Genomic DNA, 41,808 nt, shown 5'->3' on the forward strand with positions numbered 1-41,808 from the left:
CCGAGTCCACACAGGGGATGACGTTCAACATCAGCCGTGTGATCGCAAAGGACTACTCGACCGTCGCATCAACCTGCATCGCAGTCCTTGCCACTGAAATCTATCGATTCGCCCCGATGGCTGATCAGATCGAGCACGTCCACTACCTGATCGTTCTGGGGCTTTTGATGGCATGCGTCGGCCTCGCCACCGCCGCCGTCAGTCACCTCAAGAAACGCGGTGCCTTTCGTGAACGGAACGCTCTCTACTAAATAAGAGAGCCGGCACCCGAAGGCGATCGCTTTCTCGCTCTGGCTCTGGAACCTCGCCCCAATCGACAGAGAGTAAATCCGATCTCTATTTTACAGCCAATACTGTAACAGCTCCGGCTCAAATAATTTAAACCTCGCCACTCCGTAAAAAATAGCGCTGCGGCCTATTTTCAAAGGAAAGCAACTGTGATTCTTCTTTCTCCACAAGTATGCGGCGTAGAATGATTCGCGACTGTCTTTGATGCTGAATGATTTGGCGGAGATTGCGAATGATCGAATTTGATATAGAAAGCTGGGCGCTCGCCAGGGCCCACCAAATTGTCTTCAACGAAGGTCTGAGCCTTGCTAAGGCGGCTCAGGATCTGGATCGCAAGCGCTCGCGCTCCCTTGTCTACGAGTTGCGGCGGGTCATAACGGCAGCCATTCTGGAAGCCCACGCTGCATCCACCCGTCCCGATGCCCCCGCAATCGAAGCACCGGGAACACATGCTTCTGCATAGTCAGGGTGCGGCGTGAAGGTGAACGCGGCCACGGCATATTTTGCCGCCGCGCACGGTTTCGGCACGATCACGAGTGAACCAGATCGGGTTGCAGACACGGACATGACAGGATATCGGCGTCGCGCAGATGAGGAAATCGGCGCCTCAGGACAAATCCCCTATCCTGTTTTTCGTCCGGCACAACCTCTCCCTCGACCCTCGCAGCCTTCGTTTGATACGGAGTCTGCCGCCTCCAAGGACGTGGGTGCTGTGGATTCCATGTTGAACGTTCCGGAACGAGGGGGACGATGACGCGACGGCGGTGAATCCGCAAAATCAGCGACTTACGCGAAATCCTATCCCCGGTTTTTCCTCGCTCTCCAAAGCCGTGCCTACATTGCCGGGTGCCATCGGTCGAACACGCCGCGTAAACGACTTCACGTGCGCCGCAAATGCCGACGACCGCCCGAAAGGCGCAGTTGCATCGCGCCGAGGAAACGGGCAGCCTGTCCGAGACCTGGAGGTCTGCGGGCGGGCTCCTCTGCTCGGCCCGGCGCACCCGGCCAGGCCTCCGGCGCAAGGGCCCAATCCCATCATGACGCGAGCGCAGCAAATAGGTGTCATTATCGGCCTCCTGATCGTCGCGGCCTTTACAATACTGCGGGCAAGCGACCCGCCGCTGCTGCGCCAGATTAGGGACATCACTTTCGATGAATACCAGCGCATCAGACCCCGTCCCTTCGAGGCGTCGCCTGTTCGTGTAATCGACATAGACGAGGCTTCGCTCAAGGAATTCGGCCAATGGCCATGGCCGCGCGACAGGCTTGCGCTGCTCGTCGAGCGACTCTCCCAGATGGGTGCGGCAGCCATCGCCTTCGACATCCTTTTTGCCGAGCCGGACCGACTGTCGCCCCGAAGCGTCATGCGCGATGTCGCAGCCGTCGACCCGTCGCTGCTTCGGCGGCTGCCGGACAACGACGAGATTTTCGCCGATGCGATTGCCGGGCGACCGGTCGTGCTCGGTTTCGGCCTGTCGACCGACGGCAACTACCGCCCGCCGGTCAAGGCTGGCTTTGCCTTCACCGGCGAAAGCCCGTTCAATGCGCCACCCCGGCTGACGGCCGCGACGCCGCTGCGACCGCAGCTGCAGATCAATGCGACCGGCATCGGGCATATCAGCCTCAACCCGGGCAACTATTCGTCGATCGTTCGGCGGGTTCCGCTATTGCTGACAGACGGCGAACAGCTGTATCCGAACCTCGCCATTGAGGCGCTGCGCGTGGCGCAAGGCGCTTCGACCTATGTTGTATCGGCAGCCCCCGACGCGCCCGATACGCTCACCTCGATCAAGATCGGCGACTTCATCGTCCCGGTGACGGCAAATGGCGAACTCTGGCTTTACACCAGCCCGGATGTGGCCGAGCGCTACATATCGGCCGGGCAGGTTCTCGCGCCCGATGGCGTTCCCCCAGAGGTCAGCACTGCCGTTCAGGGCAGCATCGTCTTCGTCGGCACGTCGTCGGCCGGCCTTCAGGACATTCGCTCGACCTCGCTTGGGCAGAACGTGCCGGGTGTTTCAATGCACGCACAGACCGTCGAACAGATCCTGTCGGGTCGTTTTCTGTCGCGGCCGGATTGGGCCGACGGCATGGAGATCCTGTCGATTGCCGTGCTCGGCACCGTCCTCGTGGTTCTGACGACCTTCGTCAGTCCCGCCGTGGCGTTGGCCTGTGGCCTGTTCATCACCGGGCTGGCGCTCGCCGCCTCGTGGGTCGCCTTTTCCGCCTGGGGTCTCCTCTTCGACCCGCTTGCCCTGATCGTGGCCGGCTCGATCATTCATTTTGCCGCAACCTCCTTCCGCATTCTGGTAATCGATCGTGAACGGCGAGAGGTCCGCCGTGCTTTCGGTCAATATCTCTCCCCCTCGCTGCTCTACCGCATCGAGCACACTCCCGACGCTCTCCGCCTCGGGGGCGACGATCGCGAACTGACCGTGATGTTCGTCGATGTGCGCGGCTTCACGGCGCTCAGCGAGCGGCTGCAACCCACCGAAGTCGTGCGATTTCTGAACACGCTGCTTGACGCGCTGAGCCGCCATGTGGTGGCGAACGAGGGCACGCTCGACAAGTTCATCGGCGATTCGATCATGGCATTCTGGAACGCCCCGGTCGATGTTGCCGGCCACCCCGCAAAGGCGGTGCGGGCGGCACTTGCCATGCGCGACACTCTGGCGGGCCTCAATGCCGCAGATGCCTTCGGCTTCGGGAAGGAGTACCAGGTCGGCATCGGCATCGGCATCCATACCGGTCTTGCCTGCGTCGGCAACATGGGTGCCGAGGCCCGCTTCAACTATTCGGCGGTCGGCGACGCCGTCAACGTCGCGGCCCGCATAGAAAGCTGCTGCAAGGAGGTGGGTTTCGACATTCTCGTCTCCGAGACGACGGCAGGTGCGCTACCTGGCTTCGCACTGCTCGACGCCGGCGCCCTAGGGCTCAAGGGCAAAAGCAGCCGGGCGAGACTCTATGCCACCGTCGGCGACGAGGCGGTCGGTCGGTCGGCCGACTTCACCTCGCTGCTGCGCCTGCACGAGGAACTTATCGCGGCATTGCGCACCCGCGCCGCCGACAGTCGCAAGCGTCTCGCCAGAACAAAGCAGCAGGCGTCCGGATTGGTGGACACTCTTCCCGAATTCTACCGCCGCCTGCCGCGCAGAGCGGATCATTTTCGCGACGCGCCTGCTGAAAAGGAGGACGCAGCATCCGAGCCCGCAAACTAGTCGCCGCTTTGATTGTCGTCCCGCGCCCGGGTCGAACCGTCGCGGTTCCGATCTCTGTCATGCCCGCTGCTTCTCTGCCCAAAATCCCCTTGCCTGCTGCCCCGTTGCCTGTCGCCCCCTTGCCCGTTGTCCCTTTGCCGGTCGATCCCGCTCATGCCGTCACTCTGCGGGCCGTCTCCCCCCGGCCCGTTGCTGCCGGGATTGCTCCCAGACTGATTGTCCCCAGCCCAGTTGCGGCCGAACCCGTTGCTCCCCGCTGCCCGGTCGTTGCCGCGGCTGTGGTCTCCATCCCCATCGCGTCCAGGTCGGTCGCCCGCTGGCCGATCGTTGCCGCTGTGTTGGTCACCGCGGCCGCCGCCGGATCCGTCGCCTCCGGGCCTGTTGCCGCCAGGCCGATCATTGTCGCCACGATGGTCGCCCGGCCTGCCGTCTCCCCGTCCCCAGTCAGAACGATTGCCCCAGCCGGGACCGTCCCCATCCCCGCGATCATGATGGCCGTCCCGATCGCGACCCCAATGGTGATCGCCATCCCGCTCGTGGTGGTGATGTTTGTCGTGCTGCTTGGTCGGTTTGTCCTGGGGGACCGATTGTGGCCCAGGCGATGGTGGCGTGGGCGATGGTGGCGTGAGCGATGGTGGCGTGGGCGCTGGCGCTGGCCGCGTGGGCGGGGTCGGTGGGTCGCGTTGTTGCGGAGCACGATCCTTCCGGTCCTGCTTCAGACTTGCAAGACCGCAACTGGTGCGAATTCCCGCGAGCGCGCCCGACAGCTGCTGATTGCCGGAGAGGAACGGCAGGGCTCGCTGATTTCCCAGCGCGCGCAACGTTCGTCCGTCCACGGCACGCGGATCAGACACGCCGCCGCCGCGCGTGGCGATGACGCAATCGCATTGCCGTCTCAGCTGCTTGCACCCTCCGGCGCCGCAGAACTGCGCCGCGCCGCTGAGCAGCACCATGGCGGTAGTACCGTTCGGCCCGACATAGAAGTCGAACGCCGTGCCACGCACGCCGATCGTTCCAGCCGGCGTCACGATCGAATAGGCCGACGACGAGGAGTTGCCGCTGATCCAGCGAAAGGTGCCCTTTGCGGCCTTGATGGTAAGCTTTTTGACCGAATTCGCATCGTCATAGACATAGTTGTCGATAACGACGGACGAACCGGCACCGACGGCCAGTTTCGTTCCGTCCCGGAAGATGAACTGTCCGAGCCCGCTGATGGAGGTCTTTATTCGTTCGTCCCGATGCACCGGCGCCCTGACCACCAGCGGCCCGCTCGCGCCCGTCACTTCCGTCCTGATCAGAGTCGCTTCGCCGACCGGCTCGGCGGCAGATGCCGGCACCGGGCTACAGAGCGCAAGACTGAACATCACGGCAGGAATGCCACGAAGATGGGACATCGCTTTTTCCTCAATATATTTACTTTAGCATGCAATAATATTAAGTGCTCCATATCCTCTTGGTGTAGTCGAACCTTTGTCGGTCGATCTCGACCGGTACCCCGCACCTATTGACTTCGAGTGCGGTTCGTCCGACTTCAATCGTGACGAACCAAGGAGCAAGACCATGACGGATGCGGCCAAGAGCACGATCGACCAGAGCGAAGTGGACCGCTTTTCAGCCATGGCGGCAGAGTGGTGGAGCCCAACGGGCAAGTTCAGGCCGTTGCACAAGTTCAACCCCGTGCGGCTCGCCTACATCAGGGACAAGGCGGCGGAAAATTTCGGTCGCGACGTCCGCAGTGCAAGGCCGCTGGAGGGCTTGAGGGTTCTCGATATCGGCTGCGGCGGCGGACTGCTGTCGGAGCCGGTGGCGCGCATGGGAGCCACGGTCGTCGGCGCCGACCCTTCTGAAAAGAATATCGGCATTGCCTCCACGCATGCAAAGGCATCGGGCGTTCCGGTGGATTATCGCGCGGTAACCGCCGAGCAACTGGCCGAGACTGGCGAGACTTTCGACATTGTTCTCAACATGGAAGTGGTCGAACACGTCGCCGACGTCGATTTCTTCATCGCCACCTGCGCCAAGATGGTCCGGCCTGGAGGCCTGATGTTCGTTGCCACCATCAACCGCACCATGAAGGCGGCGGCGCTCGCCATTTTCGCGGCCGAGAACATCCTGCGATGGCTGCCGCGCGGCACGCATCAGTACGAAAAGCTCGTCCGCCCCGAAGAGATCGAAAAGCCGATCATCGAAGACGGCCTGACGATCATCGACCGCACCGGCGTCTTCTTCAATCCGCTGTCGAACCAGTGGAACCTGTCGAAGGATATGGACGTGAACTACATGCTGCTCGCCAAGCGGGAGGTCTGAGCAGGCGAGGAGGGACGGGCGAGATCCACGTCGCCAGAAATGCGGCTATTCTGTCTGCGTTCCATGACGCGAGTGGAGGTGACGGTTGCCGCAGCATTCCTTGTATGTCTTTCCCGAACCACATAGGCAGGGATCAGCGCTCCGCCGCTGCAGCCGGCCGATCAAGGGCAGCAGAACCGCCGACGGCAGGAGCGTCGCCGCCAAAGCCACCAGTTTGGCCGAAATACCCGGTACGACAAGCCGCCGGCCGGACTTGAACCCGCGCCAGGCACGTTCCGCCACGTAATGCGAATCGAGCTTCGGAAGAATTTTGAACAGCGCTGCCCGATCGGCCCCCGATCGCTCGAGGAATTCCGTCGCCACCGGTCCCGGGGCGACGCAGGTGACGGTCACCCCGGTACCGCGCAATTCCTGGTGAAGAGCTTGCGAAAAGGAGCGCACGAAGGCCTTGCTGGCATAGTAAAACGCCATGCCCGGCCCGGGAGTGAACCCTGCTATCGAACCGAGGTTTAGCACGCCGCCCCGTCCGCGCGCCACCATGCCCGGCAGGAAACGAAGTGTCATGTCGCTGAGGGCGCGTATATTGAGATCGATGATCCCAAGCTGCTCGCCCATCGCAAGCGTCGTCGCCGCGCCCCGCAGGCCGTATCCGGCACTGTTCACCAGCACATCGCAAATCAGGTTGTTTGCGGCGAGAAAATCCTGCAGGCGCGCCGACGCATCGACCGCCAGGAGATCCAGTTCGAACGTGAATGGCTCGCCGCCGGCCTCTGTGATGTCGGTCGCAGCACCAGCAAGCGCTTCCGGCGAACGCGCCACGAGAACGACGACAGCGTGCTCCCGGGCAGCAACTCTTGCAATGGCTCTGCCGATACCGCGGGAACCACCGACCACCACAACAGCAGGACGCAACTCACCGTCATGGGTCATGACGCTGCGCCCGAAACCGCCTCGCCGTGGGCGGTCCCGATCTGGCCAAGGCTTCTCACCTCATCGGCGACAGCGCCGTTCAGTATCTTTTCGAAACGTTCCAGTGCGCGCGCCACATTGGCCCCGTCCATGACCCTGTGGTCGTAATGGATGCGCACGGTGACCAATCCATCCTCGGTGATCGGTCCGTAGTTGAAGATCGTGGTCAGCGGCGTCAGCGGATTGAGGGATTCAGCACCGAGGCCGGAATAGACCGACAGTTGGAAGGTGCCGAAATATCGTGCCCGTTTCTGCCCGATATTGAGCCCGAGCCACATCAGCAACCACCTGATGGGCAAAGGTGCGCGGGCAATCTTCAAGGCACGTCGGAATTCCTTGACCTCTAGAACCGGGCGTGACCGCGCCTGGCCGATCAGGGTTACAAGTTCGCCAAGCGAACGTCGCTCAGGATGCCTGATCGTCGTCAACAATACGGCCCGTTCACCGTCGTACTCGCGCTCGTGAGCAATTGACGCCACGCTTTCCGGGTACTCATAGAGCTGTGGTTTGGGGAATTTGACGTAGGCACGCCGAAAATCAGGGATCTCGCGCGACAGAAGTGCGTATCCCTTGAGGAAAAGCACTGTCCAGGAGGGGCGGTCCGGCTGCGCACTTCTTGCCTCCTGAAGCTCTCGAAGATTCATTTGCCGTTGCACAGTGACCCTCGGCACCCTGATCGAGAACCGCATCAGATCTCCGACAAGGCGTCGCGGCGCTGAAAGCTTGATGGCTCTGCCTCGCATCACGCCACCTCTCAGTAAAGATAGGGGATAATTCGCTTCGTCCTGTCCATGTAGGCGCGGTACTCAGGGCCGAAAAGTTCCAGCATCATCCGCTCCTCCTTGTCCACCCGCAGAAAAAACAGAATTGCAAAGCCGAGCAGGCCTGCCAACCCGACCACCCAATTCGACAGCAGAAACGCCTGACCAAGGCCCATCAGCAGGAACGAGGTGTACATCGGATGCCGGATAAAAGCGTACGGCCCGCCGGAAACCAGCTCGTGCTTTTCGCGAATCTCCAGCGTGATGGACCAGTTCCGCCCCAGCGCCTTGTGGGTTCTGCGAAAGACCCACATCGCCGCTGCATACAGCAATGCTCCGACAACGACCGACCACACATGAGCGGGATAGTCAGCCGCACGCGGTATGCCGGTCGCCACATATAAGGCGGGGACGACCGCGAGCCCCAGCAAAGCAAAGGCAAGTCCCGCCGCCTCGGAGGTCGAACGGCGATGACTGACAACCCTAACCCGCTTGGCGCGACGTTCGAATGGATACCGAATGATGTACCAGGCGATGACGCCAAGCACCCACGCCAACTTACCAAAAGCAGCTACGCTCAATTAAACACCCAGGCCCTTCTGCATCCTCTAATCAGCAGGGCAGACGGCACATTGCACCCGACTACCATCAGCCCACCGTATTCATCTCTCTCAGTTTCGTCACAAACTGTTGCGGCCGGAGCCATATGCTGGGCGTCTTATAGCCCATCGAAGCGGCGACTTCCCCCACAAAATTATTGCAGTTGGCGACCGACGCCTGCCAGACTTTCGATTTCGCCTGCAACTGTCGGATAGACGCAACGGCTTTGTTGTATTCGGCTTGCGTCAGCAGGACGCGCCAGCTTGCAGACCGGTAGGCTTCCTCCAGGTCTCCATCGGTTACGCCGGTCGTCGCCGGCACAGGCACGAAGTGACCGAGAACGTAGGAGTTGACGTCGCCCGACGGGGCAAGCCCCGCAACCTCCTGCGAGACGATCCCTCCGGCGCTGTTCAATCTTCCGAAAATGACATAGGTGTGGCCATAGCTCAGCGCATAGCGCGACCGAAATTCTATGAAATACCGGCCCTCTTGCTTTTGAGTAGCAGGACCGGCGGATCCGCCATCGGCGTTCGAAACGAACCTCGGCTGAGGCGGTTTGTCTTCAGTTTGGCAGGATGTTGTCGCGAGCGCGACTAGGACCAGAAGGGATAGAGAGCATTTGGAAAGCGTCATAGCTGCGCTTCGTCTCCGGGATCGAGTGAGCAAAGATACAAAGCCAGCCCGACAGCCATTTCGTTGCGAGCCACGGAACCGGTTTTGCCCGAACAGCAGAGCATGGGAAGGGCCACGAATGCCCCCTCCCGCTTTCAGCTAGATGTCAGCTGTCACTTATAAACAGGCGCCGGTTCCGCGACCGGTGGCGGTGCTTTCCCCTTGCCCTTACCAATGGTTCCGCAAGCTGTCAGGCTCGACACCGAAAACAGCGCAATCAGGCACATAACTAGTATTCTGCTCATCAAGTAGTCCTCTCCGTTTCGCATGGAATAAGGTTATCGAAGGCAACGATTCTACTAATAGCCGCAAAATTCGTCCAAGCCAAGCGCAGAAAGGCAAATGCATAGTTCCGCCCCACCCAGCGCCTCGCAATGCCTAACAGAGCGTGGCAACATCGCCACAAAATGTAAGGATCATATGACCAATACTTGTGTTCCCACGGGAACACGACTGTAGAGGTCGACAATATCCTCATTCGTGAGGCGGATGCAGCCATTGGACACTGCCTGACCAATCAGCCACGGTGCGTTCGTCCCATGGACGCGAAAGTAGGTATCCTGTCCGCCGCGATAGAGATAAAGGGCGGCCGCACCAAGCGGATTCTCCGGACCGCCAGGAACGCCGCCGGCATATTGTCCCAGATTCGGCTTGCGCTCGATCATGCTGGCAGTGGGCGTCCAGGAGGGCCATTCCGCCTTTCGGCCGATGGTTGCCTTGCCCTTTAGCGTAAGTCCTTCCTCGCCCACAGCGACAGCATATCGCATCGCCCTGCCAGCACCCTCGATGTAGTAAAGCTGGCGTTCGTAGGTATTTACAACGATACTGCCGACCGGCTCCCCTCCGGTATACGCTACTTCCTTTCGTACATAGCGAGGCTTCACGCCGGATGACGTAAGTCCGGACCCTAGCGGCCAATTCGTAGTACATCCTGAAGCCAGTATAGACAGCGAGCCCAACACAAGCCCGCGACGCGTAATATTGTGTTTGTCCATTTTTACCTGCTAAGTAATTGGTGTACCCCGCCTTCTCCTTTAGCATCCGAATTCCTTTCGGCCAAGCCTCCCCCGATGCGCAGAAGATTCGATATTTGAGTGTAATTGGGGGTTACCCTTTGTTGTTGTGCTCCATATGAAGAGAATCTAGACGAGCAGGTGACCCGCCTCGTTGGCAAGGACGCAGAGGGCCTTCCGGTATGTTGAGCTCAGTTGTGGGCTACGAATGAAATTTATTGCAGAATGCGTCGACCTCTGCTCGATTGTGTCGCAATGGGGGAGCAAGGACAAAAATGAAATTCGACTTCGAAGGGAAGGTCGCGATTGTAACGGGCGGCGGCTCCGGAATAGGTGCAGCGATATCGCGGCAGCTTGGAGGTGAAGGGGCCGAGGTTGTTGTCGCCGACGTCGATGCTGAAGCAGCGCTTGGCGTCGCGGCTGAAATTCGTTCGCTAGGAGGTAAAGCCCGCGACTTCGTCGTCGATGTCAGCGACGCGGCAGCGGTGGAAAAGCTGGTGGCGTTCGCCGTCCGGGAATGTGGTGGGCTGCACCTGGCAGTCAACAATGCAGGGGTTGACGGCGTACGAAGAGCGACGGCCGATTACCCGCTTGATAACTGGTTGAAATTGATAGACGTCAATCTGAACGGCGTCTTCTACTGCATGAAATATGAGATCGCCGCCATGCTCGCACAGGGCAGCGGAGGGGCAATTGTCAACATGTCTTCCATTCTCGGTTCTGTTGGATTGCCGACGGCACCTGCCTACACGGCGACCAAGCATGCAATTGTCGGGCTGACGAAGGTTGCGGCGATGGAATATGCGCGTCTGGGCATCCGAATCAATGCTGTCGCCCCCGGCTGGATCGAGACGCCGCTTCTCTCGGAACATGCGGAAATAGCAAGCACGCGCCGGATGATGGCATTGCAGCCGATGGGCCGACGTGGGACTCCGGAAGAGGTATCCGCCCTCGTGTGCTTCCTGTTGTCAGAACAGGCCAGCTTCATCGCGGGAAGCTGCCATCTGGTCGACGGGGCCTATAGCGCCCACTGACTAGTTCACGTCATCCGGGAGAACCGGCAGAGCGGCGATCTCGATACCCTCTTCGAGCAGAGCCCGCGCTTCATCCAGCGTCGTCTGGCCCATGATTCCGCGGGCGTCGGCCTCCCCGTAGTGGATCTTGCGTGCCTCTTCCGGAAAGCGGGTGCCGACATCCTCGGAATTGGCCTTGATGGTGGAAACGGCTTCCTTGAGCTTCTGAAAGGCTTCGCGCCGCATCGTGTCCATCGCAAGCGTCTGCATCTCGTTCTTTTTCCGCGCGGTCGAGACGGATGGCGCCATCAGCAGCTTGGAAATGGAAGCCGAACTGCACACCGGGCAGGTGAGAAAACCAGATGCGACCTGACGCTCGAAATCCTCGCTTTCGGAGAACCAGCCTTCGAACTCGTGGGCGTTTTCACAACGCAGCGAATAACGGATCAAGCGGCTACGCCTCCTGCGACGGCCCCCGCAACCTTCTCTATGGAAAACTCTCGAGCATTCCTAAGGTTCGGAATTTTGTCATGCGCAGCCTTCACTGCCGCCGTATCGATCTCGGCGACGATCACCGCCTCGCCCGCCGGTCCGGCGCAGGCAAGTACCCTTCCCCATGGATCGACGATCATGGAGTGGCCAAAGGTCTCGCGCCCATCTTCATGCAGACCGGCCTGGGCGGCGGCTATGACGAACATGCCGTTCTCGATGGCACGGGCACGCAACAATATTTCCCAATGTGCTTCCCCCGTCTGCTTCGTGAAGGCGGCAGGCACCGTCATCACCTGTGCGCCGGCAACAGCCTGGGCACGGAAAAGGGCTGGAAAGCGCACGTCGTAGCAGATGGCAAAACCCATCTCCGCAAAAGGCAGCGACAGCACGCGCGCTTCCGATCCAGGATGGTACGCGGCGCTCTCGCGCCAGCTCTCGCCATTGTCGAGATCGACGTCGAACATGTGGATCTTGTCGTAGCGATTGAGGATCCTGCCATCCGGCCCGAAGAGATAGCCGCGATTTGCAAGCATGCCGCCGTCAAGCGCAATTGCCGTCGAGCCGACGTGCACATAGATGCCAAGCTCCTTGGCGAGCTCGCCAGCGGTACCGACAATGATGTCGTTTGTTTCATCCCGAAGCAGGGCCTTTGCAGCAGCCCGGTCGCGCTGAAGCATACCGGTCATTTCAGGCGTCTGCACATAGGTTGCGCCCTGTCCGGCCGCGTCGCGAACAAGCCGCGCCATGGCGGCAGCGTTTCGCTCGGGATCGACGCCTGAGCACATTTGAATGGCGGCAGCCTTGAAGGTCATCGGTTTCCCCTAAGCTGCAAGCAGCGGATCGAGCTTGCCTGCACGGTCCAGCGCAACGAGATCGTCGCACCCGCCCACATGCTGATCGCCAACGAAAATCTGCGGAAACGTCGTGCGACCATTCGACTTGCCGATCATCTCCTGCCGGAGATCCGGCGAAAACGTCGCATCATGCTCCAGGAAGTCCACGCCCTTCTCGGTGAGCAAGGCCTTCGCTCGGCTGCAATAGCCGCAGGCTTGGCGCGTATAGATCGTGACGGGTACCATGTTGGCTCCACAAAAAATGCAGGTTTTCTTTGCGTCATATAGTTTCTGAAAGTCCCCTTGCAAAGGTCAAAACCGTGATGTCGGCGGCTCCGGCGTTGCGAAGAGCCCTGGCGGTGGCGGCAACGGTGGCGCCGGTAGTGCAGTCGTCGTCCACGAGCACAAGCCGCTTGCCGACGACCCCTCGTGTCCCTGCGCGAGCGCGAATGCCCCCCGCACGTTATCTTCACGCGCTCTGACGCCCAGTCCCACTTGCTGACGCGTGCGCCGGATGCGCAGCAAGGTGCCCGGTATTCCGCGCCAGTTCCGCTGACTGGTTGAACTTGCGCGAGAACATGCGACCGATGCAGGGGACGGGCAGTATCGCATCGCAGCGTTCGACCATTCCCTCCCCCACCCTGAGCACCGTACGGCCATCATGGGCGCCAGATCGGTTCGATCGCGTTACTTCAGACCATGCACGAGATTGCGGACCGCATCGTCGGGGAAGGCAGCCGAGCGCAGCCGGTCGAACGGCGGCGGATTGGCGATCGCCTCGGCGCTCAGTATGCCCGGACCAAGATTGTGTGAGAACGGGACGCCGAGGATTTCGAAGGAGGGCCGCTCGATAAACCGGAGAGCTGACCACCAGCACCTTGGGCCGCGGTGCCTGCCTGTCGCGACGCCGCAGACGGCGCAGGCCGGCGGATTGACAAGATCGACGACGAAATCCGGCGACCGCAGCAGCAGCGTTCGTCCCAACCTCACCAATCGCCTCAACCCCATGGCGAAAGACCAGCCTGTTTCGCCTCGCAGGAAAATCGCCTTGCCGCACCGACCTGGCGGGATTATGGACTCGGTTCATGGATATCATTTTCGACAAAGCCCGGATCGCGGCGAACAGGCATCGCGCGCTGCGCAACAATGATCCGAAAGCGGCTTTCCTGCTCGATATCGCGGCCGAAGAGCTCGGTGAACGTCTCGCCGTCGTCGAGCGAACCTTCGAGCATGCCGTCGAATTGCATGGCGCTACCGGCGCAGCCGCCCGTGCGGCGAAGGCGACCGGAAAAATCGCCAGCCTGACGCGGGTCGAAAGCGAACGGACCTATGCCGAACCGTTCGAGATATTTGTCGAGGCGCCGATCGAGACCATTCCACTCGAACCGCAGTCGGCCAATCTGGTGCTCGCCCCGCTCAGCCTGCACCTGACCAACGACACGCCAGGGGTCTTCATCCAGATCCGTCGGGCGCTGAAGCCAGACGGGCTGTTCCTGGCCGCCATTCCCGGCGCAGGCACCCTTCAGGAGCTTCGTGAGGTGCTGCTTGCGACCGAGATCGAGATGACGGGCGGCGCAAGCCCGCGCGTGATCCCCTTTGCCGACGTACGTGATGTCGGCGGACTGATGCAGCGAGCCGGTTTCGCCCTGCCGGTGATCGATGCCGAGACCTATACGGTGCGCTACGATTCGATCTTTCCGCTGATGCGGGACTTGAGGGCGATGGGCATGACCAATCCGCTTGCCGAACGCAGCCGCAAACCCCTGACACGGGCGTTTTTTCTCAGGGCAGCGGAGATTTACGCCGAGCGCTACGCCGATCCGGACGGCCGCATCAGGGCGACGTTCTCGATAATCTATGTCTCGGGATGGGCGCCGCACGAAAGCCAGCAGAAACCGCTGCGACCGGGATCGGCCAAGGTCAGGCTTGCGGACGCGTTAAAGGTCGAGGAACATAAGCTTAAGCAGTGAGCCGGACCTTTGTCAGTTGGGGAACGTCATGTGGTTGCTCAGGTTCAGAAACACGTTGCCGATGTCGCCGCCGAGCGTCCGCATCCCCCACGAGCGCAACTGATATGATCGCTGCGCTCAGGCCGTATTCGACGGCGGTTGCGCCGTCGATATCTGCGAAAAAGACCTTCCGAGTTCGCATCGTCGGTCCTTTGCGCCCTGCCGCCGCGGCTCGTACTTATTCACGCGGCAATCTGGTGCCGTCAGCAGCCGACTCCGCTACCGTAGCCCTGAACGACGCAGACGGAACCCGGCGTTTCCTCGAGGATACTGCGGCGGATCGTATAGCGCTTGCCGTTCTCCGTTTTCGGGATCGAGCCAGTCGTGATTGAATCGAATTCGGACGGGGCGCTGGCAAATACGCTGGATCTCGACTTATCGGCGAGCATCGGCGTCAGGATCAATGTCAATGCCACGACGGCTGTGCCGAACAGCAACGCAATATTCAGCGCCCCCGTCTTGCGCGAGGCAGCCGAAGCTTGCTTTTCCCGAACTGCTTTCCAGAAATCGTCGTCCATGCGTCAAGCCTTCTACACACACGCCAGTTGCTTGATTGAGGCTGATCTTTGGCAGAAGGTGTTAAACGATCAATTAATATCCACAGCCAAATCGGCACGGTGGTTGGATTTATTCACGCATTCCTAAAGTAAGTCCTGCAACACCGGAATGAGCGGCTCGTCGGCGGGCGGCATGGGGTAGTCGCGCAATGCCTGCGGCTTCACCCACTTGATGGCCTGGCCCTCTTTCCCATGCGGGATCCCCTCGTATCGCCGGCACACATAGAGCGGCATCAGCAGATGGAATTTGTCGTACGTATGGCTGGCAAAGCTGAGTGGCGCCAGACAGGCGATCTTGGTGGAGATGCCGAGTTCCTCGTGCAGTTCACGCACCAGCGTTTCCTCCGGCGTTTCGCCAGGCTCGACCTTGCCGCCCGGGAACTCCCACAGACCCGCGAGCGATTTTCCCTCGGGGCGTTGCGCCAGGAGGATCCGGCCGTCGGAATCGATCAGTGCGCAGGCGACGACGAGCAGGATGCTTCGCGAAGCCTCGCTCATTGCGACATCTCCCGTCGCCAGTAGGAGTAGCGATAGGCCTCCTGGAAGCCCAGGCGTTCGTAGAGTGCCAGCGCCGGTGCGTTGTTCGCCTTGACCTGCAGCCAGGCGGAACGCGCACTGCGCATGCGCGCCCAACGCAACGCCGACGTCAGAATCTCCAGTCCAAGCCCTTCGCGGCGGCGGGCTTCGGCGACCGAAAGCGACATGATGCCTGCGAGATCGTTGTCCTGAACGCAAAGAACGGTTGCCAGAGGTCCTGTCTGCGGATCCTCGATCATGAAGAGACCCGACGGCGGCTTGATCGCGTTGATGACCTCGGCAAGTGCTGGCTTCAACTTGGGCGAAACCTGGTCGGTCGCCAGATTGGCATCCACGAAGCGGCCGATATCGTGCGTCGGAAGGTGATCGAGCGTATCCGGCAGATCCGCATGCGCAAGGTCGCAGGTCATGACAATCGTTTCGTCGAAGTGCGTCCACTGCTCGGCCCTGACGAGATCGACCAGCACGGGCGATGCGAGAGGCGTCTGGCGAAGGACGGCCGGGCGGCCATAGTCCTCGAACTTACGGCTGGCCTTGGCGAGGCGAATTTCGACGTCGCGATGATCCGAGGGATCGAGCGGCACTATGGAATTCAGCCTGTTAGACGGGTGTCCGGCCGTCAACCGCACCTGCCAGCTGCCGTCATACTGTACGGATGAAGCCGGCCAAGCCCGGAACCCGACGGCCTCGAGCCTGCGAACCAGTGGAAGATTTGCGTTCTTGGGTAATGCTTCGGTCAATGGTCGATCAGCTCCGATAGTCACCGTTGATGGCGACATACTCCTTTGTGAGGTCGCAGGTCCAGACTGTTGCCTTACCGCTGCCGAGGCCGATCTCGACTTTCACCGGAATGTCCTGATTTTTCATCACGTTGGAGGCCGCTTGCTCCGAATAGCCGGCGTCACGCTCGCCATTGACGGCAACACGCACATCGCCGAACCAGATGGCGAGGCGATCGCGGTCTGCCATTTCGCCTGATTTGCCCACAGCCATGACGATCCGGCCCCAGTTGGCATCCTCGCCAGCTGCCGCCGTCTTGACCAGTGGCGAATTGGCAATCGAGAGCGCGATTTTCTTGGCGGCGGCATCGCTTTCCGCGCCTGTTACCGTGATCTCGAGCATCTTGGTGGCACCCTCGCCGTCACGGACGACCTGTAGCGCGAGATCCCTGAGGAGATCGTTCAGCGCAGCGCGAAACGCGGAAAGGCGTGGATCGTCCGCACGCTCCACTCGGGCCTGCCCGTCTTCGGCGGCAACCCCTGTCGCAAAAAGCATCAGCGTGTCGGATGTCGAGGTGTCGCTATCGACCGTCATCGAATTGAACGTCGGATCGACGCCGTCCGACAACAGCGACTGCAGGGCAGCAGGCGCGATATCGGCGTCTGTGACCACAAAGGAGAGCATTGTCGCCATATCGGGCGCGATCATTCCTGCGCCCTTGGCAATGCCGTTGATCGTGACCGTCACGCCGCCGATCTCGGCACTGCGTGTCGAAACCTTCGGATAGGTATCGGTCGTCATGATTGCCTTGGCGGCTTCGAACCAGAAATCGCCCGTCGCGTCAGTGTAAAGCGTGTCGAGCACACCAGCGAACTTCGTGGCGTCAAGCGGCTCGCCGATAACACCGGTGGAGGCAAGATAGACTTCGCTCTCGGCGCAGCCAACGGCGGCGGCAGCGGACCTCGCCGTCAAAGCGGTCGCCTCGCGACCCTTGACGCCCGTAAAGGCGTTGGCGTTGCCGGAATTCACGACGACTGCGCGCGCCGCGCCGTGTGATAGGTTGGCGCGGCAGAAATCGACAGGGGCGGAGGGGCATTTCGAGCGGGTGAAGACCCCGGCAACCGCCGCCGGCTTGTCGAAAACCATCATCAGAACATCGGTTCTGTTCTTATACTTGATTCCCGCGGAAGCGGTCGCCATGCGAACGCCGCGCACGGCAGGCATGGCGGCAAAGGATTTCGGAGCGAGCGGAGAAACGGAACCGGACATGATGATCGACCTGGCTATAAGCATTCCCGGGCGAAGTCGAAACCGGTTCGCCGTCAGGAGATGCGACAACAGAAGATAGTGAAGGGCCCGGAAGAACCGGGCCCTGGACGGATATTACTGCTGCGGCTGCGCTGTGGGCGCATCGCCCGGCTGCGGCTGCTTGTTGGCATCCTCGTAACCCTTCCGAAGGGCTTCGTCCGTGATGTCGACCTTGGACTTCTCCTTCGCGGCGGCGAGAAGGGCAAGATACTTGTCGCGCATGACGAGCTGACGAACCTGATCCTTGACCTGGTCGTATGCCGGCGGCGGCGCGTCCCGCTTGTCCTCGACCTTGATGACGTGATAGCCGAAGTCGGTCTTCACCGGGGTCTTGGAGTAGGTGCCCTTGTCCAGCGTGAAGGCCGCATCCTCGAATTCCTTGACCATGCGGCCCTTGGTGAAATAGCCGAGATCGCCGCCGTCCGCCTTGTTCGGGTCGGTGGACTTTTCCTTGGCGAGTTCAGCGAAATCCTTGCCGGCGTCGAGCTGTTTGATGACGTCCTTGGCTTCATCCTCGGTCTTCACCAGGATGTGGCGGGCGTGCACTTCTTCCTGCTTCGGCAGGGCAGCGACTTCCTTGTCGTAGCGAGCCTTCACTTCGTCGTCGGTGACGGTATCGACGACGTGCTTCTTGAAGTAGGCGTTGTGAAGCTCGCGGTCGGCGAGATACTGCATGCGCTTCTTGAATTCGGCGGACTGGTCGAGCTTCTCGGCGGCAGCATCCTTGGCGAGCAGCTTGACGTCGATCGCCGCGGACAAGGCTGCGACCTTCTTCTGGTCGTCGGGAAGCTGTGCGAGCTGCGGGTCGAGGTTGGCGACAGCCAGATCCAGCTCGGACTGATGAATTTCGACATCGCCGACCTTGGCGACCACGGCATCCGGCTTGTCTTCAGCGCGGACCGGTGCCTGAAACGCAACAAATGTTGCGAACGCCATCACGGCAATTTTGTTGTAGTTCAACATCAAATAACCCTTCACAGTTACACCACCGGCTTCAACTTCGTGAATCCAGCCTGAAACAGCCATCAACACCGGAATGTGGCCTTTCTATATCAGCCAAATCCGTTGACATCATTCGACCCCCCTCTTATCTGTCACGCAACCTCGCGTCCAGAACAGTTTCCTGGCGTTTCGAGACGTGCGCCTGAATTTCGGCCGGGCCGCGGATAAGAAAAGCCGGGGAAGTATATTGAGAAAGGACCAGTCATATGGTCAGCTTTGGCGGTATAGCCCGCAAAATATTTGGCTCTGCCAATGATCGCCGCGTGCGGTCCTTCCAGCCGAACGTCGCCGCAATCAATGCGATTGAAGAAAAGACCAGGGCGCTGTCCGACGAGCAGCTCGCTGCCCAGACGGTCGAGTTCCGCAAGCTGTTGGCGGAAGGCAAGACGCTGGACGATATCCTCGTCCCGGCATTTGCAGTCGCTCGCGAGGCTTCGCGCCGCGTTCTCGGCATGCGACCTTTTGACGTACAGCTGGTCGGCGGAATGATCCTGCATTCGAACGCGATCTCAGAGATGAAGACCGGCGAAGGCAAGACGCTTGTTGCGACGCTACCGGTTTACCTCAACGCGCTGTCCGGAAAAGGTGTGCACGTCGTCACTGTCAACGACTACCTCGCACAGCGTGACGCTGCAACGATGGGCCGCGTCTACGGCTTCCTCGGCCTGACCACAGGCGTTATCGTCCACGGTCTCTCCGACGAGGAACGCGCCGCCGCATACGCTTGCGACGTCACTTACGCGACCAATAACGAGCTCGGCTTCGATTATCTGCGCGATAACATGAAGTACGAGAAGAACCAGATGGTCCAGCGCGGCCACAACTTCGCGATCGTCGACGAAGTGGACTCGATCCTGGTGGACGAAGCGCGCACGCCGCTGATCATCTCCGGTCCCCTGGACGATCGTTCCGATCTCTACAACACGATCGATGCCTATATCCCGCTTCTCAGCGAAGGCGACTACGAAATCGACGAGAAGCAGCGGTCCGCCAACTTCTCGGAAGAAGGCACCGAGAAGCTGGAAAACCTGCTGCGCGAAGCTGGACTGCTCAAGGGCACCGGGCTTTACGACATCGAGAACGTCGCTATCGTCCACCACGTCAACAACGCGCTGAAGGCCCACAAGCTGTTCCAGCGCGACAAGGACTACATCGTCCGCAACGACGAAATCGTCATCATCGACGAATTCACCGGCCGCATGATGCCGGGCCGTCGCTATTCGGAAGGCCAGCACCAGGCCCTGGAAGCCAAGGAACACGTGAAGATCCAGCCGGAAAACCAGACGCTGGCGCAGATCACCTTCCAGAACTACTTCCGCATGTACGACAAGCTCGGCGGCATGACCGGCACGGCGCAGACGGAAGCCGAAGAGTTCGGCAACATCTACGGCCTCGACGTCATCGAAGTGCCAACCAACCTGCCGATCCAGCGTATCGATGAGGACGACGAGGTCTACCGGACCTTCGACGAGAAGTTCAAGGCGATTATTGCCGAGATTGCCGAGGCCCAGAAGCGCGGCCAGCCGGTTCTCGTCGGCACCACGTCGATCGAAAAGTCGGAATTGCTCGCCGAGATGATGCGCAAGCAGGGCTTCACGAACTTCCAGGTTCTGAACGCACGCTACCACGAACAGGAAGCCTATATCGTCGCCCAGGCCGGCGTGCCCGGCTCGGTGACGATCGCCACCAACATGGCGGGTCGTGGTACCGACATCCAGCTCGGCGGCAACCTCGACATGCGTATCGAACGCGAGCTCGGCGACGTCGAGCCCGGCCCCGAGCGTGACGCCAGGATCGCCGCGATCGTCGAGGAAATCAAGGAACTGAAGCAGAAGGCGATTTCCGCCGGTGGCCTTTACGTCATTGCGACCGAACGCCACGAAAGCCGCCGCATCGACAACCAGCTGCGCGGTCGTTCGGGCCGTCAGGGCGACCCGGGGCGTTCGAAGTTTTACCTGTCGCTTCAGGACGACCTGATGCGCATCTTCGGCTCCGACCGCATGGACAGCATGCTGACCAAGCTGGGTCTCAAGGAGGGCGAAGCCATCGTCCACCCCTGGATCAACAAGGCTCTGGAGCGCGCTCAGAAGAAGGTCGAAGCCCGCAACTTCGACATCCGCAAGAACCTGCTCAAGTATGACGACGTTCTGAACGACCAACGCAAGGTGGTCTTCGAACAGCGTCTGGAGCTTATGGAATCGACCAATATCTCCGAGACCGTTTCGGACATGCGCCGGGAGGTGATCGAAGACCTCGTCGAGAAGCATATCCCCGAGCGCGCCTACGCCGAACAGTGGGATGCCGCCGGCCTGAAGGAACAGACGAACGCGCTGCTCAACCTCGACCTGCCCATCGAAGACTGGGTCAAGGAAGAAGGCATCGGCGAAGACGATATCCGCGAGCGCTTGACGCAAGCCGCAAACGCCCTCTTCACCGAAAAGTCGGAGCGTTTCGGCGACGACATCATGCACTATGTCGAGCGCTCCATCGTCATGCAGACGCTCGATGCCCTGTGGCGCGAGCACATCGTCAACCTCGACCATCTGCGCTCTGTGGTCGGCTTCCGCGGTTACGCACAGCGCGATCCGTTGCAGGAATACAAGTCGGAAGCGTTCGAGCTCTTCACATCGCTGCTCAACAACCTCCGCCAGGCCGTCACTGCCCAGCTGATGCGTGTTGAACTTGTGCAGCAGGCACCGGCCGAGCCGGAACCGCCATTGATGCAGGCCCACCACTTCGATCCGGATACCGGTGAAGACGACTTCGCGCCGATCTATCAGGCCTCGGAAGTTGTCGTCGCCCCGGAAAGCCGCAATCCGGATGACCCCTCTACATGGGGCAAGGTCGGCCGCAACGAAGTCTGTCCCTGCGGCTCGGGCAAGAAGTACAAGCATTGCCACGGCGCTTTCGAGCAGGTCTGATGCCAGCTGGATTGCTCTGAGATAGCCCAAGGCCCTCGCGACAGAGATGTTGCGAGGGCCTTTCGTTTCCAGTCTGCACCGGTTTTCACACAACTCCTGATATCTCATTCGGTACATCATTCAGCCGCAAAAGCGTCGCTTTGTTCGCCGAGCTTGCCGGCATCGTTGATTTGATTGCCGAGGGATTTCATGAGTACTGACACCTTAGCGGTACCCTATTTCAGCCAATGGGAAACGCCGGCGATGACGATGCCGGTGGTCACGCAAGGCGCATCGGCCCTCCTTGGCGATCCACTCTGGCGGGAATCCGGAGCAGCGACGGTCGAGGAATACGCGCGCTGGGCCAGCAACATCTGCGGCATGGCGTGCCTTAAGATGGTCCTGGCCGCACGCGGCGACATTCACCGAACCATCGACCTGGCCAGAGCATGCACCGCCTTCGGCGGCTACGTTGTCAATGAAGCCGACCGTTCCATCAAGGGCCTGATCTACGCACCATTCGTCACTTTCGTTGCCGAGACATTCGGCCTCAAGGCAGAGACGATCACCAATCTTCCGACAAGCGACATTCCGGCGCTGCTTCAGAGCAGGACGTACTTCATGGCGTCCGTAAACAGCCAGATTCGCTGGCCCGACCGAGAGCCGACGTCGAAAGGCGGGCACCTCGTCCTGGTAACGGCTGCAAGCTCGCAAACCATTCGTTTTCACAACCCGTCCGGTCACGACCTGAGCAGCCAGGCCAATGTCGCCTTGCCGGTACCGAACTTCGACCGCTTCTTCGCCAATCGCGGTATCGCCATAACATTCTGAGCATCAAGACCGGGAAAGATTGAGGGGACTATTCATGACAGGCACATTGCGGGACCCAAAGGCGAGCGACAGTAGGGATCGACCGGCAACAGCTCGACGGCGCGTGGCGGTTTTATTCGGCGGCCGCTCTCCGGAACACGATGTGTCGATCCTGTCGGCAACCAACGTCCTGACGGCACTCGAGCCGGAACGCTACGACGTGGTTCCGATCTACGTGACGAAGGACGGTCGCTGGACGATGGCGGATCCGACCACCGATCTGTCGTCTGCAGCAACAGCAGCGGGCGCGACCGAGCTTTGCCTGCTGCCGGGCGGCTTCGGTCGATTGATTGCCATCTCCGACGGCATGCCCGCATTTGAGCTGCCTCGCATCGACGTTCTGTTCCCGGTGCTGCACGGGATGCACGGCGAAGATGGCTCAATTCAGGGATTGGCGGAGGTCGCCCGCGTGCCACTCGCCGGCTGCGGCATACTGGGCTCGGCAACCGCCATCGACAAGGATATTGCCAAACGACTGCTGAGGGAGGCTGGCCTGCCGGTGGCAAGATCGGTCTGCATTCACACCGGCGACACACCATCCTTCGACGAGTTGGTGAATACGCTCGGCCTCCCGATCTTCATCAAGCCTGCCCGCCAAGGGTCCTCGGTTGGGGTCAGCAAGGTAACCAAGGCCGAGGACTTCGCGGCCGCGCTGGCGGAAGGCTTCAAGTACGACCGCAAGCTGCTTGCCGAGGAATTCGTTCGCGGACGGGAGATCGAATGCAGCGTGCTGGAGCATGCCGACGGCGGGATTTTCATCTCCCTGCCGGGCGGGGTCGCCCCCTCGGAAGGGCACGGCTTCTACAGCTATGAAGCGAAATATATCGATGAGAACGGCGCCGTTCTAAGGGTTCCGGCACAATTGCCGAAGGACGTCGAGGAGGAGATCAGGCAGGCCGCCGGGCTGGCATTCAAGGCGCTCGGCTGCGACGGCATGGCGCGGGTCGACTTTTTCCACACCGCCGACATGACGTTTGTCGTCAACGAACTCAACACAATCCCGGGTTTTACCGATATCAGCATGTACGCCAAGGCAATGGCCGCGAGCGGTGTCCGCTACTCCGAGATCGTTGACCGGTTGATCGACCATGCGCTCGCCCGCGGCAGCCGCTGACATCAGCGACATGGATCGATCCAACCGCTGCAACCTTTAAGCAAATAGACGCGGTCACAACCGTTTCTTAACGCTGTTCTGGCACTACTCGGAGCACGATTTGCCAGAGAGTTTTGCGTGTTCATGATGGCAGTCATCGAGACAGCTGAAAAGATGTTGCCTGCCGGGTTGCGCCCCTCGGGCGGCCGCGCGTTGCGCATGCTTGCGGAGCTTTTGACCGGGCGTGGCGAAAAGGCCGTTGCCCGGCGCATGGCGTTGACGGCATTCTCGATCCGGATAGTCAGCGCCGCGCTCGCCTTCGTCTCGCAGATCGCTCTCGCCCGCCTGATGGGCGAATACGAATACGGGATCTTCGTTTTCGTCTGGGTTCTGATCGTTGTCTTCGGCGACCTGTCCTGCCTCGGCTTCCACACCGCCATCGTCCGGTTCCTGCCGCACTACAAAGCTGCCGGCGCCCTTGCGGAAATTCGCGGGCTGACCGGAACCGCACGCATCTTCGGGCTACTGTCGGGAACCGCCATGCTTGCCGTCGGCATGATCGCGCTGCACCTCTTCGGCGACAGGATCCACGCCTACTACGTCGTTCCGATCTTCCTTGGCCTTCTCGCCATGCCGATGATTGCGCTCGGCGACATCCTGGAAGGCACGTCGCGCGCCAACCACTGGCCGGTCATGGCACTCGGCCCGGCCTACATCATCCGCCCGGTTCTGATCATTCTCTTCATGCTGGCCGCAATCGGCCTCGGTGCGCCTCATACGGCAGTGACCGCCATGCAGGCGGCGCTCGTCGCCACCTATGTGACGGCATTGGGGCAGTATGTAGCGACCCTGGTGCGCCTTCGCCGCCACTATCACGCAGGCCCGCGCAAGATCGATTTTCTCGGCTGGCTGAGCGTGGCCTTTCCGATGTTCCTGATCGAAGGGGTTAGCTTCCTGCTGACGAACTCCGACGTTGTCGTGGTCGGCATTTTCCTGGAGCCTCACGATGTCGCGATCTACTTCGCCGCCGCCAAGACGATGTCGCTGGTTCACTTCATAAATTTTTCCGTCAAGGCCGCCTCCGGCCCGCGTTTTTCCAGCATCATCGCCGGGGGCCCGCGCTCCGAACTGGCTGCAGCCGCGATCGACGCCGCCAGATGGACGTTCTGGCCGGCGCTGGCCGTCGGGCTAGTGGTCCTCGCCGCCGGGCACCTCCTGCTGTCGCTGTTCGGCGGCGCTTTCACAGCCGGCTACATTCTGATGGCCATCCTGCTTGCCGGTATCCTCGCCAAGGCGCTGGTGGGGCCAGCCGAGACGCTGCTGATGATGGCCGGCAAGCAGAACATCTGCGCCTTGCTCTACGCCGGCGCCCTGGCGGCGAGCATTAGCCTGAACGTGCTCCTCATTCCGCGCTTCGGTATAGAGGGGGCAGCGGTCGCGACCGCGACGGCCATGGGCGTCGAAGCTATGCTCCTGCATCTTGCCGTCCGCCGCACGCTCGGCATCGCCCTCTTCGCTTTCGCCAATTCGGCCAAAACGCGCAAAGACATGGAAGCCTGACAGAATGGTACGCCATCCCCCCGCTACCCAGACGACAGATGCGACCGCCAACCGGATGGTTCACGAACTTGCGGCGTTGGATTTCGATACGCCGCAGGCCGAAGCACGCATCGACATCGGAAGACCCGGTCGCGAACTTTGCGTGTATTCCGGCAAGCTCGGATACGAGCTTCAGGATGAACTGGACTTTCTCTCCAACCGCGCGCTGGAGCCCAACGTCTTTTTCACCGGCCGTTTCCTTGCGCCGGCAATGCCGCGGCTGGATGATCGGCAGGTCAACTTTGCCCTGCTGCGCGACCGGAGCGATGGCCGTAGCCGCCTGCGTGTCCTGATGCCTTTCTCCGTGGAGAAACCCGGATTTGCCGTCGGCCCGTCCATCATCCGTGTCTGGTCGAACAGCTTCGCGCCGCTGGGCACACCTCTGATCGACACGGAAGACGCTGCCGAGACGCTCGACAATCTGCTTGAAGGGCTGATCGCGGGCGATCTGCGGCTGCCGCGCATCCTGGTCCTGCCCGATTTGCGGCTGAACGGCATCTTCGCGCGCATGGCGCGCGCAGTCGCCATCAGCCGCAACCTGCCGATCACAATCACAAATTCCTATCAGCGGCCGATGCTGCAGAGCGACGAGGATGCCGCAGTCTATCTTGGCAAGGCCGTCTCCTCCTCCCACATGCGCGAGATGCGCAGGCAGTGGCGGCTGTTGGCGGAGAAGGGCGCGGTTGCCTACAGCGTCGCGCGTCAACCACACGACATCCACAAGCGCTTCGAGGAGTTTCTTGCGCTCGAGGGCGGTGGCTGGAAAGGCAAGAGGCGGAGCGCGCTCGTCACCGACCGCTATCACACCGCCTTTGCCCGCGAGGCCATCTCCAATCTCGCAGCCGTTGATGCGGTGCGTATACACAGCATCGATTTCAACGGCCAGGCAATCGCCTCAACGGTGGTGCTGATGATGGGCGGCGAGGCTTACACGTGGAAGACCGCCTATGACGAGACCTATGCACGATATTCGCCAGGCAAGCTGCTGATGGGAGAGCTGACGGAATGGCATCTCGATGACGCCAACATCGTACGCTCCGATTCCTGCGCCGTCCCAGATCATCCGGTCATGAGCCGTTTCTGGCGAGAGCGTGAAGACATGGGCACGTTGGTGATTGGCCTGTCACAAAACGGCGACCGCGATGTGCGCCAGGTCGCAGCCCAGCTTCACATGTACAGCAGCACCCGCAATGTCGCGAAGATGCTGCGCCAGAAAATCATATCGCTTGCAAAGCGGGGATAGCAGCTTCGGCGGCGGCCCGCTCCCGCAGCAGGCGGCGGATCACCTTGCCTGATGTCGTCAGCGGCAGCTCGTCGACGAATTCGACCTCGCGCGGATACTCGTGCATCGAAAGCCGCATTTTCACCCAGTCGCTGATATCGGCGGCAAGCCCTGCGCTCGCTTCAATGCCCGGCACCAGAACGACATAGGCCTTGACGATCTCCGTGCGGAGCCGGTCCGGCTTGCCGACAGCGGCAGCTAGCTGCACAGCCGGGTGCCCGCTCAGGCAGTCCTCGATCTCTGCGGGCCCGATCCGGTATCCGGAGGACGTGATGACGTCGTCGTCGCGGCCGAGAAAGGTAATATACCCCTCGCCGTCCTGCTGGCCGATATCACCGGTCACCAGCCAGTCGTCGACAAACTTGCGCTCCGTCGCTGCAGGATCGTTCCAGTAGCCGAGAAACATCACCGGATCAGGGCGCTTGATCGCAATCTGGCCTGCCTCGCCGGCGACCAGCTCTTCGCCGCTGCCATTTACGACGGCAACGCGGTGGCCCGGCACCGGCCGGCCGATGGCGCCCGCTTTGCTGACACCCATGGCAGCGCTCGATGACAGAACAAAATTGCACTCGGTCTGGCCGTAAAACTCGTTGACCTCTATGCCGAGCGTACGCCTGACCCAATCGTAGGTCTCCGCGCCGAGCGACTCACCGGCAGCACCAATCGTCCGGAGCACAAGATCGTATTTGGTGAAGGGATCGGGCACTGCCTTCATGAGCCGAAGTGCTGTCGGCGGAATGAAGCCGTTGCGCACCTTCATCTCTGCCATGATGCGATAGGCCATGTCGGGATCGAACTTCTGCGCCGGCGACGAGACCACCGGCACGCCAAGCAAAAGGCTGGGCAGCAGCGCGTTCAGCAAACCACCCGCCCAGGCCCAGTCCGACGGGGTCCACATCTTGTCGCCAGGCTGCGGAAACCGCTCATGCGCAAACTGCATACCCGGAATGTGGCCGGCCAGAACCCTATGACCGTGCAACGCGCCTTTCGGCGGCCCTGTTGTGCCTGAGGTGAAGATCATCAACGCCGGCTCGTCCGGTCCGGTCGCCGCAACCTCGAAAACAGGCGGATAAGCTTCCACCAGCCCGGCGAAGGACACCGCATCGCCAGCGTCGTCGACACTGATGACGGACACCAGATCGGGCAGCCGCTCTCTGATCTGCCGAATTCGCTCGAGCCCGAAGCCATTGGTGATCACAGCCGCGACACCGGCAATCCTGAGCCGATATTCCAGCGCCTCGACGCCGAACAGCAGCGCAAGCGGCACCGCGATTGCTCCCATCTTGTAGATCGCCACATGCGCGATCACAGTCTCGAACGATTGCGGCAGAAGCAATGCGATGCGGTCGCCGCGCTTGAAACCGGAGAAGACAAGCGCATTGGCAAGCGACGAGGAGCGGGCAGCGAGCTCGCCGTACGTCATAGAAAGGTGGTTGCCATGCGGACTGAAATGCTCAAGGCAGATGCGGTCCGGCGAACGTTCGGCCCAATCATCGCTGACGGCCCGGCCGATGTTGAAATCCTCCGGTACGGTCCAGGCAAAATCGCGATAGAGATCGTCATAGCGATCGCGCGGCGGCAGTTTCATGAGCAAAGTCCGATTATGTTGCACCAGCTAACACCTTGTGCGCCGCGCGCGCAAGCGCACGCCGGACCCCGGCTACGCCGAAGCGCCAAACATTCTTCGACCGAAGGCTGACATTTTCGGCATTGCCGCCCTAGATCAAGAGAAGCGCGGGGGTGGCGATCGTGACGGAGCAATTTCATGGACTATGTGAAACTTGGCGGCACCGGCCTGGAGGTTTCGAAGATCTGCTTGGGCTGCATGACATTCGGCGAGCCGGACCGGGGCAACCATAGCTGGACACTCCGCGAGGAAGAGAGCCGCGTCCTGATCAGGCAGGCGATCGACCTCGGCATCAATTTCCTAGATACGGCCAACACCTATTCCGACGGCTCCTCGGAAGAGATTGTCGGCCGCGCGATCAGGGACTTTGCCAGGCGCGACGATATCGTGCTCGCCACCAAGGTCTTCAACCGCATGCGGCCAGGGCCGAACGGCGCCGGCCTGTCGCGCAAGGCCATTTTTGACGAGATCGACAACAGCCTGCGGCGTTTGGGCACTGACTATGTCGACCTTTACCAGATCCACCGCTTCGACTATTCGACCCCGATAGAGGAGACGCTGGAAGCCCTGCATGATGTCGTGAAGGCAGGCAAGACCCGCTATATCGGCGCTTCTTCCATGTATGCCTGGCAGTTCGCCAAGATGGTTTACACGTCACGGGCCAATGGCTGGACCCCGTTCGTCAGCATGCAGGATCACCTCAATCTGCTCTACCGCGAGGAAGAGCGCGAAATGTTGCCTTTCTGCCAGGACGAAAAGATCGCCGTGATCCCGTGGAGCCCGCTCGCCCGTGGTCGTCTGACCCGGGCTTGGGACGAAAAGACAGCGCGCAGCGAGACCGACGAGTTCGGCAAGACCCTCTACCACCAGGCGGAAGGCGCCGACCGTACGATCATCGGTACCGTTGGCGAACTGGCGCAAAAGCACGGCGTCTCCCGGGCGCAGATCGCCACGGCCTGGATCTTGCAGAAAAGCGCTGTCACCGCGCCGATTATCGGTGCCTCCAAACCCGACCACCTGGTCGATGCCGCTGGCGCGCTCTCCGTCAAGCTCGCGCCCGAGGATGTTGCGGCACTGGAGGAACCCTATGTTCCTCATGGGATCGAGGGCTTCAAGTAACGCCAGACGGGTAGGGAAGCGCCTTTGTCGCAGCCGCCGACACGATCACGAACCGGTCACCGTTCAAGCTCCGCGATTGAGCCCTTCCCTCGAAGGATGTTGTCTATGATCGCCAATCCCTTTGAAGCCCGCCGCTTCCGTTCCAACGCTGCCGACTATACTCGTTACCCGGTCCCCATCCAGACCAGCTCATCGAACGCATTGTCGTGCGCGCCGGCTTGCACCGGGCGGCGTCTTGTCGATCTCGGCTGTGCAAGACCGGCAAACGCGCCAGAGAATCTCGGCCCCAGCACCGACGCCTTAGAGCGCGCTCTTCGCGCCGTGCTGGAGCTACTCTCACCCGATGACCGCTTCTCCGAAACCGTCGAAATCAGCGGCCTGATCGCCAGTCGCGGCTGAAGGGTCGCTGTTTTTTACCGGTGAGAGCGCATCCCGCGTGGTGAAAAGGAAGCTGTCGGAAAGCTCACGGCTTTCCACTGCGCGCGCCAGGATAACGGCCCCCATCATCGCCGACAGCGTCGTGAACCCCTTGTCTCGGCGCTCCTTGTCCGTACCGCCCGGGACGATCCCGGAGAGGATATCCACCAGCGCCGAAAGCCCGTCGTTGAACGTTTCGCGCACCGCACCGCGGCTGCGGCTCACCTCCTGCACGAGCGAGGCAAAAACGCAACTGCCGCCCGGATCGTCAACGCTGCAACGTGCGAGGTAGTGGTGGACCAACGCAGCGAGCGGCCGGTCCGGCGCGGCTGATATGATCTCTTTCCAGCGGATCTTGACCTTCTCGATCAGGGCGCGGCTGACCTCGAGCGCCAGATCCTCCTTGGATTCGAAATGCCCGTAAAAGCCGCCATGCGTCATTCCCGCGGCCTTCATGATTTCGGCAACGCCGATGCCGTCAAACCCTTTCTCGCGAAAGAGCACGCCGGCAACCTGCAGGATCTTCTCCCGGTTTTGGGCAAATTTCTCTCGGCTGACCCGCATTCGGTTCTCCGCAAAATAGCTGCTTGACAATTTATATGACGTCCATCATCAATAAGCAACAATTATGATGACCATCATCTAAAGGCCCATAATATCCTTTCCGACAACCCCCAAACGGAACAGCCCAATGGTCTCCACTGCACTTGCATCTTCGCTGGCACGGCGCAACATCCACTACGGATGGGTTGTCGTCGCGGCAACCTTTATCACCATGCTCGTCACAGCCGGCGCCATGGGCGCGCCTGGCGTGCTCATTAAGCCGCTACAGGATGAATTCGGCTGGGAGACGTCGCAGATCTCGTCGGCGCTGGCCGTGCGCCTGCTTCTTTTCGGCCTGATGGGCCCCTTTTCGGCGGCTTTCATGAACTATTTCGGCGTCCGCAAGGTCATCGTCTTCGCCATGATCATGATCGCCAGCGGCTTCATCGGCTCACTGTTCATGACCGAACTCTGGCAGCTGCTTCTCCTCTGGGGCGTCGTTGTCGGCCTGGGCACCGGCCTGACAGCCATGGTACTTGCCGCGACCGTTTCGGCCCGTTGGTTCACCAGGCACCGTGGTCTCGTCGTCGGCATGCTGTCGGCAAGTTCCGCGACCGGCCAGCTCGTCTTCCTGCCCTTCATGGCGGAATTGACCGAGCGCTACGGCTGGCGCGCAACCGTCTTCTTCGTTTGCGGCATGATCATGTTCGCGGCATTAGTGGTTCTCGGCTTCATGCGCGACCGTCCGTCCGATCTCAACCTGCCGTCCTTCGGCGAAGAGCATGTCACCCCGCCGCCGCCGGCGCAAACCGGCCTGCTCGCGATGCTCGCCACGCCGATCACCGTGCTCAGGGACGTGTCGAAGACCTCCACCTTCTGGATCCTCTTCGCCACCTTCTTCATCTGCGGCCTCAGCACCAACGGCCTGATCCAGACCCACTTCGTCACCCTCTGCGGCGATTTCGGCATCCTGCCGGTGGCAGCCGCCAGCGTGCTCGCCGTCATGGGCATCTTCGACTTCTTCGGCACCATTGGATCCGGCTGGCTTTCCGACCGCTTCGACAACCGCTGGCTGCTCTTCTGGTATTACGGCCTGCGCGGCTTGTCCCTGCTCTTCCTGCCCTTCAGCGATTTCAGCTTCTATGGCCTGTCGATCTTCGCTGTTTTCTACGGCCTCGACTGGATCGCCACCGTTCCGCCGACCGTGAAGATCGCAGCCGACCGCTTCGGCCGCGAAAAGGCGGGCATCGTCTTCGGCTGGATCTTCACCGGTCACCAGCTGGGCGCGGCTACCGCCGCCTATGGCGCTGGGCTGTCGCGCACGGAACTGTCGAGCTACCTGCCAGCCTTCTTCGTCGCCGGCGCTTTCTGCCTGCTCGCATCCGTTCTCGCGATCACGCTGAAGAAATCCGGCGTCGTCGCACCCGGCCCGGCCATCGCTCACTGAACCGCCGCTTCCGGCCGAATGCCTTCGGCCGGAACTCCATCAAATCAGCCCGATAACTTCACCCGCCGTCTTGCGCGCGCGGCCAAACGCATGTTAGACACCCGCCTCGTCGGTATCCGTTGCCCCATTGGCGGAATTGGTAGACGCGCTCGACTCAAAATCGAGTTTCGAAAGAAGTGCTGGTTCGACTCCGGCATGGGGCACCACCGACGAAAACCACATCAATTTTGAACAGTGGCCAAGGGCGATGCAACGACACCAAAGCGTGCTATGATCCACCGATGACCTACTCTCTAAGCGATCTGGAGTTGTCACGGAGGCGTGTGACGGAGGACAGGAAGCGTATCGCTTCGCTGGAGGCCTCTATTGACGGGACAAGGCTTCGTGGGGAGGCGAGTGGTTTGGCTCGAGGCCAGCTGATCGATCTAAACGAAACGCTGCGGTCCCATATATTCGAACACGACCTCATTGTGGCAATGATAAAGTCAGATCAATCGGCCGACATCCGGGGAGAGACGCTTAACCGCTGACGAACTGCTCGTCACACCCCGCAGCCAGCGCTCGGCAGCAGATTGCTGTTCGCAGCCATGGGAGCATTGCGAGGCACGGTAGCGACGTACATCACGTAGCGGTCGGCAGCATCGGCGAGCGCCATCGCAGACTCGCTTTCCCGCCAGCCGGCTTGGACGGCCCGGAGCACAAGCGCCCTGGCCGCCTGATCGAATACGCGGCGGCATTCGCCGCTGCGCAGCGCATCGTCGGCATCGAAGCTTGGTGCCTCAATGTCCATTCTTGCTTTCACGCGGCAGCCGCGCGGGACGTTTCCGAAGTCTCAGCGGAAGCCCCTGGATTGCATAGCGATGGAAAGGAGAAATCGAGCTCTTTCGCACCTGCACGAAAGTTCCGAAATGACGTTCGAGCTGCAAGGTGAGATCGGCGTGGCTTGTGACGCCTTCCTGGAACAGACGGATCAGGAGGTTGGCGGCAACGCCGGCCGAGCGAGGCCGCTCGAGGTCTTGGCCCGAGTATCCCGCCTCGGCAAGAATACCGTGCAGAAAGTCAAGATCGTCGCCTGAGAGGTGCTTTGTATCCACGTCGGAAGACATCAAGGTCCTCCTTTCGGTGTAGGGCTAGGGTTTGGTGACCCTCAACCAGCAGCGCCCGTAAAAGTGGCTGCTGAAGGACCGACAATGCGCCCGAACCCGCTACAAAGCAATTGAGTCGGGAAAAGAATGAAGAGCAGCGGAAACGAACGGCATAACGTTTTCGTGATGCCGCTGCACCTTCGAGTGTACACCGCCACCCCCAGTTGAGCCCCCCCGCCGTGGCGACGCACACGCGTTCCGCTCCAAATCAACTGTTTAATTTCCCTCGCACTTCGGTCAAAGTGGCGCCGCCAAAAGGGAAAGCGCCACGTGCATCAGGAAGTATCGCTTATCGCCACCGTAGCCGTCAGCTTTGTCTGTGCGGCGGTGCTCGGCTACATCGCCGATCGGTTGCGGCTGCCGCCGTTGGTCGGTTATCTGATGGCCGGCATTGTCATGACACTTACGCCCGGCTTTTTCGCCGATACGGACCTTGCTGGCCAGCTGGCGGAGATGGGTGTCATCCTTTTGATGTTCGGCGTCGGCCTGCATTTCTCTGCAGCCGATCTGCTCGCCGTGCGCGGCATTGCCGTCCCCGGCGCAATCGTTCAGATCCTGATCACTACACTCCTCGGTATCGGCCTCGCGGAATGGTGGGGTTGGGGGCTCGGCGCCGGGATCGTCTTCGGCCTAAGCCTTTCCGTGGCCAGCACCGTCGTTCTCCTCAAGGCGCTTGAAGAGCATAACCTCGTCGACTCGGCCAGCGGGCGTGTCGCCGTCGGATGGCTGATCGTCGAGGATCTGGCGATGGTCCTTGCACTGGTACTCCTGCCCGCCCTTGCAGAACTGCTCGGCGGCCACCCGGCCGAAGCCGCAGCACACGGCGCAGGTCTGCCGCTGCCGTTGACGATCGCGCTCACGCTTGTGAAGGTCGGCGCCTTTGCAGTCATGGCGATCTTCCTTGGGCCGAAGGTCGTGCCCTGGCTTCTGACCCGCGTTGCAAGAACGGGTTCGCGCGAACTCTTCACGCTGACGGTTCTGGCGATCGCGCTCGGCATTGCTTTCGGCTCGGCGCAAATTTTCGGCGTCTCCTTTGCACTTGGCGCCTTCTTCGCGGGCGTCGTCATGAGCGAATCCAATCTCAGCCACCGGGCCGCAGCCGATTCGCTGCCGCTGCAGAATGCCTTTTCGGTGCTCTTCTTCGTCTCGGTCGGCATGCTGTTCGATCCGTCGATTCTCGTGCGCCTGCCGATGGCCGTTCTTGCTGCGCTCGGACTGATCATCGTCGGCAAGGCAATCATATCGTTCGCCGTGGTCGTGCTGCTTCGTTATCCGATCGGCATGGGCCTGACAGTGGCCGGCGGCCTTGCCCAGATCGGTGAATTCTCCTTCATCCTTGCAAGCCTTGGCGTTTCGCTCGGCTTGCTGCCGCATGAAGGGCAGGATGTCATTCTGGCAGCTGCGATCATTTCGATCACGGCGAACCCTCTCGTCTGCGTTGGCGCGGAAGCGCTGGACGCGCATGTGCGTCGACGGTGGCCGGCGCTCTACGCGCACTTCGGTCACCACAGGCACGAGGCGCTCGGCCGTGAACTCGAAAAGATCCGCGGCGTAAACGAAGAGCGCGAGCGCCAGCATCAGTTGGAGATGCAGGAGCTGATCGAAACCTTCCCGCTGTTCGCCAAGGTCGGCGAGGACTCGCAGGAGGAACTGCTGCTCCTCTTCCGCCCGAAATCCGCCCTGCCCGGCGAGCGCGTGATGCGCAAGGGCGACCGCGGCGACGGCATGTACTTTCTCTCCTCGGGTGCGGTGGAAGTACAAGTCCCCGGCGGGCCGATCCGGCTGGATCCGGGTGCATTCTTCGGCGAGATGGCGCTTTTGAGTGGGGGCCGCCGCACTGCCGACGTGGTCGCGGTCGACTTCTGTCAGTTCTTCGTGCTGGAACGGCGCGACTTCAACATGTTCACCGCGAAGCACCCCACCCTGCGCCAGGCGGTCAGCGAAATGGCGCGCGAGCGAACCGAGATGAACGTCATGCGACAGGAACACGACCACATCTCCGGCGTGGCGTCCTGAATTTCCCGCAACCGGACGCCGCCGATCACGAAGAATTTTTCGCCGCGCCGCCGCATGAACGACACAGCAAGCATTTACAGGCGGATCCACGCCGCCTAAAGCTCATGCACCCAACGCGAAAGGATCGGAATGCTCCGCAGACTGTACGACTGGACCATGTCGCTTGCCGCCCGCAAATCGGCGGAAGTCTGGCTTGCCGTTATCGCTTTCGTCGAAAGCTCCATCTTTCTGGTTCCGGCCGATGTTCTCTTCCTGCCCATGGCGCTTGCAAAGCCGGAGCGCGCCTACCGATATGCGCTGGTAGCGACCGTCGCCTCGGTTCTCGGCGGCATCGCCGGATGGATGCTCGGCTACTACGCCTATGACGCGATCGCTCGCCCCGTTCTCGAATTCTACGGCAAGCTCGACGCCTTCGAACAGCTGAGGGTCTACATTCACGACGAGTGGGAAATCCTGCTCCTGCTCCTCGTAACCTCCGGTCTGGCGCACCTGCCGCCGATCAAGGTGGTGACGATTCTCGCCGGCGTCATTCACATGAACCTCGGCTTCTTCGTCGTCTCGGCGATCATTGCCCGCGGCGCACGCTTCCTGTTTCTCGCCTGGCTGCTTCGCCGCTATGGCGAATCGATCCGACACTTCATCGAGAAGCGGCTCGGCCAGATTGCCGGCATTGGCGCCGCCGTCCTGATCGCCCTCGGTATCGCCTACAAATTACTCGCCCACTGAGCCAACCGCCCGGAGCTCTTGCATGACTGCCTCGTTCTCCCTGCGCCGCCCGGCCTTCCTCTATTCGATCCTGCTTGCCACAGGCATGGCGATCGTCGTCGGCACCGCGCTCGGCTTCCAGTACATCGGCGGCTACATTCCCTGTGCGCTTTGCCTGATGCAGCGCCAGCCCTACTATTACGCCATCCCGATCGTCATCATCGGCGCTCTCGCCTCGGCGATCGGCCTGCCGAACTGGATCGGCCGCACATTCCTGCTTGCCGGCGGCATGTTGATGGTCGTCGGCGCCGGCATGGGCGTCTATCACGCCGGTGTCGAATGGCACTTCTGGGCGGGTCCCGCCACCTGCTCCACCACTGCCAGCAGCATGTCTCAGAACGCGGGGGATCTGCTGACGGAGCTCAATACGATCAAGGGCCCGTCCTGCACGGACGCAGCACTGCGTGTTCTCGGCTTGTCCTTCGCGGGCTGGAACGTCGTCGCAAGCATCGTGCTTGCAGCATTTGCCTTCATCGGCGTGCGCAAATCGGCATGAGCCTCACGTGATCGACAATTGATCAGGGCTGCAGCTCGCTATCCCAGTAGAGGTAGTCGAGCCAGCTGTCGTGCAGATAGTTCGGCGGGAAGAGCCGGCCATTGTTGTGCAAATCCTGCACCGTCGGTTGATACGGCTTCTGATGCGGGAACATGCCTGCCTGCTTCGGCAGCTTGCTGCCCTTCCTGAGATTGCAGGGGGAACAAGCCGCCACGACATTCTGCCAGGTCGTCTCGCCGCCATGGGCGCGAGGGATGACATGGTCGAAAGTCAGATCGTCGTGCTCGCCGCAATACTGGCACTCGAACCTGTCACGCAAGAACACGTTGAACCGCGTGAAAGCGGGATTGCGGGATGGCTGAACATAGGTCTTGAGGCACACGACACTCGGAAGCCTCATCGAAAAGCTCGGGGAGGAAACCGAGTGTTCGTACTCTGCTATGATATTCACACGGTCAAGGAAGACCGCCTTGATCGCGTCCTGCCAGGACCAGAGCGACAAGGGATAATAACTCAGCGGCCTGTAGTCAGCGTTCAGGACGAGCGCTGGCAGGGCCTGGGGGGAGACTGCAATCGTCAAGGGACTCTCCTGATCGATTCGGCATCTGCATTCTTATATTAGGCCGGTTGTGACGGCATTGTGAAGTCCAATAAATTCAAGCAGGACCGTGGCGCTTATAAGTGCTGCAGTTCAGGCCACAGGCAACAGGCCGCGCCCGAGCTTTACTGCATAGTAAGCCCAGAAAAGCCGTGCTGCGACGGATCTCCACGGCGACCACGCCTCTGCCAGCGCTGCAAGTTTTTTTGAATTGGGTCGCTCGTCGAGACCGAATGCCGCAGCTACGGCGTTCTGAAGCGCCACGTCGCCGGCGGGAAAAACGTCGGCATGGCCCCCGCAGAACATCAGATAGACCTGTGCCGTCCACGGACCGACGCCCTTGAGCGCCGTCAGTTCGGCTAGCGCCTCTGCAGGCGGCTTGCCGGAGAGCGCAGACAAATCAAGGCCGCCGGATGCGGCCGCCTCCGCGATGCGCGACAGGGTCTCGGCCTTGGCGCGCGATAGACCGAAATCCCGCCAGGCCTCGGGACGGAGCAGGGCATAATTTTCTGCCGTCAATATCCCGTCGACGGGCAGCATGCGACGCCAGATCGCCTCGGCGCTGGCGCGCGACACCATCTGCGAGACGATGATATGTGCCAATCCCTCGAAGCCGGGCTCGCGCAGCCGCAGCGGAAGGGACCCCGCCTCCGCGGCAATGGCGACGAGCCGCGGATCGAGGCGAAGCAACTGCTCCAGGCCTTTTCTCACATCCTCGTCACTGCGAATGATCTCCACGCTTCCTCGCGATCGATTCGAATCCGTGGCAGAAGAAAGCATGATCGCGAATCCCCGTCAAAAGCCCGTCTTTCGTTTTGCACCGAGCCCCAACGGGCCACTGCATCTCGGGCATGCACTCTCCGCCTTCCTCAACCGCGACATGGCGAATGCGGCCAGCGGACGCTTGCTGCTGCGCATCGAAGACATCGATCTGACGCGCTGTACACCCGATTTCGAGGCCCGCATCTATACTGATCTCGATTGGCTCGGCATCGCCTGGGAGGCGCCGGCGAGGAGGCAGTCCGCGCATTTCGCAGACTATCACGCCGCGCTAAGCCACCTGATCGGTCGTGGACTTGCCTACCCCTCCTTTCTAACCCGAGGCGAGGTCAAGGCTCGGGTCGCGGCGTTGCAGGACACCGCCACAACCTGGCCTCGCGACCCCGACGGCTCGCTGCTCTATCCGCCAGACGACCGCGATCGCTCCGAGGTCGAGCGTCAGCAACTGCTGGCCTCCGGGCTGAAGCATGCCTGGCGGCTCGACATGGAAAAGGCTTTGGCACTCGTTGGTGCGCTGTCATGGAAAGAAACGGGCGACGGAGAAAGAGGTGAAATCACAGCCGATCCCAGCGTATGGGGCGATGTCGTGCTGTCGAGATCCGACGCGCCGTCGAGCTATCATCTCTCCGTCGTCGTCGACGATGGGCTGCAGGCAGTAACCCAGGTCGTGCGCGGGCTCGACCTCTTCCACGCCACCTCCGTGCACCGGCTGCTGCAGGCTCTGCTCGATCTGCCGGCGCCCACGTATCACCACCACCGCCTGATTGTCGGCAGCGACGGCCGCAAGCTCTCCAAGAGCCAAGGTGACACGGGACTTGCGGAACTGCGCGACAGGGGCCTCTCAGCGGCTGACATCCGCCATCTTGTCGGGCTTTGACGCCTTCGGCGCCTGGCCGCTCAGGAAATTGTGGTTGAAGATCGCGCGAACCCGGAACTTCATCAGCGCCGCGTTTATCTCCGCGCCGATGATAAAGATCACCCCGATCATGTAGAGGAAAATGAGCGCGATCATCACCGAAGCAAGACCGGCGTAGGTCGCCGTATAGTTGGCGAATGTCGCGAGGTAATAGGCAAAGATCAGGGCGCCGACAAACCAGAAGACCAGCGTCAGCAGCACGCCCGGCACGACATCCAGAATCCGCCGCCGCCCAGCCGGCAGCCAGAGATGTGCAACGAAGAGGCCGACTGTCAGAACGAACAGTGTGCCGTAGATACGCCAGTCGAAGACCACATCAAGCGTCTCGGCAAACAGCGGAAACCATCGGCGGGCATAGTCGAGCGCCAGGGGCACTGCCACCAGCAGAATGCTGATAGCCGCGAAAATGACGACGGCAATCAGCACGTAGCCGAGACTCGCAAGCCGGGTGAAATACCAGGGACGCGTCTCCTGAACGCGATAGGCGCGGTTGAGCGAGATGCGCAACGCTTCAACGCCGTTCGACGCGAAGTAGGCGGCGGCCAGCACGGAAATCGTCAGCAGCCCGCCGCGCGGAACGGTCAGCACCTGCAGAACCTGGTCAGCCAGCGGTTTGGCGATCGCCTCCGGCCAGGTATCGAAGACGAGGTGCACGGCTGTCGAGGAAAACTGGTCTGCGCCCAGGAAATTGGCAAGTGCCGTTCCGAAGATCAGAAACGGGAAAACCGCAAGCAGGATCGACAGCGCAACATGGCTCGCCATGGCGAAACCGTCATCCTCGATGAAATGCCAGATCGCATCGTAAGCGACATCATAGAAGATGCGAAAAATCTTCGGCATTCCAACTCCCGGCATTCCCATTGTGTCGCCCCTCCGAATATGGGAAACGAGTCCGACTTTGTACAGGAATCATTCCATGTCGGATCAGCGCACAATCCTCGTTACCGGGTGTTCGTCCGGGATTGGTGCCTATTGTGCCCGCGCCCTGACAACGGACGGCTGGCGGGTCTTCGCGACCGTTCGCAAGCAGGAAGATCTAGCTCCGCTCGCAGCCGACGGCATCGAAGCGTTTCGCATGGACTACACCAGCACCGATTCGATCACGGACTTCGTGCGCGAGGTGACGGGGGTAAGCGGAGGTCGCATTGATGCGCTGTTCAACAACGGCGCTTATGGCCAGCCTGGCGCGGTCGAAGACCTGAAGACCGACGTCCTGCGCGAACAGTTCGAAACCAACGTCTTCGGCTGGCATGAACTGACGCGACAAATCATCCCGCTGATGCGCAAGCGCGGCCAGGGCCGCATCGTCCAGTGCTCGTCGATCCTCGGCGTCGTGCCCTATCGCTACCGCGGCGCCTACACGGCTTCGAAATTCGCGCTCGAGGGTCTGAGCGTCACTCTGCGCATGGAGCTTCAGGGCAGCGGCATCCACGTGAGCCTGATCGAGCCGGGGCCGATCACGTCGCGCTTTACGGCCAACGCGCTTGCGAAGATGAACGAACACATCGACGTCAGGAACTCGGTGCATGCGACCGATTACCGCCGTCAGCTCGCACGCCTTGACGGATCGGGTGAGCCCAGCCGACATAAGCTTGGCCCGGACGCCGTCTATGCCGTGCTGAAGCACGCATTGAACTCAAATAGCCCGAGACCACATTACCCCGTAACCACCCCGGCAAAGCAGGGCATGGTACTGAAGAGACTGCTTCCCGCCGATCTCTTCTACCGTCTGATGCGCTGGGTGGACTGACCAGGAAAGCGCCAACGAATGTCTACGGTCACCTATGTTCTCGCGATCATCGTCATGGGCCTCGTCGCCATCGTGCTGATCCGCGGCCTCTTCAACATGCTGAAGGGCGGCGACGCGAATACATCCAACAAGCTGATGCAGCTGCGCGTACTCCTGCAGGCAATTGCGGTGTTGCTGATCATGCTGACGCTCTGGCTGACCGGCGGCGGTCGCCCTACCTGATATCGAGAAATGGGAGGGTGAAGCATGGTTAAGCTCAACAAGATCTATACCAAGACAGGCGACGACGGCACGACCGCGCTGGTCTCCGGTCCGCGACGTTTGAAGGACGATCTGCGCGTCGAAGCCTATGGCACCATCGACGAGGCTAATTCGGCGATCGGCATCGCGCGGCTGCACATGCAGGGCTTGCCGGTGCTCGACGCAATGCTGATGCTTATCCAGAACGACCTTTTCGACCTTGGCGCCGATCTCGCAACACCCGATACGGGCGAAAAGCCCGATTACGAGCCGCTGCGCATCATCGAAACGCAGGTGGCACGCGTAGAAAGCGACATTGACCAGCTGAACGCCGATCTGCAGCCGCTGAAATCATTCGTATTGCCCGGCGGCCATTCGGCCGCAGCTCACCTGCATCTCGCCAGAACCATCACCCGTCGGGCTGAACGGCTGATGGTGACGCTTGCCCGCAGCAAGGGCGAAATCGTCAGCGAGGCAGCGCTGAAATATGTCAACCGGCTGTCGGATTTCCTCTTCGTTGCCGCACGTCACGCCAACGATCGCGGCCTTGCGGATGTCCTTTGGGTTCCGGGGAAAAACAGATAGGCTTGTCCCAGATCACAGGAAACCCGGGGATGGGCCCGCATGTTCATACCGCTCCACGATGCCAACACGCTGAAGCACATCAAGCTCCAGTGGGTCACCTTGTGTCTGATCGCAGCCAATGTCGTTGTCTGGCTGTTTACCGGTATAATTGCCGCTGACGAGGTGTCGAAGGCGACGTTCGTAGGTCTCGGCTACATTCCAGCCGTTGCCTTTGACTATGCGGCGCTTCCGCCGTCACTGAAACTCGTGCCGGAGCCGCTGACCTACATCACCTACGCCTTCGTCCATTCGGGCTTCTGGCATCTCGCCTCCAACATGCTGTTCCTGTGGGTGTTCGGCGACAATGTCGAGGATGCGATGGGGCATTTTCGCTTCCTCGCTTTTTATCTCCTTTGCGCGATTGCCGGCGCGCTTTGCCACGGTCTCGTTGGAACGACCTCTGAAGCGCCGCTGATCGGCGCCTCGGGCGCAATTTCCGGTGTCGTGGCAGCCTATCTGGTGCTTCATCCAAGAGTGAAGGTCTGGGTTCTGGTGTTCATGCGCGTCCCGCTGCCGTTGCCGGCCTTCGTGCCGCTGGTGCTTTGGATCGGCCAGCAGTTCGCGATGCTGGCGCTCGATCCGGACGGCGGCGTGTCCTGGGGCGCGCATGTCGGCGGCATCGTCGCCGGCGGCTTGCTGGTGCTCGTCATGCGCCGCCGCGGCGTGCCGCTGTTCGACCGCGAGGTAGTGACGCCCAGAGCCGTCAGGGACCGGCCCGGATCCACGCCTGCGATGGTGGCAATCCCCGGACAACAGCCTCGCCATCGCCTGCCCTGGGGCAAGCGATAGAATTGCATTATTGACGTGAACGTAAACGTTATATATTGCGGGGGGCAATTTGCCTGTCTGCGTCATGGAAGCGTTGTGTTTGGAGGAAAAACGCGTATCCATGTCGCCATTCGACAATCGGAGCGCCGCCGAAGCGCGCATTTTCTTGGCGAAAGAGTTGAAGGAAGGACCCCATGAAAATTCTCGTCCCCGTCAAGCGGGTGGTTGATTACAACGTGAAGATCCGCGTGAAGCCGGATGGCACAGGCGTCGAACTCGCGAACGTAAAGATGTCGATGAACCCGTTCGACGAGATTTCCGTCGAGGAGGCGCTGCGTCTGAAGGAAGCCGGCAAGGCCGAGGAAGTGATCGTCGTGTCGATCGGTCCGGCCAAAGCCGAAGAAACGCTGCGCACGGCACTGGCCATGGGCGCCGACCGGGCGATCCTGGTCGAGACCGACGATCAGGTCGAGCCGCTCGCAGTTGCCAAGATCCTCAAGGGCGTCGTCGACGC

The 41,808-nt window shown here is 61.0% G+C and carries 43 protein-coding genes, 1 tRNA gene and 3 pseudogenes; 23 read left to right on the forward strand and 24 right to left on the reverse strand.

Annotation, left to right across the window (positions count from 1 at the left end; translation table 11 throughout):
* From AC1D2R_RS29510 to AC1D2R_RS29520, 3 genes and pseudogenes are all read left to right on the forward strand, one after another.
* Positions 1–251 (forward strand): annotated as a pseudogene (locus AC1D2R_RS29510) (methyltransferase family protein); the annotation flags it as partial.
* A gap of 269 nt (positions 252–520) precedes the next feature.
* The gene (locus AC1D2R_RS29515) at positions 521–751 is read left to right on the forward strand and encodes a hypothetical protein (RefSeq protein ID WP_477973049.1); all 231 of its coding nucleotides are present in this window, start codon (positions 521–523) and stop codon (positions 749–751) included.
* 574 nt (positions 752–1,325) lie between these two features.
* Positions 1,326–3,506, forward strand: a complete 2,181-nt coding sequence (locus tag AC1D2R_RS29520) for a CHASE2 domain-containing protein (protein ID WP_477973051.1) — start codon at positions 1,326–1,328, stop codon at positions 3,504–3,506.
* 431 nt (positions 3,507–3,937) lie between these two features.
* Here the strand turns inward: AC1D2R_RS29520 and AC1D2R_RS29525 are convergent.
* Positions 3,938–4,900, reverse strand: a pseudogene (locus AC1D2R_RS29525) (FecR family protein); the annotation flags it as partial.
* Positions 4,901–5,066: 166 nt separating this feature from the next.
* On the opposite strand from AC1D2R_RS29525, the gene ubiG reads away from it, so the two are divergent.
* On the forward strand, positions 5,067–5,813 hold the full coding sequence (gene ubiG / locus AC1D2R_RS29530) for a bifunctional 2-polyprenyl-6-hydroxyphenol methylase/3-demethylubiquinol 3-O-methyltransferase UbiG (RefSeq protein WP_477973053.1): 747 nt from the start codon (positions 5,067–5,069) through the stop codon (positions 5,811–5,813).
* Positions 5,814–5,858: 45 nt separating this feature from the next.
* Here the strand turns inward: ubiG and AC1D2R_RS29535 are convergent, their stop codons facing one another.
* From AC1D2R_RS29535 to AC1D2R_RS29560, 6 genes are all read right to left on the reverse strand, one after another.
* Entirely contained in the window at positions 5,859–6,743 is an 885-nt protein-coding gene (locus tag AC1D2R_RS29535; protein WP_477973055.1) for an SDR family NAD(P)-dependent oxidoreductase, read from the reverse strand.
* Positions 6,740–7,525, reverse strand: a complete 786-nt coding sequence (locus AC1D2R_RS29540) for a hypothetical protein (protein WP_477973057.1) — start codon at positions 7,523–7,525, stop codon at positions 6,740–6,742. Before AC1D2R_RS29540 ends, AC1D2R_RS29535 begins: the two co-directional genes overlap by 4 nt.
* Before the next feature lie 11 nt (positions 7,526–7,536).
* Positions 7,537–8,124 (reverse strand): protein-S-isoprenylcysteine O-methyltransferase, encoded by a 588-nt coding sequence (locus tag AC1D2R_RS29545; RefSeq protein ID WP_477973059.1) that lies wholly within the window; start codon positions 8,122–8,124, stop codon positions 7,537–7,539.
* A gap of 67 nt (positions 8,125–8,191) precedes the next feature.
* Positions 8,192–8,776 carry a hypothetical protein gene (locus tag AC1D2R_RS29550; protein ID WP_477973061.1) on the reverse strand — a complete coding sequence of 195 codons (585 nt, stop codon included), beginning with the start codon at positions 8,774–8,776 and terminating at the stop codon, positions 8,192–8,194.
* 152 nt (positions 8,777–8,928) lie between these two features.
* Complete coding sequence (locus AC1D2R_RS29555) at positions 8,929–9,060, reverse strand: ABC transporter (RefSeq protein ID WP_477973063.1); 132 nt, start codon at positions 9,058–9,060, stop codon at positions 8,929–8,931.
* A 171-nt stretch (positions 9,061–9,231) separates the two neighbouring features.
* Positions 9,232–9,810, reverse strand: coding sequence for a L,D-transpeptidase (locus tag AC1D2R_RS29560; RefSeq protein ID WP_477973065.1), 579 nt, complete (start codon positions 9,808–9,810; stop codon positions 9,232–9,234).
* Between the two features lie 293 nt (positions 9,811–10,103).
* Here AC1D2R_RS29560 and AC1D2R_RS29565 point away from each other — a divergent pair, with 293 nt between their 5' ends.
* Positions 10,104–10,862, forward strand: a complete 759-nt coding sequence (locus AC1D2R_RS29565) for an SDR family NAD(P)-dependent oxidoreductase (protein ID WP_477973067.1) — start codon at positions 10,104–10,106, stop codon at positions 10,860–10,862.
* On the opposite strand, the gene AC1D2R_RS29570 is transcribed toward AC1D2R_RS29565, so the two are convergent.
* The 4 genes and pseudogenes from AC1D2R_RS29570 to AC1D2R_RS29585 form a co-directional block, all read right to left on the reverse strand.
* A complete protein-coding gene (locus tag AC1D2R_RS29570; RefSeq protein WP_477973069.1) occupies positions 10,863–11,291 on the reverse strand; it encodes a DUF1178 family protein in 429 nt (142 codons plus the stop codon).
* Entirely contained in the window at positions 11,288–12,145 is an 858-nt protein-coding gene (locus tag AC1D2R_RS29575) for a carbon-nitrogen hydrolase family protein (RefSeq protein ID WP_477973071.1), read from the reverse strand. Before AC1D2R_RS29575 ends, AC1D2R_RS29570 begins: the two co-directional genes overlap by 4 nt.
* 9 nt (positions 12,146–12,154) lie before the next feature.
* A complete protein-coding gene (gene grxC / locus AC1D2R_RS29580; RefSeq protein WP_477973073.1) occupies positions 12,155–12,412 on the reverse strand; it encodes a glutaredoxin 3 in 258 nt (85 codons plus the stop codon).
* A 34-nt stretch (positions 12,413–12,446) separates the two neighbouring features.
* Positions 12,447–13,174: pseudogene (locus tag AC1D2R_RS29585) on the reverse strand (ComF family protein).
* 77 nt (positions 13,175–13,251) lie between these two features.
* On the opposite strand from AC1D2R_RS29585, the gene AC1D2R_RS29590 reads away from it, so the two are divergent.
* On the forward strand, positions 13,252–14,136 hold the full coding sequence (locus AC1D2R_RS29590) for a methyltransferase domain-containing protein (protein WP_477973075.1): 885 nt from the start codon (positions 13,252–13,254) through the stop codon (positions 14,134–14,136).
* On the opposite strand, the gene AC1D2R_RS29595 is transcribed toward AC1D2R_RS29590, so the two are convergent.
* The 6 genes from AC1D2R_RS29595 to AC1D2R_RS29620 form a co-directional block, all read right to left on the reverse strand.
* Positions 14,126–14,317, reverse strand: a complete 192-nt coding sequence (locus AC1D2R_RS29595; RefSeq protein ID WP_477973077.1) for a Flp family type IVb pilin — start codon at positions 14,315–14,317, stop codon at positions 14,126–14,128. The two genes, AC1D2R_RS29590 and AC1D2R_RS29595, sit on opposite strands and share 11 nt — an antisense overlap.
* Positions 14,318–14,378: 61 nt before the next feature.
* Positions 14,379–14,693 carry a hypothetical protein gene (locus tag AC1D2R_RS29600; protein WP_477973079.1) on the reverse strand — a complete coding sequence of 105 codons (315 nt, stop codon included), beginning with the start codon at positions 14,691–14,693 and terminating at the stop codon, positions 14,379–14,381.
* A 123-nt stretch (positions 14,694–14,816) separates the two neighbouring features.
* Complete coding sequence (gene mutT / locus AC1D2R_RS29605; RefSeq protein WP_477973081.1) at positions 14,817–15,230, reverse strand: 8-oxo-dGTP diphosphatase MutT; 414 nt, start codon at positions 15,228–15,230, stop codon at positions 14,817–14,819.
* A complete protein-coding gene (locus AC1D2R_RS29610; RefSeq protein WP_477973083.1) occupies positions 15,227–16,048 on the reverse strand; it encodes a GNAT family N-acetyltransferase in 822 nt (273 codons plus the stop codon). The genes mutT and AC1D2R_RS29610 overlap by 4 nt, the downstream gene beginning before the upstream one ends.
* Positions 16,017–17,258, reverse strand: a complete 1,242-nt coding sequence (gene argJ / locus AC1D2R_RS29615) for a bifunctional glutamate N-acetyltransferase/amino-acid acetyltransferase ArgJ (protein ID WP_477973085.1) — start codon at positions 17,256–17,258, stop codon at positions 16,017–16,019. Before argJ ends, AC1D2R_RS29610 begins: the two co-directional genes overlap by 32 nt.
* Before the next feature lie 114 nt (positions 17,259–17,372).
* Positions 17,373–18,260 carry a peptidylprolyl isomerase gene (locus AC1D2R_RS29620; RefSeq protein ID WP_477973087.1) on the reverse strand — a complete coding sequence of 296 codons (888 nt, stop codon included), beginning with the start codon at positions 18,258–18,260 and terminating at the stop codon, positions 17,373–17,375.
* A gap of 245 nt (positions 18,261–18,505) precedes the next feature.
* Here AC1D2R_RS29620 and secA point away from each other — a divergent pair, with 245 nt between their 5' ends.
* From secA to AC1D2R_RS29645, 5 genes are all read left to right on the forward strand, one after another.
* Positions 18,506–21,220 (forward strand): preprotein translocase subunit SecA, encoded by a 2,715-nt coding sequence (gene secA, locus AC1D2R_RS29625; protein ID WP_477973089.1) that lies wholly within the window; start codon positions 18,506–18,508, stop codon positions 21,218–21,220.
* Between the two features lie 189 nt (positions 21,221–21,409).
* Positions 21,410–22,030: a C39 family peptidase gene (locus tag AC1D2R_RS29630; RefSeq protein ID WP_477973091.1), complete on the forward strand. Its 621-nt coding sequence runs from the start codon at positions 21,410–21,412 to the stop codon at positions 22,028–22,030.
* A 34-nt stretch (positions 22,031–22,064) separates the two neighbouring features.
* Positions 22,065–23,183, forward strand: a complete 1,119-nt coding sequence (locus AC1D2R_RS29635) for a D-alanine--D-alanine ligase family protein (RefSeq protein WP_477973093.1) — start codon at positions 22,065–22,067, stop codon at positions 23,181–23,183.
* A gap of 126 nt (positions 23,184–23,309) precedes the next feature.
* Complete coding sequence (locus AC1D2R_RS29640; protein WP_477973129.1) at positions 23,310–24,722, forward strand: lipopolysaccharide biosynthesis protein; 1,413 nt, start codon at positions 23,310–23,312, stop codon at positions 24,720–24,722.
* Positions 24,723–24,726: 4 nt separating this feature from the next.
* Positions 24,727–26,004, forward strand: a complete 1,278-nt coding sequence (locus tag AC1D2R_RS29645; protein ID WP_477973094.1) for a GNAT family N-acetyltransferase — start codon at positions 24,727–24,729, stop codon at positions 26,002–26,004.
* Here the strand turns inward: AC1D2R_RS29645 and AC1D2R_RS29650 are convergent.
* Positions 25,979–27,631 carry an AMP-binding protein gene (locus tag AC1D2R_RS29650; RefSeq protein WP_477973096.1) on the reverse strand — a complete coding sequence of 551 codons (1,653 nt, stop codon included), beginning with the start codon at positions 27,629–27,631 and terminating at the stop codon, positions 25,979–25,981. The genes AC1D2R_RS29645 and AC1D2R_RS29650 overlap by 26 nt on opposite strands.
* A gap of 177 nt (positions 27,632–27,808) precedes the next feature.
* Between AC1D2R_RS29650 and AC1D2R_RS29655 the strand changes: the two genes are divergently transcribed.
* Positions 27,809–28,789, forward strand: a complete 981-nt coding sequence (locus AC1D2R_RS29655) for an aldo/keto reductase (RefSeq protein ID WP_477973098.1) — start codon at positions 27,809–27,811, stop codon at positions 28,787–28,789.
* A 336-nt stretch (positions 28,790–29,125) separates the two neighbouring features.
* On the opposite strand, the gene AC1D2R_RS29660 is transcribed toward AC1D2R_RS29655, so the two are convergent.
* Entirely contained in the window at positions 29,126–29,770 is a 645-nt protein-coding gene (locus AC1D2R_RS29660; RefSeq protein WP_477973100.1) for a TetR/AcrR family transcriptional regulator, read from the reverse strand.
* A gap of 127 nt (positions 29,771–29,897) precedes the next feature.
* On the opposite strand from AC1D2R_RS29660, the gene AC1D2R_RS29665 reads away from it, so the two are divergent.
* Both AC1D2R_RS29665 and AC1D2R_RS29670 read left to right on the forward strand, forming a co-directional pair.
* Positions 29,898–31,196, forward strand: a complete 1,299-nt coding sequence (locus AC1D2R_RS29665) for an MFS transporter (protein WP_477973102.1) — start codon at positions 29,898–29,900, stop codon at positions 31,194–31,196.
* A gap of 121 nt (positions 31,197–31,317) precedes the next feature.
* Positions 31,318–31,402: transfer RNA gene (locus tag AC1D2R_RS29670), tRNA-Leu, on the forward strand.
* A gap of 335 nt (positions 31,403–31,737) precedes the next feature.
* On the opposite strand, the gene AC1D2R_RS29675 is transcribed toward AC1D2R_RS29670, so the two are convergent.
* Positions 31,738–31,986 carry a hypothetical protein gene (locus AC1D2R_RS29675; RefSeq protein WP_477973104.1) on the reverse strand — a complete coding sequence of 83 codons (249 nt, stop codon included), beginning with the start codon at positions 31,984–31,986 and terminating at the stop codon, positions 31,738–31,740.
* Entirely contained in the window at positions 31,976–32,302 is a 327-nt protein-coding gene (locus AC1D2R_RS29680; RefSeq protein ID WP_477973106.1) for a hypothetical protein, read from the reverse strand. Before AC1D2R_RS29680 ends, AC1D2R_RS29675 begins: the two co-directional genes overlap by 11 nt.
* Positions 32,303–32,611: 309 nt before the next feature.
* Between AC1D2R_RS29680 and AC1D2R_RS29685 the strand changes: the two genes are divergently transcribed.
* The 3 genes from AC1D2R_RS29685 to AC1D2R_RS29695 all read left to right on the forward strand — a co-directional run bounded on the left by AC1D2R_RS29685 (position 32,612) and on the right by AC1D2R_RS29695 (position 35,618).
* The gene (locus tag AC1D2R_RS29685) at positions 32,612–34,357 is read left to right on the forward strand and encodes a cation:proton antiporter domain-containing protein (protein WP_477973108.1); all 1,746 of its coding nucleotides are present in this window, start codon (positions 32,612–32,614) and stop codon (positions 34,355–34,357) included.
* Between the two features lie 129 nt (positions 34,358–34,486).
* Positions 34,487–35,083, forward strand: a complete 597-nt coding sequence (locus AC1D2R_RS29690) for a YqaA family protein (protein ID WP_477973110.1) — start codon at positions 34,487–34,489, stop codon at positions 35,081–35,083.
* A 22-nt stretch (positions 35,084–35,105) separates the two neighbouring features.
* Positions 35,106–35,618: a disulfide bond formation protein B gene (locus AC1D2R_RS29695; RefSeq protein WP_477973112.1), complete on the forward strand. Its 513-nt coding sequence runs from the start codon at positions 35,106–35,108 to the stop codon at positions 35,616–35,618.
* Positions 35,619–35,640: 22 nt separating this feature from the next.
* Here the strand turns inward: AC1D2R_RS29695 and AC1D2R_RS29700 are convergent, their stop codons facing one another.
* Positions 35,641–36,198, reverse strand: coding sequence for an HNH endonuclease (locus AC1D2R_RS29700; RefSeq protein WP_037059323.1), 558 nt, complete (start codon positions 36,196–36,198; stop codon positions 35,641–35,643).
* Between the two features lie 111 nt (positions 36,199–36,309).
* The gene (locus tag AC1D2R_RS29705; RefSeq protein ID WP_477973114.1) at positions 36,310–36,996 is read right to left on the reverse strand and encodes a DNA-3-methyladenine glycosylase family protein; all 687 of its coding nucleotides are present in this window, start codon (positions 36,994–36,996) and stop codon (positions 36,310–36,312) included.
* Here AC1D2R_RS29705 and gluQRS point away from each other — a divergent pair.
* Entirely contained in the window at positions 36,995–37,873 is an 879-nt protein-coding gene (gene gluQRS, locus AC1D2R_RS29710; RefSeq protein WP_477973116.1) for a tRNA glutamyl-Q(34) synthetase GluQRS, read from the forward strand. The genes AC1D2R_RS29705 and gluQRS overlap by 2 nt on opposite strands.
* Here the strand turns inward: gluQRS and AC1D2R_RS29715 are convergent.
* Positions 37,838–38,752 carry a YihY/virulence factor BrkB family protein gene (locus AC1D2R_RS29715; RefSeq protein ID WP_477973118.1) on the reverse strand — a complete coding sequence of 305 codons (915 nt, stop codon included), beginning with the start codon at positions 38,750–38,752 and terminating at the stop codon, positions 37,838–37,840. The genes gluQRS and AC1D2R_RS29715 overlap by 36 nt on opposite strands.
* A 76-nt stretch (positions 38,753–38,828) precedes the next feature.
* Between AC1D2R_RS29715 and AC1D2R_RS29720 the strand changes: the two genes are divergently transcribed.
* The 5 genes from AC1D2R_RS29720 to AC1D2R_RS29740 form a co-directional block, all read left to right on the forward strand.
* On the forward strand, positions 38,829–39,662 hold the full coding sequence (locus AC1D2R_RS29720; protein WP_477973120.1) for an SDR family oxidoreductase: 834 nt from the start codon (positions 38,829–38,831) through the stop codon (positions 39,660–39,662).
* Between the two features lie 18 nt (positions 39,663–39,680).
* The gene (locus AC1D2R_RS29725; RefSeq protein WP_477973121.1) at positions 39,681–39,884 is read left to right on the forward strand and encodes a twin transmembrane helix small protein; all 204 of its coding nucleotides are present in this window, start codon (positions 39,681–39,683) and stop codon (positions 39,882–39,884) included.
* 24 nt (positions 39,885–39,908) lie between these two features.
* On the forward strand, positions 39,909–40,487 hold the full coding sequence (locus AC1D2R_RS29730) for a cob(I)yrinic acid a,c-diamide adenosyltransferase (protein ID WP_477973123.1): 579 nt from the start codon (positions 39,909–39,911) through the stop codon (positions 40,485–40,487).
* Positions 40,488–40,526: 39 nt separating this feature from the next.
* Positions 40,527–41,315: a rhomboid family intramembrane serine protease gene (locus AC1D2R_RS29735; RefSeq protein ID WP_477973125.1), complete on the forward strand. Its 789-nt coding sequence runs from the start codon at positions 40,527–40,529 to the stop codon at positions 41,313–41,315.
* A 173-nt stretch (positions 41,316–41,488) separates the two neighbouring features.
* Positions 41,489–41,808, forward strand: a 320-nt coding sequence (locus AC1D2R_RS29740) for an electron transfer flavoprotein subunit beta/FixA family protein (protein WP_477973127.1), incomplete at its 3' end; no start/stop codon positions are given.

The sequence above is a fragment of the Rhizobium sp. P1_C7 genome (assembly GCF_056406295.1).

Excerpts from the sequence above, each read along its gene's own strand:
- AC1D2R_RS29695 (WP_477973112.1), top strand. The coding sequence starts at position 35,106 with ATGACTGCCTCGTTCTCCCTGCGCCGCCCGGCCTTCCTCTATTCGATC.
- AC1D2R_RS29640 (WP_477973129.1), top strand. The coding sequence starts at position 23,310 with ATGGCAGTCATCGAGACAGCTGAAAAGATGTTGCCTGCCGGGTTGCGC.
- AC1D2R_RS29645 (WP_477973094.1), top strand. The coding sequence starts at position 24,727 with ATGGTACGCCATCCCCCCGCTACCCAGACGACAGATGCGACCGCCAAC.
- AC1D2R_RS29735 (WP_477973125.1), top strand. The coding sequence starts at position 40,527 with ATGTTCATACCGCTCCACGATGCCAACACGCTGAAGCACATCAAGCTC.
- AC1D2R_RS29690 (WP_477973110.1), top strand. The coding sequence starts at position 34,487 with ATGCTCCGCAGACTGTACGACTGGACCATGTCGCTTGCCGCCCGCAAA.
- AC1D2R_RS29675 (WP_477973104.1), bottom strand. The coding sequence starts at position 31,986 with ATGGACATTGAGGCACCAAGCTTCGATGCCGACGATGCGCTGCGCAGC.
- AC1D2R_RS29620 (WP_477973087.1), bottom strand. The coding sequence starts at position 18,260 with ATGTTGAACTACAACAAAATTGCCGTGATGGCGTTCGCAACATTTGTT.
- AC1D2R_RS29725 (WP_477973121.1), top strand. The coding sequence starts at position 39,681 with ATGTCTACGGTCACCTATGTTCTCGCGATCATCGTCATGGGCCTCGTC.
- AC1D2R_RS29600 (WP_477973079.1), bottom strand. The coding sequence starts at position 14,693 with ATGGACGACGATTTCTGGAAAGCAGTTCGGGAAAAGCAAGCTTCGGCT.
- AC1D2R_RS29730 (WP_477973123.1), top strand. The coding sequence starts at position 39,909 with ATGGTTAAGCTCAACAAGATCTATACCAAGACAGGCGACGACGGCACG.
- AC1D2R_RS29655 (WP_477973098.1), top strand. The coding sequence starts at position 27,809 with ATGGACTATGTGAAACTTGGCGGCACCGGCCTGGAGGTTTCGAAGATC.
- AC1D2R_RS29595 (WP_477973077.1), bottom strand. The coding sequence starts at position 14,317 with ATGCGAACTCGGAAGGTCTTTTTCGCAGATATCGACGGCGCAACCGCC.
- AC1D2R_RS29520 (WP_477973051.1), top strand. The coding sequence starts at position 1,326 with ATGACGCGAGCGCAGCAAATAGGTGTCATTATCGGCCTCCTGATCGTC.
- AC1D2R_RS29575 (WP_477973071.1), bottom strand. The coding sequence starts at position 12,145 with ATGACCTTCAAGGCTGCCGCCATTCAAATGTGCTCAGGCGTCGATCCC.
- AC1D2R_RS29680 (WP_477973106.1), bottom strand. The coding sequence starts at position 32,302 with ATGTCTTCCGACGTGGATACAAAGCACCTCTCAGGCGACGATCTTGAC.
- gluQRS (WP_477973116.1), top strand. The coding sequence starts at position 36,995 with ATGATCGCGAATCCCCGTCAAAAGCCCGTCTTTCGTTTTGCACCGAGC.
- mutT (WP_477973081.1), bottom strand. The coding sequence starts at position 15,230 with ATGAGCGAGGCTTCGCGAAGCATCCTGCTCGTCGTCGCCTGCGCACTG.
- AC1D2R_RS29535 (WP_477973055.1), bottom strand. The coding sequence starts at position 6,743 with ATGACCCATGACGGTGAGTTGCGTCCTGCTGTTGTGGTGGTCGGTGGT.
- AC1D2R_RS29715 (WP_477973118.1), bottom strand. The coding sequence starts at position 38,752 with ATGCCGAAGATTTTTCGCATCTTCTATGATGTCGCTTACGATGCGATC.
- AC1D2R_RS29590 (WP_477973075.1), top strand. The coding sequence starts at position 13,252 with ATGGATATCATTTTCGACAAAGCCCGGATCGCGGCGAACAGGCATCGC.
- AC1D2R_RS29650 (WP_477973096.1), bottom strand. The coding sequence starts at position 27,631 with ATGAAACTGCCGCCGCGCGATCGCTATGACGATCTCTATCGCGATTTT.
- AC1D2R_RS29720 (WP_477973120.1), top strand. The coding sequence starts at position 38,829 with ATGTCGGATCAGCGCACAATCCTCGTTACCGGGTGTTCGTCCGGGATT.
- grxC (WP_477973073.1), bottom strand. The coding sequence starts at position 12,412 with ATGGTACCCGTCACGATCTATACGCGCCAAGCCTGCGGCTATTGCAGC.
- secA (WP_477973089.1), top strand. The coding sequence starts at position 18,506 with ATGGTCAGCTTTGGCGGTATAGCCCGCAAAATATTTGGCTCTGCCAAT.
- AC1D2R_RS29660 (WP_477973100.1), bottom strand. The coding sequence starts at position 29,770 with ATGCGGGTCAGCCGAGAGAAATTTGCCCAAAACCGGGAGAAGATCCTG.
- AC1D2R_RS29665 (WP_477973102.1), top strand. The coding sequence starts at position 29,898 with ATGGTCTCCACTGCACTTGCATCTTCGCTGGCACGGCGCAACATCCAC.
- AC1D2R_RS29635 (WP_477973093.1), top strand. The coding sequence starts at position 22,065 with ATGACAGGCACATTGCGGGACCCAAAGGCGAGCGACAGTAGGGATCGA.
- AC1D2R_RS29560 (WP_477973065.1), bottom strand. The coding sequence starts at position 9,810 with ATGGACAAACACAATATTACGCGTCGCGGGCTTGTGTTGGGCTCGCTG.
- AC1D2R_RS29630 (WP_477973091.1), top strand. The coding sequence starts at position 21,410 with ATGAGTACTGACACCTTAGCGGTACCCTATTTCAGCCAATGGGAAACG.
- ubiG (WP_477973053.1), top strand. The coding sequence starts at position 5,067 with ATGACGGATGCGGCCAAGAGCACGATCGACCAGAGCGAAGTGGACCGC.
- AC1D2R_RS29550 (WP_477973061.1), bottom strand. The coding sequence starts at position 8,776 with ATGACGCTTTCCAAATGCTCTCTATCCCTTCTGGTCCTAGTCGCGCTC.
- AC1D2R_RS29705 (WP_477973114.1), bottom strand. The coding sequence starts at position 36,996 with ATGCTTTCTTCTGCCACGGATTCGAATCGATCGCGAGGAAGCGTGGAG.
- AC1D2R_RS29540 (WP_477973057.1), bottom strand. The coding sequence starts at position 7,525 with ATGCGAGGCAGAGCCATCAAGCTTTCAGCGCCGCGACGCCTTGTCGGA.
- AC1D2R_RS29555 (WP_477973063.1), bottom strand. The coding sequence starts at position 9,060 with ATGAGCAGAATACTAGTTATGTGCCTGATTGCGCTGTTTTCGGTGTCG.
- AC1D2R_RS29515 (WP_477973049.1), top strand. The coding sequence starts at position 521 with ATGATCGAATTTGATATAGAAAGCTGGGCGCTCGCCAGGGCCCACCAA.
- argJ (WP_477973085.1), bottom strand. The coding sequence starts at position 17,258 with ATGTCCGGTTCCGTTTCTCCGCTCGCTCCGAAATCCTTTGCCGCCATG.
- AC1D2R_RS29565 (WP_477973067.1), top strand. The coding sequence starts at position 10,104 with ATGAAATTCGACTTCGAAGGGAAGGTCGCGATTGTAACGGGCGGCGGC.
- AC1D2R_RS29610 (WP_477973083.1), bottom strand. The coding sequence starts at position 16,048 with ATGTCGCCATCAACGGTGACTATCGGAGCTGATCGACCATTGACCGAA.